The sequence below is a fragment of the Rhodococcus sp. AB351 genome, from assembly GCF_049538275.1.
In the GTDB taxonomy this organism is placed as follows: Bacteria; Actinomycetota; Actinomycetes; order Mycobacteriales; family Mycobacteriaceae; genus Rhodococcus.
Genome location: NZ_JBMVFW010000020.1, coordinates 1 through 55839 on the forward strand (window position 1 = coordinate 1; position 55839 = coordinate 55839).

Sequence of the window (55839 nt, forward strand, 5' to 3'; positions counted from 1 at the left end):
TGAAGCGGTCCTACGCGCCGCTGCTCGACGTGATCTATCGGCCGGATAATAAGAATCTTTTGGATATGGCGACCCAGGTCCTCGTAAAGCACCTAAAGTGAAAACTCTCCACGAACGGTCCATCTCAGCGCGCACCGCGAATCGCATCGTGGATCCTCACCACTTCGCGCACTCGAGGAAATGAACATGACACGCATACCCCGATGTGGCAAGAATATCGGCGCAAACCGAACCGTGGGCGTGCTCGCCGCCGGAATGGTAGTTGCGTTCGGTTCGGTCGGCGTAGCGGGCGCCGCACCTGCGCCTGCGGTCGAGCGCAGCACCGAAACATACACGTATACCTATACGTTCGACGGACCCGTGACGTGCAACGGCGGACCCATGTATACCTTGACCAGCACCGTTACATCTACGGATCATCTTCTCGAGAATCCGGGCGGAAGAAGAGTTATCCGGTCGGATCTCACCGAGAAAATCACTGGCATTCCGCTGGATCCGTCATTGCCCACGGTCACTGCGACGACCGAAGCAAAGCTCGCCGCGAGCACTTCGACACAGGGAGCCTTCGCCAACACATACCATGGGAAAACAGTCGCGACCTACTCGGACGGGAGCACTGAAACTGCCTCGTTCGTCGGACATACGACCGTCAGTCCGTACCATCAGAAAATCTTGAATTTCGACAGATGTCACTGAGTTCCCATTTCGATGACTTTTCGACCGATTCCGGCATTCTCGGAACCCTCGAACCAACCGAGCTACTTGCCATTCCAGACAACTAGGGACAGAGCCCAGCATTTACTCAAGGTGTTCTCCGGACTGCGAAAGTCCGTAGCTCGTGCCTTCCGCTGCCAGGCCCCGGCTGCACGTGGCAACCCGTAAGAAATGACGAGACTGAGGAAGAATTGGTCGCTGGGCGTTGCAGGTTCCCTGATCGTTGCGACACAGTCGCAGCCTGCGAGATGGTGCTAGTTCCTGGCTGAAGCCAGAAGATGAGCGGTAACCGCATCCCAGTCGGGGAACTCGGCGCTGCCGAATTTGATCAGTTCACCCGTGAAGTCCTTCGCGCCATTGTGGTCGCGGTCGTCGACCAGGAAGTCTCCATGATTGAGGTTCTTGTGGTGCGACAGAATCAATCGTTTGTAGGCGACGGAGGTGGGCTCGATGCCGAAATGCTTCTGTACCCACAGTAGTTTGTCCGACCACGCTGACGGGTTCTTCCACGGCGCAGTCGAGAGTATGTACGCATCGAAGTGTTCGGCCAGCAGTGTGAATGCTTCGATCGCACCGTCGATGGGATCCATCAACGCGAAGATCCCGGGTGCCTCGTCATAGCGGTCCTGGTACTCATGGAAGTCGGCAGCGCCGAGCCGATCGATTCCGGACTTGAAGTGAACCAGCGTGTTGTCGAGATCGACGTAGAGGATCTTTCTGCGATCAGTCACGTCGTGACGATACCTGCGGCAGCTCACCGCGGAAAGACCGACAAAACCCGGCCTGACAGAACGTCGAATCGAAGAGATCGGCAGGTGGCGACTGCCGGTCGACCGCGAGATGATCGGAGTACTCCGATGCTTCAACCGACGCTCGACCTTACGCACAGAGGAGAAAGCTGTGAGAGTGAGTCACCTTCCCCTGCGTCTGACCACTGGCGCGTTCATCCTCAACTCGGGACTCGGTAAGCGAGCACTTTCCTCCGAAGCTGCCGCCGGGTTACAAGGCATGGCCGCCAACGCTGTTCCCGCTGTCCGCACGATGCGTCCCGAGACTTTCGGAAAGACGCTCTCTGCAGCCGAAACGGCACTCGGTATAGCACTGCTCACGCCGTTCGTGCCCTCCGCGCTTGCTGGGGCCGCACTCGCGGGCTTCAGTGGTGGATTTTTGACCATGTACTGGAAAACCCCAGGCATGCACGAGCACGGCTCGATCCGACCCACCCAGGACGGCACCGCCGTGGCCAAGGACGTATGGATGTTCGGGATCGGTGCAGCCCTCGTGATCGACGCACTGGGTCGCAGACGGTAGGTATACGAAGCCCCGTCGTGCTCGTCCTCTTGTTCGAACCGTCAGCGCGCCTGGCGTCGGCGAGCAAGGTGCCTGACACGAGTTGCGGCATTGAACGCCGCCTTCACTGCGCGATCGGCAATCGACCCGTCGGCTGGTAGCAACTGGATCTGGCGGGCGAATTCCATTTGGTCGTAGCGCACAGTGTTGGTGACGACGTGTCCGTTCTCGACGACGAAGTGGTCGAATCCCTCGAGGTCGATGCGACGCCCTGTGCCGGCGATGCCCATGAAGGTTCCGACGTGTTGCCCGGTCAGGTGCCAGTGGACGAGGACATCGTGTCCGGATTCGGCAACCGAGACGATCTCGAGGGTGAAGTCGGCGAGAGCGGCGAAGACCTGTGCGAAATAGGCCGCGATTTCGGCGTGACCGTGACACGTCCCGGTAGGGAAATGCACGGTGGTGTCGGCGGTCCAGAAGTTGCGCAGACTGTCGAGGTCCTGGGCGCTGATGCGTCCGATCGCCCACTGCACGAGTTGGGTCTTGGAGGCATCGTTCGGCGGTGCGATCGGGGTCGAGGAAATGGTGTGATCGGGCATCTCTGCTCCCATGCACGGTGGTGATACTGCACGGAATCTTCCTCTCCCGAGGCTAACGCTCACCCATCCGAACGCGGACGTGAACGACCGCCCACAACGATGCCGGGTAGCACCGGGAAGGCCACTGGTGTCCCGACGCTACGCCGCGGCGCCCGCCTCGACATCGTACGAGCGCCGCAGCGTGAACTTGCTACGCGTGCAGGGCGTCCCGGAGGAAGGAAACAGCCTGGGCGACTGCGGCCTTCGCAGCGAAGGTGTCGTGCAGAGAGTTGACCATCACGAAGTCGTGAATGATGCCCTGATAGCGCACCGCGGTTGTGGGAACACCTGCCCGACGGAGCTTCGCGGCGTAGGCCTCGCCCTCATCACGCAGCACGTCGGCTTCGGCTGTGATCACGAGCGCCGGCGGCAATCCGCTGAGCTGGTCAGTGGTCGCGCGCAACGGCGAGGCGGTGATCTGGGCGCGCTCGGCCTCGTCGGTCGTGTACTGGTCCCAGAACCATTTCATGCCCTCACGCGTGAGGAAGTATCCCTCGGCGAACTCGTGGTAGCTGGCGGTGTCGAAAGCGGCGTCGGTGACCGGGTAGAACAGGACCTGGGCGGCGATATCGATGCCACCACGTTCTTTGGCGAGCAAGGTCAGGGCCGCGGTCATGTTGCCGCCGACCGAGTCACCGGCGACCCCCAGGCGGGTGCCGTCGAGGTTCTTGTCGGCGCCGGCGCTCGCGATCCACTGCGCGGTGGCCCAGACCTGCTCGATCGCGTGGGGATAGCGCACCTCGGGTGAGCGGTCGTACTCGGGGAAGACGACGGCGGCGTTCGCACCGACGGCGAGGTCGCGCACGAGGCGATCGTGGGTGTGGGCGTCGCCGAAGACCCATCCGGCGCCGTGCGTGTAGACGATGACCGGGAGCGTGCCGGTGGCCCCGGCCGGGCGCACGATGCGAACCTGGACCGTCCCGGTCGGACCACCGGGGACCTCGACCCATTCCTCATCGATCGCCGGCTTGAAGATCGGTTCGTCCTGCACACCGTCGACAGCTTTTCGGCCGTCTTCGGGAGCGAGTTGGTAGAGGTACGGCGGGTTGGCGGTCGCCTCGACGAACGCTTGGGCGGCCGGCTCGAGGGAGATGTTCTTCGGGTTCGCGGACATGACGGAACTTCCTCTTGATCGGTGGAGCCGGAAATCGAGAACGATCGTTCTCGCTCTGGTGTCGACTGTAGAGAACGACCGTTCTCAGCGTCAAGAGGGAGCCGAGAATTTCGCCGGAACCCAGCCCGATGAGGCAGAACGCCCACAACCGACGCGGCGGACGAATGCATGACAGACCCCTTGCCGGGCCGAACGAAGGCCTGGAGAACCAGCGTTCTCAGGATGCGTAGACTGGCAGCGTGAACGAGGAGACCCGTACCCGCATCGTCGAAACCGCCGATGCACTCTTCTACAGCCGCGGCTTCGGCCAGGTGGGCATGGACGCCGTGCGCGATGCCGCTGGGGTGTCGCTACGCGCGCTCTACAAGGAGTTCCCTTCGAAGGACGAGTTGATCGCGGCCGTCCTCGCCGGCCGCCACGAGATGTGGACCAAAGGGGTCGAAGCGAAGGTCGACGCGATCGCCGACCCGGCAGCCCGCCTGCTGGCCGTGTACGACTTCCTGAGCGACTGGTTCGCAGACCCTCACTTCCGCGGCTGCGGATTCATCAACGCCTTCGGCGAACTCGGGTCGGCGAACCCGCGCGTCGCCGAGATCGTGCGCGAGCACAAAGCCGATTTTCAGCGGTACGTCGCTCGCCTCGTCGCCGAGGCCGGAGCACCCGACTCGCTCGCTCCCCAGCTCGCCATCCTCGCCGAAGGCGCTCAGACCACCGCGGCCATCGCGGGCACGACGGATGCCGCGGCACAGGCGCGTGCCGCGGCGGAAATCCTCATCAATTCCGCACTGGGGCGGTGATTCCGGCCAGAGTCAGGGTGTCTTCGAACATGGCGCAGGGGTCACCCGCTACGACACCACCCGCTGTCGTGCAACAGCGCCCGACACAGAGTCTCGGTCACACGATTTCGTCGGCAGACCAAGACGTGCAGTCCCCCACATCACGCGCGCGAACATCGTTGGGCGCATCAATGATTCGGGTCGTTCGAGAAGATGGACGACTCGCGCGAACGCAGCTCCGATTCGGGGGTCACCGACGCCGGCCCGATACAACAGGCCGAGGTAGGCGTTCATCAGCCTCGTCTGCACAGACCGATCCCCCGCCACGACGGGCATCCGCAGGTCCGACTCGGCAGACATCGACCACGCCTCGTCGAGGATAGGTTCGATTCCGCGCAGGAACCGGTGCGCAAGCGTGTTCTCGTTCCCAGCACAACACTCGCGAAGACATGAGCATGCCGACCCTGCGGCACACCCCACCGGACACTCGGAGCTTCGGGCAACGTGTCGCGCTCGACGACGATCACTCGATCGAAGCGGTCGCTGAGCGCACGCGCGGCCAACAGACCCCCTACTCCGGCACCGATCACTACCGCAGTCGAGTTCCTGATCTCGGTCATGGCTTCAGTGCGTTGTCACAACAGGGCGAGAACCATCCCTCACTCGGGGGGGGTAATGCGATCCGAGCTTGCGAGCTGCCTGTTGTCAGTTCGACACCAGACGCACGTACAACAACCGGTCGTCCGCGGCGATGACACCGCTCCCGAAGGAATCGATCCGGATCAACTGTTCGCCACGGACGACGCCGAGCACGATCTCGGGCAACTGGCGTGGCGGGAGGCCGACTTCGTGCGGTGCGACCTCACGTTCGGAGACCGCGAAACCGGCCTCCGGGGTCAGCAGGTCCTCGATCATCTCCACCACCGTGGGCGTAGCGGGAGCCAAACCCAGCAACCGGCCTGCGGTCTCGGCCGAGACCACCACCGTATCGGCGCCGGACTGGCGCAGCACATGGGTGTTCTCCGATTCGCGCACCGCAGCAGCGATGCGTGCCTGCGGGGCGAGCTGGCGCGCGGTGAGGGTGACCAGAACGGCGGTGTCGTCCCGGCTCACGGCCACGATGATCGACGCGGCATGCCGCGCCCCGGCCAGTTGCAGGACATCCGACTTGGTGGCCGAGCCGTGCACGGTGACCAGTCCCTGACGCGACGCGGCGTCCAGACTCATCGGATCGGTGTCGACCACCACGATCTCCGAAGGAGGAAGCCCATCGGCGAGTAGGGCATCGACAGCGCTACGGCCCTTGGTGCCGTAACCGACGACCACGGTGTGACTGCGGGTGCGCCGCCGCCACCGCTGGATCTTGAATGCCTGCCGCGAATCCGCGGTCAGCGCCGACAAGGTGGTACCGACCAACACGATCAGGAAGAACACCCGCAAAGGTGTGATGACCAGGACGTTGATCAGCCGGGCCTGCGGTGTCAGTGGCGCGATGTCGCCGTAACCGGTGGTCGACAGTGAGACGCTGGCGTAGTAGATGCAGTCGAGCAGCGAGAGCGGATTGTCCTGCACGTCGCGGTAGCCGTCCCGACCCAGATACACCACGATCACCGCCACCATCAGCGCCGCCAGGGCGTAACCGATCCGGCGTACGATCGCGCGGCCCGGACTGGTGAGCTCCTGCGGTACGCGCAGTACACCCACAAGCGCGAAGTCGGGACGGTCGGTGAGGGTGTCCGGGCGCCCCAGCGGCACCCGCAACTTACCGGGCATGATCGAACGCACCCATCCTTCGGCCGCTCACCGGACTATCCCCGTCATGCCCGTCAGCTTAGGACGATCTGCTCCCCGATGAACGTCGGTCCGCAAGCGGGGCACCCCGGCTGTCGTGTCGGTCATGACGGACGCAGATCCGGCCCGCAGCCCTCCACAGTGCGTCGCGCCGCGTCGGCAACCACATCGGTGAAGGAACCCCCGCTCTCGAGAATGCGACGCTGCCTGATCGCCCCATTACCTCGATCCAGGGTCCCCGAAAGAGCGTCGTGCACGGAGCGGTAGACGTCGAGTTCCTCCAGGATCGGCCGGACCTGAGCGAGCAGTCGCCGGACCAGGTCGACTGCCGGAACCAACTGCTCAGAGCCGAGATCGACACCGCGCCCGGCCAGACCGTCCCGCGCGGCTCTCCAGCACGCCGCGCGCAGCAGCTCCTGGTCGACCGAGGGCGTCGGCTCACCGCGTTCGATCGATGCCGTCGCCTGGGCGACCAATGCATACACCAAGGTGGCCAGCGTGACGGTCTCCTCGACGGTCGCGGGAACATCCGCGATGCGGATCTCGAGGGTCGGATGATGCGCGGAGATCCGCACATCCCAATAGACCATTCGAGGGTCCAGGATCGTGTCGGTGGTGAGCAGCGATTCGACCGCCGCGTCGTAGTGCGCAGCCGAGGCGCACTGCGGGGGCAGTCCCGCGCTCGGCCAGCGCCCCCATCGCAGGTATCGCCAGCTGGCATAACCGGTGTCCCGACCGTCGGCGAGCGGGGAATTCGCGGTCAGCGCCAGCAGAGTGGGAAGCCACGGACGCAGATGGTTGATCAGCTGGGCCGCGCGGTCACGATCGTCGACACCGATATGCACGTGGCATCCGCAGATCACGCCGTCGGCGACGCCACGATAGTGCTGTGCCATGCGTTGGTAGCGAGGCGTGGCGGTGACCGATCCGCTCGGAGGTTCGAAGATCGGTGTGCCGACCGCTACGAGCCGGCATCCTGCGCGCGCTGCGGCGTCGGCGGCCGTCGCGCGGGAGCGGCGCAGCTCTTCGCGTAGGTCCTGCGGGTGTGCACATACCGCGGTGGCGGTCTCGACCTGACACGGGGAGAGCTCGACCTCGAGCTCGATGCCGAGCGTGCGTCCGGCCGCGAGCACGTCGAGACTGCGCAGGAGGGGACGACCGGTACGGGGATCGACCAGGACGAATTCCTCTTCGACGCCGATCGTGGCCGCCGCCCCGCCGCGCACAGGAGAGGTGTCGGTCGGTCCTGTGGCGGCCATGGCGTTCTCCCCACTCGAGATCTCTCACTCTACGAAGGAAGAGCGGCCGGCGTGGGTGTACTGCAGTCGGGATCCGTCTTACCGGACGGTGCGTGTGCGTTGCCGGTTGGCGGCGTGGCGGAGCTGCAGGATCCGCAGACCCCCGGCGAGTCCGACGATCACCGCTCCGGCGATCGCAGCGAACAGCAGTGCGACACCCAGCGGCAACGAGAAGTCCCACGCGAACAGTTCGAGGGTGACGCTGTCCAGGTTCTGCAGGATGAACACCAACAGCAACAGCAGGATCAACACACCGACGATCAGGGCGGTCCACAACGCCCCGGTGCGGGTGCCTCTGATGCCTTTGCCCCGGGCGACGTCGGGATGCAGCCTGCTGGGAGCGTCCGGATCCGGTGTCGCCCCGGATGGGGGTACCGGAGTATCGCTACGTCGCGCGGGCGGCGAGAAGTCGGGGTTCGGATCACCGGGGCCCCTCGAGCTGGTCGTCATGCTCGATCGGGTACCCCGGCCCTGTTCCGGTTATCCCACCGGCAGAATCTTCGCGGTCAGTTCACGTCCCGGCTCCGGACCAGAATCCCTGTGGTTACGACCGCGACGACGATGTAGGCCGTCACGGTGATGAGTGCCCTCGGTCCCGAGATCACATCCACCACCCCGGGTGTGCCCTCCCCTCCCCCGGTGACCGCTCCGACGAGCGATCCGGCTGCGGTTCCTGGCAGGAAGGCCGTCACGTCCTCGACGAGCTGCAGCGCGGAGCCGACGCCTCTCAGCAGATTCTCGACGACGAGCGTCCACACCAGACCCAGGCCGACCGACAGCGCCGCACTGCGGGCGTAGGTGCCGAGCGCGAAGCCGATCGTTCCCCACATCATGAACACGAGGTACGCCGTACCCGCGGAGCGAAGAAATGTGCCGGCGGACGGCATCGTGAGCGGTTGTGATTCGATCGCGGCGAGCGAGACGGACACGATCGTGCACAGCGCAGCGGTGACGACCACCATCGCGGCAACGATCACCGCAAGCGCGAGCAGGGCGCCGATCGTGGGGCGCAGACGGCCATGGGTGAACACGGTCTTCCACGTCCCCCAGCTGTATCCGTTCCCGGCGATGAGGGCACCCAGGACGAGTACGAGCGCGCCACCGAACAACGGTGTGCCCTGAACCAGGACGTCGGGGATCGATTCGGGCAGGACGCTCTGCAGCAACGCTTCGGTCGGCTCCCCTTCCGTGGAGAACCCGGCCGTCCCGGTCGTGTAGGAGACGTACGGGAACACGTAGCCGAAAACCATCGCGAGCAGGAACCACGTTCCGACGGTCGCCCACATCGCCGGCCATGCACGCAACCGGTACAGCTCGGCACGCAAGCTCCGAGCAACGGTGTTGTGCCGTGCGGCAAGTGAGGTGGAATCGGAGTGCGAACGGAGTGTCGAGGCGGACATGTCACGCCCCCTTCGTGGGTGTGGAACCAGTGGTCATTTCGAAGAACACGTCCTCGAGGGTGCGTTCGGCCGGTCCGACCGACGACACATCCACGCCGTCGGCAACGAGCGCGCGGACGACCTCGGGGGCGCGATCGGGCGGCAGATCCAACAGCACCGAGTCGCCGTCGATTTCGAACCCGTTCTCTCCGGCGAGATCCGATGCGATCGAGACCACCCGATGCACGGGCGTGCCGCGAACCTTCAGCACCGCGTCGCCGAGCAGGGTGGAGACGGTCGATTCGCGCACCAGGCGCCCGTTCGCGATCACACCGACGCGGTCGCAGATCTCCTGGACCTCGCCGAGCAGATGACTCGACAGAATCACCGTGTGCCCGGACCGCGCGAGTTCGACGATGAGAGCCCGCATGTCGGCCATGCCGCTCGGGTCGAGCCCGTTCGTGGGTTCGTCGAGCACGATCAACTCCGGGTCGCCGAGCAGGGCCGCGGCCACTCCGAGACGTTGCTTCATCCCCAGCGAGTACGACTTGTACGCGTCACCGCCGCGGTGGACGAGGCCGACCCGAGCCAGCACCTCCTCGACGGATCGGTCGCTCAGCCCACGGTGGCGTGCGAGGGTGCGGAGGTTCCCTCGTCCCGACAGGTACGGGAAGAAGCCGGGACCTTCGATGAGAGCGCCCGTGGACGCTGATGCTTCGCGCGATCCGGCCGGCTTGCCGAGAACCCGGACGGATCCGGAGGTCGGGTGGATCAGGCCGAGGATCATGCGGAGTGTGGTGGTCTTCCCGGCGCCGTTGGGCCCGAGGAATCCGTAGATCTCGCCACGTCGGACGGTCATGTCGACGGAGTCGGCGGCGGCGCGGTCGCCGTAGCGTTTGGTCAGGGCCGAGGTCTCCACGACGATGTCGGTCTCGGTGGAGTGCACCCGGCCGGGCGGGTCGGTGGTGGTGATTCGGGTGTCTTCGGTCATGCTCCGATCGTGGTCAGGAAAGGCGCCGTCGTCGTCCGCCGACGGGCGTGATCGAGCTACGCAGAATTGCGTAGAGAATGCGCACCGCGTCGATCGGCCGGCGCGGCTAGCGTCGAAAGATGTGGGAATCGATCACAGCCGTGCGGTCGCCGACCCGGTGATGCTGCGCGTCGGGTTCGCGGTCACTCTCGCTGCCCTGGTCACCGTGGCGACGCTCGGGGCGAACAGCATGCGACCGCTGCCCGCCATGATCGGTGCGGGGGTACTCGCAGCGGCATGCGTCGGGGTCGCGCTGACCGCTCCCAGATGGCCCCGAACAGCCCTGATCGCGGCTCCTGCACTCGTGGGCTTGTACTTCGCGACGGGCGGCGCCGACGGGCCGATCTTCCTCCTACCCGCACTGACGGCGTTCGGTGCGGCGAGTGTGAGGCCGGTCCGAGAGCTCACTACCCCGGGCCTCATCGCAGGTCTCGTGCTGGTCGCCGGGATGACGGCGCGGGTCGTCGTCACCGGATATCCCGCATGGGTCGCGATGTGGCAGACGCTCGGCACCGCGGCCCTCGCCGTCGCCGCCGCTGCGGTGGGCTTCTGGCGGTCGGCGCGGCGGGATGCGAACGCCGAACGGGTCCGCCGCGCCGCGACCGAGGAACAACTACGGATCGCCCGCGACCTGCACGACGGCGTCGGGCACGGACTCGCAGTGATCGCGATGCAGGCCGGCGTCGCACTGCACGTGCTCGAGCGCGATCCCGACGCGGTGCGGGACGCGCTGGTCGCCATCCGCGACACGAGTCGCGATGCGCTCGGTGAGCTGCGCGCCGAACTCACGACCCTCACCGGAGACACCGCCGAGCGCCGCCCGCAACGCGGTCTCGCCGACCTGCCGGTCCTCGTCGACCGGATCCGGGCTGCCGGACTCGACGTCGACGTGAAGGTGCCGGCGCGTCGACTGCCCGCCGACGTCGATCACGTCGCGTACTCGATCGTCGCGGAGGCGATGACCAACGTTCTGCGGCACGCGCGAGCAAATACGGTGATCGTCGAAATCGCGTGTGAAGGGCAGACGGTGACCGTGCGGGTCGCCGACGATGGGCGCGGCCGCGCGACGGACGCATCCACCGGCGGACTCGGACTTCGTGCGATGGAGGATCGCGCGGCAGCCCTCGGCGGAACGCTCGTCGCCGAGCCCGGACCCGATCGCGGATTCGTGGTGCGGGCGGTGCTCCCCGTCGGTGCGTCCGAGCGTGTGGAGGACTCGCTGTGACCATCCGGGTGGTGCTCGTCGACGATCAGGCCCTCGTCCGGGTGGGCCTGCGGACGTTGTTCGCTTCCGAACCGGATATCGAGGTCGTCGGCGAGGCGGCCGGCGGCATAGAAGCACTCGCAGTCGTGGCGCACACCCGCCCCGACGTCGTTCTGTGCGACATCCGGATGCCCGCACCGGACGGTCTCGAGGTGTTGCGCCGGATCACCGCCGACCCTGCGCTGCGAGATGTCCGCGTCGTGATGCTCACGACCTTCGAGTTGGACGAATACGTCTTCGAGGCATTGCATGCCGGCGCGAGCGGATTCCTGCTCAAGGACGCGGAGCCGACGGCCCTGCTCGATGCAGTGCGCATCGTCGCCGACGGCGGATCGCTGCTCGCACCGTCGGTCACCCGGCGCGTGATCGAGCACTTCGTCCACACGCAGGACACCGCGCAACCGCACCCCCGGATCGGGGAACTCACGGCGCGGGAACGTGAGGTCGTCGCGTGGGTCGCGACGGGGCGCTCGAACAAGGAGATCGCCGACGAGCTGGTCGTCAGCCCCGACACCGTGCGCAGGCACGTCTCGCGCGCGATGCTCAAACTCGGCGCTCGCGACCGGGCACAGCTGGTCGTGTTCGCGATCCGATCGGGCCTGCAGCCGTGACGGCGCCGGTTCTCTCCGAACAGCAAGCGACTCCGCATAAACAGCGCTCATCTACCCGGCACGAGGTCGGCAGGAGCCCTGGACAAGGGTCCTAAAATTATCGGTATCACCGCCCCGGAATCAGGGGCGACGAGCGGTTTCCGTCCGTCTGCGTCGGGAGGCAGCATGCCCAACACCACCAGCGACGATCTCGAAACCCTGCGCAGTGCGATGCAAGGGGTGGTGCTCGGACCCGGCGACGACGGGTACCACGAGGCACGCCGCGTCTGGAATGCCGACATCGATCGTCGGCCGGCTGCGATCGCCCGGTGCCGCAGCACCGACGATGTGAAAGCCGCGGTCGCCTTCGCGCTCGAACACGACCTGGAACTCGCAGTGCGCGGCGGCGCGCACAGCGGCGCGGGGGCCTCGGTGGTCGACGACGGCCTCGTCGTCGATCTCGGTGCCCTCAACAAGGTGACCGTCGACCCGGTGAACCGATTGGCACGGGTAGAAGGTGGCGCTCTGCTGAGCGATGTCGACGCCGCCACCCAGGTGCACGGATTGGCTGTGCCGGCGGGGCTGATCAGTCACACCGGAATCGGGGGCCTGACTCTGGGCGGTGGCATGGGTTGGCTCACCCGGCGCGCCGGATTGACCATCGACAACCTCGAGTCCGCCCGCATGGTCACCGCCGACGGCCGACTCCTACATGTGACGGCGCATGAGAATCCGGATCTGTTCTGGGCGATCCGCGGTGGGGGTGGCAACTTCGGCGTGGTTACCGAATTCGAGTTCCGATTGCACGAGGTCGGTCCCCTCGTCTCGGTCGGTCTACTGTTCTGGGAGCTCGAACACGGCCCGCAGGTCCTGCGGCTCGCCCGGGACACCATCGAAACCCTTCCCCGCGACTTCAATATCGTCATCGCCGCGCTCAATGCTCCACCGGCGCCCTTCGTCCCCGAGCAGTACCACCTGCGCCCCGGCTACGCGCTGATCGTCGTCGGGTTCGGCGCCCTTGAAGCGCACGAGGAGCTTGTGGCACGGCTCCGCAGTGCTCTGCCCCCGCTGTTCGACTTCGCCACCCCGATGCCCTTCGCCGATGTGCAGAAGCTGTTCGACGAGGCCAACGCCTGGGGTTTTCACACCTACGACACGGGCTGCTATCTCGACAGTCTCTCCGACGACGCCATCGCCGCGGTCGTCGAGCATGTCCCGCAAAGGAACTCACCGCTGTCCGCGCTGCTGTTCTACCGCCTGGACGGCGCGTACTGCGAGGTCGCGGACGACGACACCGCATTCGGCGGTAGCCGCACGCCCCGCTTCGCTGTCTTCTTCGCCTCGATCTGCCCCGCCCCGGACCTGCTGCCCGGCGAACGGTCCTGGGCGCGCGAGTTCTGCCGGGATCTCGGCCGGCAGTCGGCACTGTCCGGGGCGTACGTGAACGTGATGAGTGAAGCCGACACCGAACAGACGCACGGTACCTACGGTGACAACAAGTATGCGCGCCTGGCCGCGGTCAAGGCAAAATACGATCCCGGCAATGTCTTTCATCGAAACGTCAACATCACCCCGGTGAGTTCACCGACCTGAACCGACCGATCCCACGAGGCGATCGACGGCCCGACCGATTCTACGAGAAGGAATCGGCGCAGCGTTCGCCGAACATGACGGATGGGGCGTTGAGTCGGCACGCGGAATCCGAGGCAGAACCGAGACGTCGGCGACGCGCAGGCTCTCGACTCCACGAACACGGCGTTTCTCGTCGAGGGGACTGTCGGCCTCGCTGCCCATCGCGACACTGCACGACGGATGATTCATCGTCATCGCGGTGCTCCTGAGGTGCATCTCGAGATCCGTGCCGGGGCCGGGAAGAAGTTCGCGCTCGACGTTGGACGCGATCGGCTCGGTCGCGATGATCTCGCGCGTCCGCTCGAATGCCGGTACGAGCGCGTCCACGTCGCCGCGTTCGACCAGGAGGTTCGTCCGGATGGCCCGCGGAGTCGCGGGATCGGATGAGCGGATCAGCACGGTTCCTCGACTCTCGGGCGTCCAGTACGAAGACAACTCGAGTGACACACTCTCACCGAATGTCCCACCACGGGCGCCGCTTCTGCAGGAACGCTGTCATCCCCTCCGCGGCTTCCTCAGAGCCGAACATCCGTGCCGAACGTGCTGCCAGGTCATCTCCGTAACGATCGAAATCCTCGAGGATCCGCTGCGTGACGAGGCGTTTCGATTCGGCCAGACCCTGCGGTGAGCATGCACGGATCTCCGCGAGTAACTCCACCAGGACAGCTCCGGCATCGGCCACCGAGAGGGTGACGAGACCCTCGGAACATGCCTCCTCGGGACCGAACCGTTCGCCGGTCAGGAAGTACCGTGCAGCCGCGCGCGGCGACAATCGCGGGAGCACGGTCAAGGAGATGATCGAGGCGGCCAGACCGAGCCGTGCCTCGGTGAGCGCGAACGTCGACGCCGGCCCGGCGACCACGATGTCGCAGGCACCGATCAGCCCCATGCCGCCGGCGCGGACGTGCCCGTCGAGGCGGGCCAGGACCGGCTTGGGGAGCTCCAGGATCTGCCGGAGCAAGGCCGTCATGTCGCGGGTGCGTGCGGCAGCCGTCTCCTGCGCGGATCCGGAAGACCCGCTCAGATCTGCTCCGGCGCAGAACGTTCCACCGGTGTGGGTGAGGACGACCGCGCGGACGTCGGGGTCGGCGGCCGCGTCGGCGAGTCCGCCGCTCAGTTGGGTCAGCAGCGGTACGGACAGGGCGTTGCGGTTGTGCGGGGAGTCGAGGGTCAGTGTCGCAGCGCCGTGGTCGACGGCGTAGCGCACCACCACCGGATCGGGTTCGGTCATGACAACTCCTCGATGTGGTTGCCCCCTTCGCTGTCGGGACTCTCGACCAGTGCGGACACGTCGTGCGGGGTGACGACAGCGAGGACGGTGCCGACGGCGACCTGATCGCCGACTTCGACGGCGAGCGTCGTGAGCGTGCCGGCAGTGGGTGCGGTGACGGTGTGCTCCATCTTCATCGCTTCGAGCCACACGAGAGGTTGGCCCGTGTCCACCACATCGCCGACGGCCGCGCCGAGCCGGATCACCGATCCCGGCATGGGTGCGAGCAGTGATCCTTCAGCAATTCGGGCGGTGGGGTCCACGAAGCGCGGCACCGCGGTCAGGCGCACCGGTCCGAGTGACGAGTCGACGTGCACCGCGTCGCCGTATCGCGCCACAGCGAAATGCCGGCGGACACCGTCGACGTCCACAACCACGCGATCCGGTGTGAAGCCGACGACGCCGAGGTCGTCACGGCCGTCGACGTGGACACCGTCGCGCGTGAGCCGGTAGCGCACGTCGTGGTCGTTGTGGACGCCCGTGAATCGTTTGACCTGCGGCTGCGAGGGCAGATTCCGCCATCCCGAGGGCAGGCCCGCATTCACCGTGGCAGCGGCGCGATTGGTGGCCGACTCCGCCAGAGCAGCGGCGATCGCGGAGAGTGCTTCCGCGTGCGCTGAGGCGAGCGGGGCGGACAGTTCCGTGAGTCCGTGGGTGTCGAAGAAGGCGGTGTCGGTCTCCCCCGCACGGAAGGCGGGGTGTTTCAGCACCGCGACGAGGAGGTCCCGGTTGGTGACGATGCCGTGGATCTCGGTGCGCGTCAGCGTCGACGCCAGCAGACGCACCGCCCGGTCGCGGGTAGGCGCGTACGAGATGACCTTGGCGAGCATCGCGTCGTAGTGGACCCCGACCTCCGATCCCGCGACGACACCCGAGTCGACGCGCACACCGGTGCGCCGGAGCACGTCGAACTCGCGTGCCTCGTGCGGCAGCGCGAAACGGTGCAGGGTGCCGGACTGCGGTTGCCAGTCCCGGCCAGGGTCCTCGGCGTAGAGCCTGGCTTCCACCGAGTGGCCGTGCACGGGTGGCGGTTCGGGGTCGAGAGGGTCACCGTCGGCGATGCGGAACTGGAGGTCGACGAGATCGAGCCCGGTCGTGCATTCGGTGACGGGATGCTCGACCTGCAGGCGCGTGTTCATCTCCAGGAAGTGGAACTGCCCCGAGCGGTCCGCGAGAAACTCGACGGTGCCGGCACCCTCGTACCCGATGGCCTGGGCAGCGCGCCGGGCGGCGTCGAACAGGCTTGGACGCATCCCCTCGATCGCGTCGACGAGCGGCGAGGGGGCTTCCTCGATCACCTTCTGGTGGCGACGTTGGATCGAGCATTCGCGTTCGCCCACCGCCCACACCGTGCCGTAGTGGTCCGCGAGGATCTGGACCTCGACGTGCCGCCCGTTCTCGAGATACCGCTCGCAGAACACCGTCGGGTCGCCGAACGCCGACGCGGCCTCCCGGCGGGCAGCATCGAGTTGCCCCTGCAGGTCGGCCAATGTCCGCACCACCCGCATTCCGCGCCCTCCACCGCCGGCGGATGCCTTGACGAGCACCGGGAGATCGGCGTCGGTGATGTCGGCGGGGTGGAGTTCGGCGAGAACCGGGACACCGGCGTCGGTCATGATCTTCTTGGCCTCGACCTTCGAGCCCATCCGTTCGATCGACTCGGGGCGCGGTCCGATCCAGATCAACCCAGCGTCGAGCACCGTACGCGCGAATCCGGCTTTCTCGGAAAGGAATCCGTAACCCGGATGGACCGCATCGGCACCCGCCGCCAACGCTGCCGCGACGATCTTCTTCGCGTCGAGGTAGGTCTCGGAAGGGGTGACTCCCGCAAGTCGCACGGCGGCATCGGCGTCGCCGACATGCGGACTGTTCGCGTCGGCATCGGAGAACACCGCGATCGCCCCGAGTCCGGCCCGACGACACGACGCGAACACGCGGCGGGCGATCTCCCCGCGATTCGCCACGAGCACCGTGGTGATGGTCGATTCGGTCACGGGAACCTCACATCCGGAAGACGCCGAAGGATTCGGCACCTCTGATCGGGGCGGTGGCAACAGCCGACAAGCACAGTCCCAGCACGGTGCGGGTATCGCGGGGGTCGATGATGCCGTCGTCGTAGAGACGACCGGACAGGAACATCGGCAGTGATTCGGCTTCGATCTGGTTCTCGACGGCCGCGCGCATCGCCTCGTCGGCGGCTTCGTCGAAGGCCTGGCCGCGCGCCTGCGCCGCTGCGCGGCCCACGAGAGAGATGACCCCGGCCAGTTGGGCACCGCCCATGACCGCAGATTTGGCGCTGGGCCACGCGAACAGGAACCGCGGATCGAAGGCACGTCCGCACATGCCGTAGTGACCGGCGCCGTAGGACGCGCCGATCAGGATGGAGATGTGCGGCACCGTCGAGTTGGCGACCGCGTTGATCATCATCGCCCCGTGCTTGATCATGCCGCGTTCCTCGTATTCCCGACCCACCATGTACCCGGTGGTGTTGTGCAGGAACAACAGCGGCGTATCGGCACGGTTCGCGAGTTGGATGAACTGCGCCGCCTTCTGGGACTCCTCGTTGAACAGCACGCCGCGCGCATTGGCGAGAATCCCGATCGGATAGCCGTGCACCTGTGCCCACCCGGTCACCAGCGACGACCCGTAGAGCGGTTTGAACTCGTCGAAGTCGGAATCGTCGACGACGCGGGCGATGACCTCACGCGGATCGAAAGGTTGCCGAAGATCCTCGGGGACGATCCCAAGCAGCTCCTCGGCGTCGTACCGCGGTTCGCGTACGTCCGTCCGGGGTGCCGGGCCGGCCTTGCGGTGGTTGAGGCGTCGCACGATGCTGCGACCGATGCGCACCGCGTCCTGTTCGTCGACCGCGAAGTGGTCGGCCAGACCCGAGATACGCGCGTGCATCTCGGCGCCGCCGAGTGACTCGTCGTCGGATTCCTCACCGGTGGCCATCTTCACCAGCGGCGGGCCGGCGAGGAACACCTTCGACCGCTTCTCGATCATCACGACGTGGTCGGACATGCCGGGGATGTATGCGCCGCCGGCGGTCGAATTGCCGAAGACCACTGCGATCGTGGGGATACCTGCCGCCGACAACCGGGTCAGATCGCGGAAGAGCCGGCCACCGGGAATGAACACTTCCTTCTGCGTCGGAAGATCCGCGCCACCGGATTCGACGAGGGAGATCAGCGGCATCCGGTTCTGCAGCGCGATGTCGTCGGCGCGCAATGTCTTGCGAAGCGTCCACGGATTACTGGTTCCCCCGCGCACGGTGGGGTCGGTGGCCACGATGACACATTCGACGCCTTCGACCACGCCGATGCCCGTGACGACGCTGCCGCCGACGGGAAACTCGGTGCCCCAGGCCGCGAGCGGTGAGAGCTCGAGGAACGGCGAGTCGGGGTCGAGGAGCAGTTCGATCCTCTCCCGCGCAAGCAACTTGCCTCGGTCGTGGTGTCGCCGGACGTACTTTTCTCCCCCGCCGGCGAGGGCCCTGCCGTGTTCTGTGTCGAGTTCGGCCAGGCGAGCACGCATCGTCTCGGCGGCTGCGCCGTACTCGGTGGAGCCGGGATCGAGGGTCGAGATCAAGGTGCTCACGTGTGCTTCTCCAGCAGGACGGTGGGGATATCGATGTATCTCGCGCGCAACCATTCACCGAGGCCCTTGGCCTGGGGGTCGAAGCGGGCACGGGAGGCGACGCCGCGACCGAGGATTCCCTCGATCACGAAGTTCACGGCTCGCAGGTTCGGGAGCAGATGACGCGTGACGGACAAGGGTTCGATCTCGGGGAGCAGACCCTTCAGCGTGTCGACGGTGAGAGTGTTTGCAAGCCATTGCCATTCGACGTCGGATCGGACCCACACCCCGATGTTGGCGTCACCGCCCTTGTCGCCGCTGCGGGCACCGGCGATCGTGCCGAGCGGAACGCGACGAGTATGTCCGGGCGACAGCGGCGCGGGCACACTCGGGTCCGGCAACGGTTCGAGGGCCCGGGTGGTCGCCGCGGCCGGGATGTCGACGCGGGTGCCGTCGGGCATTACCGCGACGTGCGGCACGCGCGTCGCTTCGACGTACTCGGCCGTGTAGACACCGTAGGCGGTGCCCGGACCGGGCGGAGCGGTGACGAAGAACCCGGGATAGCCGGCAAGGGCGAACTCGACGGCCGTCGAGGTGAATGCGCGTCCGACGACGTCGGGGTCGGGATCGCGCGCAGTGCAGCGCAGCAGAGCGCTCGCGGTTTCCTCGGTGTCGGCATCGGCACGGTCGGTGCGGGCGAGAGTCCATTCGAGTTCGGCAGGCCGTCTCGACAGGTCCGATTCCATCTGAGATCGCACCAACTGGGCCTTCGCGTCGATGTCGAGTCCGGTGAGGACGAAGACGACCTCGTTGTAGAACCCGGCGAGCGCGTTGAGACACACCTTCAGGGTCGGTGGTGGCGGCTCGCCCTTCACCCCGGTGATGCGGACACGATCGGGTGCTTCCCGGCTCAACATGACGGTGTCGATGCGCGCGGTGACGTCGGGGTTCGCGTAGCGTCCGCCCGTCACCTCGTACAGCAGTTGTGCGGTGACCGTGCCGACGGTGACGGCTCCTCCCGTGCCCGGATGCTTGGTGATCGTCGCCGCGCCATCGGCCTCGATCTCGGCAATGGGGAATCCGGGGCGGACGAGGTCGTCGAGTTCGGTGAAGAACGCATAGTTTCCGCCAGTCGCTTGGGTACCGCATTCGATGACGTGCCCTGCGACAACAGCACCAGCGAGTGCATCGAAGTCATCGGGTGCCCAACCGAAGTGGGCGGCGGCAGGACCGACGATCACCGAAGCGTCGGTGACGCGCCCGGTCACGACGATATCGACTCCGGCATCGAGGCACCGCGCGATGCCCCATGCACCGAGATACGCGTTGGCGGTCAGCGGGCGCGGGTCGGCGTCGAAACCGAACTCGTCGATGCGAGCGAGGAGATCGTCGCCTTCGACGTGGGCGATGCGTGGTGACAGACCGAGCCGATCCGCAACCGTGCGCAGCGCCGAGGCCAGACCCGCAGGGTTGAGACCTCCGGCGTTCGCAACGATCCGCACCCCCTTGTCGAGGGCGAGACCCATGCAGTCCTCGGCCTGCCGCAGGAACGTCTTGGCGTAGCCGAGCTCCGAGTTCTTCAGACGGTCACGACCGAGGATGAGCATCGTCAGTTCGGCGAGGTAGTCGCCGGTTACATAGTCGAGTTCGCCGCCTTCGAGCATCTCGCGCATCGCCGACAGACGGTCGCCGTAGAAACCGGAGCAGTTGCCGATTCGCACGACGCGGTTCACGCGATCCGCTCCTGGACCGGTTTGCGTGCCCGCTGAAGAACGAGCGGAGAGAGACCGTCGAGAAGCTCGCGCAACTCCACCATGTGGTCAGCGTCACATGTCGCTGCTCTCGGAGCAAGCACTCATGACTGTTTGGCGCGGCCCATGTTCATAACCCGCCGGGCCAAGAGTGGAATCACCGCTGTGTGCGGCGACGACGCCTTCCATCCGGCACGTCGGATTGTCCGGCCGGCTCTGCGGCTCCTCGACTGCTCCCGAACTCGACGGCATCTGCGTCCGCACCTCGGCCGGTCAGTGCCTGCACCACCATCTCGAGGTCGTGCAGCGTCACCTCATCGGCCGATGAACGGCCTTCTTCATCTCGAACGGAACGGGCCATGACAACTCCTGACAGAAGAACCACCGACCGCACCGTCGACCGTCGCAACACGAACAGAACCATCGCCACACGAACCGGCACCGGCAAGGCAGCGGGCCCGACATCATCGGCAGGCCTGCGACACCGGCAAGTCTAATCGCGCCCGGAAGTATTTTTCGCCGCGATCGGTCGCGCGCACGTAACTGGCCCGGGCGACGAACGTCGAAATCGTCACGGCTCGTCGTTCGCAACTCCTGCCTACCCAGCGGCAGATACCGTGGATGCATACTTCACCGAGGTCAGGAGTTGCCGTGCCGAAGCTGGAGATCAAGCAGAAGGCCGAACTTTCCCGAAAGCAGGCATCCGAGCGGTTGATTGCACTCGGCCGCGCCTTGGCGACGGGATCCGAAGTGGAACTGGACTCGGGAGGTGACACCATTTCGCTCGTCGTCGCCGACAGACTCGAATGGGAACTCGAAATCGAGGTGGACGGCGACCAGGTCGAGATCGAGGTCGAATTCAGTTGGCGCGACGCCCCATCCGACAGTCCACAAGCCGAAGCGGACGACGAGGAGGAAGACGACGAACCGGACGAAGAAGCGGACACCGCCGAAGGTTCGGATCAGGACCCGGATGAGGACGAGGACGAAGGCGAGCCGCAGCAAACCGAGCCGCGACGACGAGCCCCGGTCAAGAAGGCGGCGCGGCGTGGCCGGCCACGTAAGCGCGCCGCCGACTGATCGATGCACAGCCCCTGCGCCGTTCCTCCTCTCTCGTCGCCGTAGGGACGATGCAGCGCAGAGTCACCATTGACAGCTACTTCATCTCATTTGATACTTCAGGATCATGCTGCGCATCAGGTAGGTGATGGATGTGGCGGTCGAGGGAGGGAAACTTCTCGCGCGTGCCCTGGAGTCCGCCGACGTATCGGACGCCTTTGCACCACGCAGAGGTCGCCTGGATGCATTCCGGACCGCCGTCCTCATGCCGCACCGCGGAACCATCGCACAGTCCAGGTTGCACCGATGAAGGCCGTCAGTTGCCATCGCGCGACGCTGTCGGTCGTCGACATCCCTACCCCCGGACCCAACCGAGGACAATTGCTCCTCGACGTTGTGCGTTGCGGCATCTGTGGATCGGATCTGCACGCAAGAGACCACATCGACGAGCTGACAGAGGCGATGTCTGCACTCGGTGTCAAACATGCTGCCGGCAGCGACATGCCGTTCGTCTTCGGGCATGAGTTCTGCGGTGAGGTGGCCGAGCGTGGCCGCGGCGTAAGTGGACGGTTCAAACCGGGCTCCAGGGTCGTATCGTTCCCGCTGCTGCGGGACCGCAACGGTGTGCACATGACAGGTCTGTCCCCGGCAGCGCCGGGAGCCTACGCAGAACAGGTATTGGCAGAGGCTGCACTTAGTTTCGTGGTACCCAATGGTCTGAGTCCCGACATCGCGGCACTGACCGAACCCATGGCTGTCGCGCTCCACGCCGTACGGCGCAGCGACATCTCGCGTCGTGATACCGCCATCGTGGTCGGTTGCGGTCCGGTAGGTCTAGCGATCGTGTGCCACCTGAAGGCGCAAGGGGTGGAAACGATCGTCGCTAGCGACCCGTCTCCCGGCCGCCGAGAACTCGCCCGACGATGCGGCGCGACCCTCGTCGTCGACCCCACGCAAGATTCGCCGTATGCGGCAGCACCTGGAGTGACGTCAGGTACCGAACTCTACGAGCTGGGTATGACTTCCATGGAGAAGTTACGGCGTCTACCCGGATGGGTGCCGCTCTACCGCATCGCTGAGAAGCTCGGCACGACCACACCGAAGCGTCCGGTCATTTTCGAATGCGTCGGCAACCCGGGCATGCTCGACTCGGTCCTGACATCGGCACCGTTCCATTCCCGTGTCGTAGTGGCCGGGGTGTGCATGGGCACCGACCGGTTCCGGCCGATGTTGGCCACCGGCAAAGAGATCGATCTGCGATTCGTCTTCGCCTACACGCCTCTGGAGTTCCGCGATACCTTGCATCTGCTCGCCGAGGGCAAAGTCGACGCAACAGCGATGGTCACCGGGACTGTCGGCTTACACGATGTGCCCTCCACATTCGAGGCCCTGCGCACTCCCCAGGACCAAGCCAAAGTACTGATCGACCCGTCCCTGGGTCGGCCCCGGCACCGTCCGTCTACCAGATGTACAGCGGGTACTCGGGAGCGCCGTTCAGGCGGTTGACGACAAGGCCGACGAGTACGAGCACCGCGGCAGCGGATCCTGCAAGGAGGATGAACTCCCAGCCGGGGACTGTTGTCGCGGTGGTCCCGATGACCGCAGTCGCCGCGGCCGGGGAATGTGGCACACGAGCGAGCAGCATCGCAGCCAGAGCCAGGGCGCCGGCGAGCGCGCCGAGCCACAACGATTGGCCCAGCAGTCCGACCGAAGCGCCGACTGCGGCAGAGACGATTTGGCCGCCGATCACGTTGCGAGGTTGGGACAACGGAAGTTTCGGCGCCCCCACGACCAGGGCCATGCTGGCCGCCATCGAGGGGATGAGGAACGGACTTCCTGCCACCTCGGTCAGGGCGGCGAGCCCCAGAAGCCCGAGGGCCGCAGCAATCAGTGCGAGTGCGACCGTACGCAGGGCCGGTCGTGGTGACGCGGAGGACCTCCACCAGGGACGACGAGCCGCGTCGAGGACGGGAGGGGACGACATGGACGGCGACGAATCGGCGACTGGGGCCTGCTGGGAGAACATCCGAACTCCTAACTAATGGTTAATGCATTAGCCGGGACTCTAGGGGTAGATTGAAGTACATCGCAAGCACGAATGCACGCAGAACCCGATCGGGAGAGGACCGACCATGCGGACGCAGTACATCGAGAACGGCGTCCTGGTCCGGCCGCTCGAACCACCGTCCACCAATTTCCTGAGCAGCCGCTACTACGACGGTCGCGGCGTCACCGACCTGTTCGACTCGCCCGACCGGGCCCACGCGTGGATGCAGACACTGAATGAAGAGATCAGCTTCCCTCGATCACCTTTCACACCGACCGAGGACCAGCTCGCGCAACTCCGACAACTCCGCGACACGCTCGGCTCCGTCTACCGCGACACGCTCGACGGTGATCCGGCCCAGGCAGCGGCCCACCTGCGCTCGGTGCTCGATCGCACACGCATCACTCCCGGCATCGTTGTCGGTGACGATCGCCTCCACGTCCGCTGGACCACGGACTCCCACGACCTGTTCGAGGAATTGATCGCCGAGATCGCCGTATCCGCAATCACAGCGGTAACCGGTCACGCGGCAACCTTGCTGTGCAAGTGCGAGGCACCACGGTGCGTGCTGTACTTCACCCGACTCAACGCACGTCAGCACTGGTGCAGTGACGTGTGCGGCAATCGCGCACGTGTCGCTCGCGCCGCGAGGACGCGCCGGAAATCGCATCCCGCAGAAGGCACACAACCGAAAAGCGAGGCTCACAACCCTGGTGGTCGACCCTCCGGGTTGTGAGCCTCACTTGTGCATTGTGAGCCTCCCGTCGAACGCCATCTGCGGTCAGCGGGTGTAGCGGTCGGCGAGCTCGGCTCCGATCCGCACCAGTTCCTCCTGCACCGAGACCAACTCGAGGACCTCGACATCGTCGACTCGGTGAAGGTCGTCCGAGATACACCTCGCGACGGACGGGCGCACACCCACCCCGGCGACCGGCGACCTGCACCCGCCTCGCTACGCTCCAGCTCATGAGTGAGCCGACTTCGACCTACACCAACGTGACGCTCGACCCGCGTGCCAACGTCTACTTCGACGGCAAGTGCGTCAGCCACAACTTCCATCTCGCGGATGGAACCCGTAAGTCGGCCGGCGTGATCCTGCCCGCGACCCTGAACTTCGGCACCGCTGCTCCCGAGGTCATGGAGCTGCACAGCGGCGCGTGCCGCGTCCGGTTGGCCGGCAGTGAGGACTGGACCTCCTACGGTGCAGGCGACTCCTTCTCGGTGCCCGGCGACTCGTCGTTCGACATCGAGGTCACCGAAGCCGTCAGCTACGTCTGCCACTACGGCTGACCACACTCCCGAGCGAACGAGAACGCTCCCACCGAGTCCTGCTCGGTGGGAGCGTTCTTCCGTTCGCGGCGACCGGGCCACTACATACGAACCCGACTCAGCCGGTGACCTCTGCGCGGTCGGCCGAAGTGCCGGCCTGCGCCTTCCGCTGCGACGAGGCGTGGCCGACGAACATCGCCGACGCCACGATCCCGATGATCAGAACCGAGGCGGGCAGGAGCATCGACTGGCTCAGCGCGGTGCTGAACTTCTCGGCGATCTGCTCCGGGAGACCGGCTCCCATCGCGGCTCCGCCGCCCTCACCGGCCTGCACCTCACCCAATCCTTGGGCGGCCATCCGCGACGAGATCAGAGCACCGATCGCGGCGCTGCCCAGCACCGAACCGACCTGGCGGGTGGTGTTGTAGATGCCGGCACCGGCGCCCGCCTGGTGGATCGGCAGGTTGTGCGTTGCGGTGGAGGCCAGCGGCGCCCAGATGCACGAATTGGACAGGCCGGCGATACCGGCGATGAGCAGGAACAGCACGATGGGGCTGTCCGGCGTCATGAGCACCGCGAACCCGAAGATCGTCGCGGAGAAGAGCGTGAAGCCGACGGTAGGCAGCACCCGGGGCGGCATCCGGTCGGAGAACTTGCCGATGAGCGGTGCGGTGAGACCGGTGACGATCGCCATCGGGGCGAAGATCAGGGCGGCTTTCGTGGGTGAGAATCCGCGGACCGTCTCGAGATAGAAGTAGGCCGGAACCATCAGGGCCGTCATGGCTGCGCCCATCGACGAGATCGCGATGTTCGACATCGAGAAGTTCCGGTCGCGGAACAGGGCCAGGGGCACCAAAGGTTCGCCCTTGTTGCGCGCCTGGTTGAACACGAACAGCACCATCACCGCGATACCCGCGACGATCATCGTCCAGGTCCAGACGTCCCAGTCGCGGCTGGAACCTTCCTGGATTCCGAAGACCAGCAGGAACAGTCCGACGCCGCTGAGGATCACGCCGACGACGTCGAACTTGTGCGGTTGGGTCTCGAGGCTGGGCACCAGCCATGCCGCCAGCACGAAGGCGATGATGCCGACCGGGACGTTGATGTAGAAGATCCAGTTCCAGCCCTGCCAGTCGACCAGCACACCGCCGACGAGGGGCCCGAGCAGCGAGGCCAGACCGGCGACCGCGCCCCACAGACCCATGGCCGCGCCGCGCTTGTCGGGCGCGAAGGTGCGGGTGATGATCGCCATCGTCTGCGGCGTCATCAGCGCCGCGCCGAGTCCCTGGACGGCGCGGGCGGCGATGAGCATCTCGATGGTGCCGGAGGTCGCGCACCACAGCGATGCCGCGGTGAACACCACCAGGCCCGCGAGATAGACGTGCTTGGGTCCGAACCGGTCGCCGAGACGACCGGTGAACAGCAGAGGCACCGCATAGGTGAGCAGATAGGCGCTGGTCACCCAGACGACCTGATTGATGTCGGCCTGCAGGTCGGCCATGATCGCCGGGTTTGCCACCGCGACGATGGTCAGATCCAGCAGGATCATGAAGAACCCGACCACCAGGGCCGACAGGCCCCACCACGGATTACGTTCGGTTTTCATCGATTTCGTTCCTGTTCGTACCGGTCGAGCACGACCGGCGATCTATTGGGTCAAGGTGTCCCGGTTCGGTCGATGGACTACGGCCGCCCGGGAGCACTACTTCCCGCACCGCTCCTCCGCAGTTCGGCAAGAGTCTCGTCCGTCAGCGCCGCACCCCAGTCGCGGCCGAGATCGTGGGGCGGGTCCGGAATTTGTCGATCCGCGGCGTCGAAGCTCTGCCACACCAGGGAGCCGTCGCGGATCTCCTCGATCAGTCCGCGCAACCAGTCCGCTTCGTGGGCGGTCCTGTCCCGGAGGAAGTCGACGGCCACCCAGTAGCGACGCGGCACGCCGTTGTCCGCGGCCCACGTGCGGATCGCGTCGAATTCGACGAGCTCTTCCTCGAGCCGGTCGATGCGTTCGCCGAGGAGGGCGACGACCTCGTCAGCCGGAAGGTTGTGCGATTCGGCGAGGCCGAGGGGAAAGATCGGATACTCCCGCACCGGGCGACGGATGACCTCGGCGAGGCGGGCCCGCACGGCCGCGGCGCCGGCCGCGGTGATGCTGTAGGTGGTGCGCTCGGGCCTGTTGCCTGCGCGTTCGGTGCCTTCCTGCCGGATCAGTCCGCTTTCCGCGAGGCGGGAAACGGTGTGGTACAGCGAGCTCGGCCGGAGCTTGATCAGGTTGTCCTCGCGGCGCCTGAGCAGAAGCTGGTGCATCTCGTAGGGATGCATCGGCCGTTCCTCGAGCAGCCCGAGTACCGCGACCGCCATAGGCGTCAGGACGGGGATGCGGGGCTGATCGGACACCGGTCTCGATTTCCTTCGATCGTCGGGAGGCGTTGCGATTCTGCGACTGGTTCGCTTCGAATAGTCGGCGCCGAATATACGGCGTGGAATAGCGGACGGACAAGCAGGTCGGGTCGCTCGACATCGGCACGTTCGAGCGTCCCCGGAATCGGCGCGTCCGGGTGGCAGACTCCCCTCGTGGACAGTCGCGTCGAACTCGGAGTCATCGCAATCTTCGCCGGCCTACTCGTCGGTGCGGTGCTGTTCGTGCCGTTCGTCGCGGTGAGCTATCGACGCCGCGGCCGCCTCTCACTCGGACGGCTGGCACTGTTCGTCGCGGCTCTCGTCTACTTCTGGGCGCTGTGGGCGTACACCCTGCTGCCACTCCCCGACCCGCAGATGCTGGTGTGCGCCGGGACCAACACCGATCCGCTCGCCCTCGTCGACGACCTGCGGGGTGCGTGGTCGAACACCGGCAGTCCCACCGCATTCCTCCGCGACACGGCGGTCCTGCAACTGGCGCTGAACGTGCTGCTGTTCGTTCCGCTCGGATTCTTCGTCCGCGCGCTCGGGGGCCGCGGAATCCTCGTGGCGATCGCGGCCGGGTTCGCGACGTCGCTGTTCGTCGAACTCACCCAACTGACCGGCATGTGGGGTGCGTACGACTGCGCGTATCGGGTGTTCGACGTCGACGATCTGCTCACCAACACGGTCGGCGCGGCGCTGGGTTCACTGTTGGCACGTGCGGTTCCGCGCGGATTGTCGGATCCATCCGCTGATGTCGCCCCGGGAGCACCGCGCCCGGTCACCGTCCCACGCCGATTGCTCGTGATGCTGTGCGACTGGCTCGGCTACATGTTGACGACCTTCACCGTGGCGGTCGCGGTGCGGGCCTACCTGATCTATCTCGCCGACGATCGCGTGACTGCCGTCGAAGGCCCCGTGTCGTCGATCATCGGCGGCAGCGTCACCCTCGCGGTGTGGTTGCTCGTCATCCTCACCACGGGCCGGTCTCCCGGTGACCACGTCGTGCGGCTCCGGTACGCGGGTGGGTCGATGCCCGGGGCGGTCTCGCGGCTCCTGCGGTTCCTCGCCGGCATCGGCGGATACGGTCTGCTCGATCTTCTTCCCGAGGATTGGAGCATCCTGGTCACGATCTTCGCAGGTGTCGCGGTGGTGACGGCCCTGTTCACCCACAGCGGCCGCGGTCTGCCGGGCGTGCTGACCGGCCAGGAACTCGTCGACAGCCGTGCGCTCCCGCGGCCGGCGGTGGAGGTCGATTCGACGACGCGCACGTGATGGGCGCGTCCGAAAGGAGGAGTTTCGAGTAGTCCGCTACGCATGATTCCGCAGCACCCGAGCGTGAAGCTTCGTTCGAAGCACTTTTCGGCGCAGGAAAGGATCCGTCATGGCCGACCTGGACTCCCCGTCGACCCGCGAGGTCTGCGGAACGATGGCTGTGCACCACAAATTGCTGTTGCAGAGCCCCAGCTACAAGCAGCGCTGCGAGATGTTCGAGAACCGGGTGTTCGCCTACCGGACAGGACGGCGCGCACCGGCCCCGACAGGTGTCGTGACCGTTCCGGTCGTCGTTCACGTCGTGCACGATCCCGCGTCGCCGTCCCAGAACATCGGTGAAGACCAGATCCGGAGCCAGATCGACGCCCTCAACCGGGACTTCCGCGCCACCAACCCCGACCGTACAAAGGTGCCGGAGATCTGGAAGGACCTCGTCGCCGACATCCGGGTCGAATTCCGGCTCGCGACCGTCGATCCGGACGGCGCACCGACCGACGGGATCACCAGGACCCCGACGACGAAAGAGTTCTTCACGGCGGACGAGGACGACATCAAGTCGTCCGACACGGGCGGCGCCGACCCCTGGCCGAGCGACGACTACCTCAACATCTGGCTGTGCGACGACCTCCGCGACTCGATCGGTCGGCAGATCCTCGGCTACGCCCAGTTCCCCGGCGGACCGGCAGCAACCGACGGTGTCGTCATCGCCCACTCGTGCTTCGGGACCACCGGCACAGCGCGACCTCCCTTCCATCTCGGTCGCACCGCGACACACGAGATCGGCCACTGGCTGAGCCTGCGCCACATCTGGGGCGACGACGGCGACGGCTGCTCGGGCACCGACTTCGTCGACGACACCCCGAACCAGGCGGGCCACAACTTCGGCAAGCCGCGATATCCGCGGGTGACCTGCAACAACGGTCCACACGGCGACATGTTCATGAACTACATGGACTACACCGACGACGAGGCGATGTTCATGTTCACCGCCGGGCAGGCGCTCCGCATGCGAGCGTGCCTGGAAGGACCGCGGGCGTCGTTCCTGCTCGGGGCGCTGGAACCGGCCCGGACGGAATCGGTCGCACTCGGGCCGTCCGGCAACGATGAGACACGAGCCGACTCCGCAGCACGTGCGTCGCTCGACGGCGAGGTGGACGAGTTGCGACGTCAGATCGCGTCGCTCCGGTCGCTTCTCGACCGCATCGGCGGAATCCTGGACCATGCCGGTTGACCACCCCACGGACCCGTCAGGACGCACTGTGAGCGACCCGTCTTCGATCATCGGTACCTGGTTCCATTCCTACGAGGAGGACACCGACACCGCGAGGGTCTACCGCCCTCGCGGGTTTCCGTTTCCTCGCTCGCGCGGACGACCCGGATTCGAGTTCCGGCAGGACGGCACCTACGTCGAATACGACGGCGGTCCCGACGATCGTGGTCGCGCGCGTGTCGGACAGTGGCAGGATCTGGGCGACGGTCGTGTCCGCACCGTCCTTCCCGAGGCGGACCCGAATCCCCATGTGCACACGGTGCTCTCCGTCGACGACGAGATCCTCACGTTCGAATCGGGGCAACCATGAACCTGAGATGAGGGGTTCCGGCCGATGCGACGCACCGGCCGGAACCTCTCGTTCGAGTACGGTCACGATCTGTGCAACCACACGCCGGCGCTGCCGAACCCGATGATGTCGGCGCGACCGTCACCTGTGGTGTCCGCCAGGAACCGCGGATGCTGGTCGACCCGCCACCCACCGGCGTCGTAACCGAAGTTGGTGACGATCAATCCGGGTGCGTCGAACCCGCCGTTGCCGAGTGCGCGCGACACGTAGACGCCGGCATTGCCGAATCCGACGATGTCCGCGCGACCATCACCTGTGGTGTCCGCCAGGAACCGCGGGTGCCGATCGATCCGCCATCCTCCGGCGCTGTAGGCGAAGTTGTCGACGACGCGCGTGACCGGCCCGTACGTCCCATCGGCTCGCGCCAAGGAGACATACACACCCGCCTCGCCGAATCCGACGATGTCGGCCCGGCCGTCCCCGGTGGTGTCCGCGAGGAACCGTAGATGCCGCTCCACGCGCCAACCACCCGCGTTGTACCCGAAGTCGTCGACGACACGCGTGACCGGCCCGAACGTCCCGTCCGCCTGTGCCCGGGACACGTACACCCCGGCATCACCGAAACCGACGATGTCCGCCCGGCCGTCACCCGTGGTGTCGGCCAGGAACCGCGGATGCCGCTCCACCCGCCAGCCACCCGCGTTGTACCCGAAGTCGTCGACCACCCGGGTCACCGGCCCGAACGACCCATCCGCCTGCGCCCGGGACACGTACACCCCGGCATCACCGAAACCGACGATGTCCGCCCGGCCGTCACCCGTGGTGTCGGCCAGGAACCGCGGATGCCGCTCCACCCGCCACCCACCGGCAACGTAGCCGAAATCGGCGACCACCCTCGTCACCGGACCGAACGACCCGTCCGCCTGCGCCCGCGAGACATACACCCCGGCGTCGCCGAACCCGACGATGTCCGCCCGGCCGTCCCCGGTCGTATCCGCCAGGAACCGCGGATGCCGCTCCACCCGCCATCCACCGGCCTGGTAGGCGAAGTCCTTGACGACGAGGCGTGGTGTCTCGAAGCGTCCGTTGGGCTGAGAGCGCGACACGTAGACACCGGCATCACCGAATCCGACGATGTCGGCGCGGCGGTTGCCCGTGGTGTCGGCGAGGAACCGCGGGTGCCGATCGGTACGCCACGATCCGGCGTTGTACCCGAAATTGTTGACGGCGAGCTGCGGCGCCCATCCGAGGTGCCCGGGAGTGACGCCGCAGACGGTGAACGTGTTGCCCTTCATCAGGCACGGGACGCCACCTTCGGCCGCGCAGTTCTCGCAGTTGCCGTTGGCGAGTCCGTATCGTCCGAAGGCACCGCCGCACGTGCACCTGCTGTCCGCGTACTCGTCCGGGCAGCCGAAGATGTGTCCGGTCTCGTGCGCGAACACCCGGTCGATGTTGTCCGGGCCCCAGCCGTCGTTGTTGTAGTCCATGACGACCCGTGGCGCACCCGCGTACGCGAAGTGACCGAGCGGATACTTCGTGAAGAAGGCGCAGTACGTCCAGCGGGTTCCGTAACGGCTGCGGATGTCCTCGACGTAGGCACCCACGCCGTTCCAGTCGGCACTGTAGCCCAGCGCGCCCATCGCCGGATCACGCCAGAGCGCCTCGAGGTCGGCAGCGGACGGGTCCGCCTGCACACTCAGGTTCACGTTCTGGATGTCGTACGAGAAGGAGATGCCCGCCAAGGGGTTTGCGGTGGCGAGCCATCCCAGACCGTTCTGGACCTCGGCGATCACCTTCACCACCTCGGCCTCGGAGAAGCTCAATGCCGCAGTCGGTCCCTGAACGATGACGATGCCGACCGCCACCGACCCCTCGAGATAGGAACTCGTCGGGCCCGCTTCCTGCTCGCTGTCGCTCTCTGCCACCTGGGGCGGGACGGGCACGACCGACGTGCAGTCCCCCATGTCCCACTCTCGACCGTCGCGGGGCCGGTTCTCCTTCGCCCGCCGGTAGTCGGCGGATTGCCGCAACCGTTGCGCCGCGAGGCCCAGTGTCTCGACCTCGGTGGGGTCGTCGACGAGGTCCCGCATGTCTCTGATCTCCGGGACGGATTCCTCCGCGGACTCCCCCGGAGCGGCAAGGATGGAGATCCGCCCGTAGCGGTGGATCGTTCGTTCCTGTGCCTCGTCGCTCGGATCGGCTGCGCGTACGTCGTCTGCACGTACGACGCGTTCCGTGATGTTCAGGTCGCCGGTCATGTCATGCTCCTGATGTCGAAAATGTGTGCAAACCGGTCCGGTGCGAGTCACCGGCCGGGGATGTCCGGCGGTTCGAATCCGGGAGTGTCCCAGTTCGAGCCCTCGCCGGGGCGCGTCTTCGGCGCGTGTCGGGCCACCCAGGCGTCCACGAACAACTGCTCCTCGGGCGACAGACCGAACGACTCGTCATCGGGGGCGGTGTCGTAGACGCCGAGGACGCCGGGGATTCTTCGAATGCCCTCCCTCACATCGGGATCCGCGAGGACGAGGAGCAGTCTGGGCCGGAGCAACTGGGTCACCGGAGCCATGGCCTCGACGTCGGCAAGGGTCGCGTCGGCTCGCTCGGGAACAAGGACGACCAGGTGCTCTCGCGGTGGTTCGACCATGGATGTCTCCCCGTCCTCCGAGGTGCTCCCTCGTTGCGGATTCGTGGCGTCGTGCGAGCAGGCCGCCGCCGACACCAGGACTACGGCCGACAACACCGCCAGGACGACGGAGGTCCTGCGCATCGGACGCCGGCTCACGGCGCGATGGCCAACCCCGCGCCCGCATCGACCTGCGGCAACGGCAGCACCTCGGCCCCGTCGACCAGCGTCTTCCAGAGTTCCTTTCCGGTCTTTGCCGTGCTCTGCACGATGAGCGCCGCCAATCCGGCCACGTGCGGCGTGGCCATGGACGTGCCGCTGATCGTGTTGTAGCGGTCCGGCATCGGCCACGACGAGTACACATCGACACCGGGTGCGGCGATGTCGATCGCGCCGCCCGGGACCACGGTGGCCCTGGCCGAGAACGCCGCCATCCTCAGGTCGGACGCCAGCGCCGCGACCGCCATGATCGACGGCGAGTTCGCGGGACTTCCGACGAATCCGGGGTCCGCGGGCCGACGCGCGTTGTTCCCCGCGGCCGCGATGATCAGTGTCCCGGCGGCCAGTGCGCGCTGTCCGACGGCCTCGTAGGCCATCACCGGCTGAGGAACGTTGGCGCCCAGCGACATCGAGACGACCTGGCACCCGTTGGCCAACGCCCACTCGATCCCGGCAAGGATCGTGGAGTCGGACCCACTGCCCTGATTGCTCAGCACCTTCCCGACGAAGATCGCCGCTTTCGGCGCGACGCCGTAACCCCGCGCGTTCGGTAGATTCCTCGGTCCACAGGACGTCCCGACACAGTGGGTGCCGTGCCCGTTCCCGTCCTGGACCGCCTGGCCTGCAATGAACGATTTGCTGATGATCGTCCGGCCCGCGAAGTCGGGATGGTTCAGGTCGAATCCGGTGTCGAGCACGGCCACTCGAACACCGGAGCCGTCGAACTGCGACGCGAGCGCACGGGTGGCCTGCAGACCCCAGGTGTGCCTGCGGCCGTCCGCCAGATGTGTCTCCATGGCCAGCGGTGCCGCCAGGATATGGACGACATGTTCGGGTTCCACCGCCACGATCGCCGGATCCTGCCGCGCGACCTCCTCGAGCGATTCGACCTGCGACCCGTCGACCACGGCGACAGCCACCCCGAGTCGTTCGAAGATGGTCGCGTCGGCGGATTCGAGTTCGTCGGCGGGTACCGCTTCCGGTCCCGCCTCGTCGCTGGACGCGATCGAGGTCACGCCGCCGATCGATTCGAGTGCGGCCACCCGCTCCTCATGGGTGCTGTCCTCGGTGAAAGTGATGATCTGCCGGCCCGTGGTCTCGGCTTCGACGGGGCCGTCGACATCGTCCGTCATCATGATGGGTTCCTCTGATCCGAAGGGTGACGAGAGATGCGGGAGGACCCCGCGGGATCAGTATGGGAACCGGCCGATACCGGCGCCTGCGTAGACGACTACCCCATTTCGACGGGACGGGTCGCGTCACTGGTGCGTAGCCGTTCTCGATTTCGGTGTTCCCGACCGCGCTGAGCGATGTCAGGAACACCGAAATCGCATCCGGTCACCGCATGTGCGACCGCTCCGGGACCGGCCGGAACCATTCCCCTACACGCGACATCAGTGCGGGATCACCTGCGGCCGTGACGGATCCGTCCCGGACAGCACGAGACCAATCACTCCGACCGTGGGCGAGCGCCAGCAGTGTCGGGATCGACGACTCGAGATACACGTAGCGAGCCGGGTCCAGCAGCGGATCGGTGAGGTATCCGTACGGTGGCGCGCCGCGCTGCACGACCAGCCAGTACCTGCGGTCGCACCGCTGGTGGAGCCGGAACTCGAGGACGACCGGCCGGGCCGGACAGTGGCAACTACGAGTTCCCACGCTGATGATCTGGGGTGATCACGATCCTGTGGTCCCGGTGAAGGACGCGCAGGCCGTCGCGGCACTCGTACCGCACGCGCGCCTGGAAGTGCTGGCCGCGGGGCATGTACCGCAGCTCGGTCATCCCGCCCGGGTGGCGGCGCTGATCGAGGAGTTCGCCCATTCGATTCCGTGAGCGGCCCGCGGGACGCGATCAGCGCTTCGGACGTTGCAACCGTTCGTGTTCCGACAGTCCACCCCACACTCCGTGCGGTTCGCCGCTGAGTATCGCGTGGGTGCGGCACTCGGCCAGCACCGGGCAGTTCGCACAGATGCGTTTCGCGACGACCTCGCGTCGCCTGCGGATGCTCGGTGGCTCGCCCTCCGGGGCGAAGAAGAAGTACTCGTCGGAGGTCCGGCAGTTGGCATGCTGTTGCCATCCGAGTCGTGGCCGGACACGCTCGGTCAGCACGGTCATCCGATCATCACCACCTCCAAGGTGCGGGGGCCGTGCACGCCCTCGACGCGTTCGAGTTCGATGTCCGACGTCGCGGACGGTCCGCTGATCATGGTGATCGGCCGCTCCGGGACGAGCCGGGCCAGCGCTTCGGGCACTCCCACCTCGACGTCGCTCATCGCCACCACGCACACGTGCAGGTCGGGGACGAGCGTGAGCGCGCGTCGCCCCTGGTCGGGGCTGCCGTCGAGGAAGATCGTGCCCGTCTCCGCGCAGGTGACGGCCGAGCCGGTGACGACCCCGTCGAGATCACCGAGGTCGGCTGCGGGGCGGTCGGTGAAGTCGACCACCACCTCGCCGCCGAACTCCGCCAGCCACGACCGATCCAGGCCCTCCGGGATTCCGACGCGGCGCACACCGCGATCCGTGAGGATCTTCGCCAGCACGACGGGCAGATCCTCCGGCGTGCTCTCGTGGACGTGGGCCTTGTAGTCGACCAGCCGGTCGACCAGCAGCTCACGGCGCTCGGCGTCCGGCAGGGTGCGTCCGAGACGGTAGTCGCGCGGTACCTCGACCGGTGTCGGCGGTGCCAGAGTCTGCGCCGAACGGATCCGGCCGAGAATCGCGTCGCGGCTGCTCATCGCTGCTGTCCTTCCTCGCGTGCCTTCGCGAGTGCGGCACGTCCTTCGTCGGAGGCCCACCATTGCCGGAAGGTCTGTTTCGGCGGGGCCGGCATGTCGCGGGCGTCGGTCCAGCCGGCGAGCGGACCGGGCAGATTGGTGATCTTCCCCTTCTTCCCGGCGAGGATGCGGCCGAGACCGGCGGCCTTCTGCGCGGCCGTCCAGCGTCGCGAGGACGACATCGCCAGCGATGCGGCCTTCATCGCCGCGGCCTCGGGTCCGAAGCGGGCGTGTTCGACCTTCTGGTGGCGTAGTTCCACCAGCAGTGAGGGGATGTCGATCTTGACGGGGCAGGCGTCGTAGCAGGCACCACACAGGCTCGACGCGAACGGCAGGCTGGCGTTGGGGTCGTCGGGTTCGTCCATCCCGGCCAATTGCGGGCTGAGGACGGCGCCGATCGGGCCCGGATAGGTCGAGCCGTAGGCGTGGCCCCCGGTGCGCTCGTAGACCGGGCACACGTTCAGGCACGCCGAACACCGGATGCAGTGCAGCGCTTCGCGTCCGATCTCGTCGGCGAGCGCGGCGGTGCGGCCGTTGTCCAGCAACACCAGGTGGAATTCCTGCGGGCCGTCACCGGGGGTGACACCGGTCCACATCGAGGTGTAGGGGTTCATGCGCTCGCCTGTGGACGAGCGCGGCAGCAGCTGCAGGAACACCTCGAGGTCGCGGAAGGTGGGCAGCAGCTTCTCGATGCCCATGACGGTGATGAGCGTCTGCGGCAGCGTCAGGCACATGCGGCCGTTGCCCTCGGATTCGACGACGGCGAGGGTGCCGGTCTCGGCGATGCCGAAGTTCGCACCCGACACCGCGACCGGAACCGTCATGAACTTGTGTCGCAGGAACTTTCGTGCCGCGGCGGCGAGATGGCGGGGGTTGTCGTCGAGGTCGGGGTCGACGTCCGGCATCTCACGCAGGAAGATCTCGCGGATCTCGGCGCGATTGCGGTGGATGGCGGGCACGAGGATGTGCGAGGGCTTGTCGTGGCCGAGCTGGACGATGAGCTCGGCGAGGTCGGTCTCGTAGGCCGCGATCCCCCGTTTCTCGAGGTGCTCGTTGAGCCCGATCTCCTGGGTGGCCATCGATTTGACCTTGATGACCTCGTCGGATCCCGTCTTCCGGATCAGCTCGGTGACGATGGCGTTGGCCTCGGCGGCGTCGGCCGCCCAGTGCACCACGCCGCCCCGCGCGGTCACCGCCTCCTCGAGCTGGGTGAGCAGGTCCGGGAGGCGGTTGAGCACGTCGGTCTTGATGGCGGCGCCGGCGTCGCGCAGTTGTTCCCAGTCGGGCAGTTCCCCGGTGACGTTCAGTCGCTTGGCGCGGATGGTGTGGGTGGCCTTGCCGATGTTGCGCCGCAACTGGGGGTTCGCGAGTTCCTGGTGCGCGGCGTCGGGAAACGCCTTGATACCGCGCAGATTTCCGGATCCTCGTGGCGGGACGACGGGCATACCGAGTGCGGTCACGCGGGCACTCCCTTGGGGGCGACGGCCGGTTCCACGGAGGCGAGGATCTCGGCGAGGTGGATGGTGCGGGTACCGGTGCGCAGGCGCGTGAGGCCACCGCCGATGTGCATCAGGCACGACGAGTCGCCGGCGCTGCAGTATTCGGCGCCGGTGGCGGCGACATTGCTCAGCTTGTCGGCGAGCATCGCGGTGGAGGTCTCGGCGTTCTTGATCGCGAAGGTGCCGCCGAAACCGCAGCACGAGTCGGCCTCGGGCAGTTCGACGAGGTCGATCTCGCGCACGGCACGCAACAGCTGGAGCGGCTTCTCCCCCACCCGCAGCATCCGCAACGAGTGGCAGGTGGGGTGATAGGTCACCCGGTGCGGGAAATAGGCGCCGACGTCGGTGACTCCGAGGACGTCGACGAGGAATTCGGACAACTCGTACGTCTTGGCCTTGACGGTGTCGACCCGCCCGCACAACGACGCGGGACCGTAACGGGAGGCGACGATTTCGTGCTGGTGACGGACGGATCCGACGCACGATCCGGAAGGGGCGACGACGGCGTCGATGCTGCTGTCGTCGAAGGCGTCGACGTAGTTCTCGACGAGCGGCAGCGCGTCGGGTTGGTAGCCGGTGTTGACGTGCATCTGGCCGCAGCAGGTCTGGCGTTCGGGGAAGACGACGTCGTGCCCGAGCCGGGTGAGGAGCAGGGCGGTGGCCGAAACGGCCTTCGGGAACATCGTGTCGCCGAGGCACGTCGCGAACAGGGCGATTCGCATGGAGATCTCCGCATCGGGGGTGTGGTCTGACCACATTGAACCACACGTTCCGGAGATCCGCCGCACATTTTCGGACAGTGACCGCAAATTCCGTCACGGGTCGACTGTGACGCGGACCATGGTGTACTTTCACGTGGTCTGACCACATCGGTCGAAATCAGATCCGCCGCCAACAGCGGCGCAACCACAGGAGTTTCGTGTGGCAACCCGGATATCGGCGGTGACATTCACACCCGCCACTGACGCCATCGCAGGCAGCCTCACCGCATCGGCTCTCGTGGGCCTTGCGCCGCTGCTGACCTTCTTCGTCCTGCTCGCCGGCTTCAAACTCAAGGCCTGGTATTCCGGACTCGGCGCCCTCGTCGTCGCGCTCGTCGTCGCGATCATCGGCTTCGACATGCCCGCGCCACTGGCCGGCCTGTCCGCTCTGCAGGGCATCACCTTCGGGCTCTTCCCGGTGATGTGGATCGTGATCACTGCGATCTGGTTCTACGAACTCACCGTCGTCAGCGGCCGGTTCGAGGATCTGCGGCGCATCTTCAACTCGATCGGTCACGGCGACATGCGGATCCAGGCGATGCTCATCGCCTTCTGCTTCGGCGGCATGCTCGAAGCACTCGCCGGATTCGGCGCGCCCGTCGCGATCACCGGCGCCATGCTCGTCACCCTCGGCATGCCCGCCCTGCGGGCCGCGGTCACGGTCCTGATCGCCAACACCGCACCGGTCGCCTTCGGCGCCATGGCCATCCCGATCACCACCGCCGGCGCCCTGACCGACATCCCCGCCACCGAGATCGCCGCCGTCGTCGGCCGTCAGACACCGATCCTGGCTCTCTTCGTGCCGTTGTTGCTGCTCTTCCTCGTCGACGGTCGTCGCGGTGTCCGGCAGGCCTGGCCGATCGCACTGGTCACCGGCACGACCTTCGCGCTCGCCCAGTTCTGGTGCTCGAGCCACTTCTCGTACGAACTCACCGATGTCGTCGCCTCGCTCGCCGGTCTCACCGCGGCCGTGCTGATGCTGCAGGTCTGGAAGCCGCGGACCCCCGAGGACCAGCTCTCGCGCACCCGCACCGATACCATCGCGGTCCAGGCCGGCACGGAGGGACCCGGAGCCGCTCGTGCTCCGCAGCGTCCCGTCGCCGACGAGTCGCTGACCACCTCGCGCGTCGTCATGGCCCTGTTCCCGTACCTGCTGGTCATCACCGTGTTCGGCATTGCGAAGCTGTGGACCGTCGGTGTCGATCTGCCGGAGCGTCTCGCCGCCACCGACGTCAAGATCGAGTGGCCCGGCCTGTACGGCAATCTGCTCACAGGCAACGGCGCCGCGTCGAGCAGCGCGGTCTACACCTTCTCGTGGCTGTCGTCGCCGGGAACACTGCTGCTGCTCAGCGGCGCGATCGTCACCCTCGTCTACGCACGGTGGGACAGCGGCGGTATGTTCCCGCTGACCGTCCGTAGGGCCGCGGCCACCTTCGGCACCACCGTCGTGCGGATGAAGCTCGCCATCGCCACGGTGGCCACCGTCCTGGGCCTGAGCTACGTGATGAACCAGTCCGGCCAGACCGTCGCGATCGGCACGTGGCTCGCCGGCACCGGCGCGATCTTCGCCCTGTTCTCCCCGATCCTCGGCTGGCTCGGCACCGCCGTCACCGGCTCGGACACATCCGCCAACGCCCTGTTCGCCCGCCTGCAGCAGGCCGCCGGGCAGACCGCCGGCATCGACCCGACCCTGCTGGTCGCGGCGAACACCTCCGGTGGTGTGGTCGGCAAGCTGATCAGCCCGCAGAACCTCACCATCGCCGCCACCGCCGTCGATCAGCCGGGCAGCGAATCGGTGTTGTTGCGCAAGGTGATCGGCTACAGCGTCGCGATGCTCGTCATCCTCTGTGTGCTGGTCTACCTGCAGTCCACGCCGGTGTTGTCCTGGATGCTCCCCTGATCCGGAATCGACTAGGCTCTGAAGTCATGTCGTCGTCCGAGGGTCGTGCGTGGGAGCAGGTACTGAACCGCTTGGAGCAGATGCTGGTCTCGGGAGAACTCGGCCCGGGCCAGCGTCTGCCCCCGGAGCGCACGCTCGCCGCACAACTCGGCGTCGGCCGGTCTTCGGTTCGTGAGGCACTGCGGGTGATGGAGGCCCTCGGGCTGCTCAGCACCCACACGGGGTCCGGGCCGAACGCCGGCGCGATGATCGTCTCGCGACCCACCGGCGGGATGTCTATGCTCATGCGCCTGCAGGTCGCGGCGCAGAACTTCCCGATCTCCGACATCGTCCGCACACGCCTGGTACTCGAGACGGAAGTGATGCAGACGCTGGCCAACCGGAGCCCGGCACCGGAACTCACCCCGGCCGAGGAACTGCTGGACGCGATGGACGATCCGGAGTTGGCGGCACCCGAGTTCCTCGTTCTCGACGCCCAGTTCCATGTCGCAATGGCCGACGCGGCGGGCAACCTCGTCGTCGCGGCGATGATGGCCGGTCTCCGCGACTCCATCGAGAGCTACGTCCTCGCGGGCGCACCACACACCGATTGGCCCGCGACCTGCGTGCGGCTGCGTCACGAGCACCGCGGTCTCGTCGACGCGGTCCGCGCCGGCGATGCCACGCTCGCTCGCAAGCGCATCGTCGAGCACATCCGTGGTTACTACGCTCAGAGTTTCGGCGCCGACGCGTTCTGACGCCCTGTCCGAGCGATGTCCACCGAAGGGTCTGTGACCGGTCCGGGGACGCGTGCGGATCGTCGGCGATCGACCAGCACCGCGAATATCACGATGAGCAGCAGCGACCAGCCCAGTGTCGGGCGCATGTACTCGGCGTACCGGCCGGCCTCCACCCATCTGCCCGAATACCATTCGTCGGCGCTGAGGAAGCCGTACACCGCCAGCCATGCCGGCCAGTTCCGCATCACGGACTGCGGCAGGACCACGCTCATGAGCAACGGGAACAGCAGCATCGAGTAGTACATCTGCCCGAGCGAACCGAGCAGAAACGATGCGGTCATCAGCACACCGGCACCGGTGACGACGACGAACACCTCGTCGTGCCGGTGATAGCGGTGGAGCAGATACAGCGTGGCCGCGGCGAGGAACGCGAAACCGATGCGCAACGCGAGGATCAGGGGTTCGGGCAGACCGTAATAGGTGCCGTTGCCGGTGATCGAACTGTTGAAGTAGTCGCGGGACTGCAACAGATACGGAACGGTGCGTTCGACGAACTGCCACGGATCCGCAGCCCACGGCCACGCGAGTGCGGTGAGCCCGACCGGCACCGCTGCGGCGGTCAGGAGAGTCTTGCTCTGGCGGCGCAGCACGGGAAGCAACAGCAACGGCGCGAGAATCGGTTTGATAGCGAAGGTCACCCCGATCGCGGCGCCGGCCCAGAGGTCCCGCCGCGCCAGCAACAACGTCAGGAACGCCATCTGACCGAGTAGGACCACACCGTTGATGTTGGTGAACACCAGGGTGTTGATCACCGATTCGGACGCGAAGGCGACCGTCACCGCGATCGGGAGCGCCGCGGATCGCGCTGTGTACCCGAACATCCGCACGACCAGGTACACGGCAACGAGGACGGCCGCCGCGTTGACCCCGATGAATGCCCATCGTGAGAGTTCGTGTTCGAGGGCCGCGAACGGTGCGATCAGCAGCGAACCCGACGGCGGGTAGAGGTAGTGCGGGTCGACGTGTTCGTACGTCGCTGTGTAGACCGGTTCACGGTTCCAGAAGGCGACGGCTGCGCGGTAGACACCGGTGAAGTCGTCCGTGCGTGCACCGTCGACGGCGAGGATCACCGTGCGATGGACGACGAGCATCACGGCGACCGGCCAGAAGACGCACTTCAGCAGGGCCTGCGGTGACCGCACGGTCGGCTGGACCCACCACGGCAGACCGTCCCGACCGCGATCCGAGGTATCGATCATCGCTGATAGACGTCGGGAATCCCGTCGCCGTCCTCGTCGACCTGCTCGGCCGCCCTGATCGTGCGGTAGGCACGGTTACGGGCCACGAGAACAGTCGAGGCCAGAGCGGCGCTGAGCAACGATCCGCACAGCACGGCGACCTTCACGTGATCGGCCGCGACGGTTCCTGCACCGTAGGCGAGATCGCCGATGAGCAGGGACACCGTGAAGCCGATACCGCCGAGCAGGGACACACCCAGCACGTCCACCCAACTCAGCTCGTCGTCGAGATGTGCTCGGGTGAAGCGCGCCACCAGGTAGCTGACCCCGAAGATCCCGACGACCTTGCCGACGACCAGACCGGCGATCACCCCGGCGGAGATGGGATCGGTGAGGGCGTTCGCCAGGCCGGTGAATCCTCCGACGGTGACGCCGGCGGCGAAGAAGGCGAAGACCGGCACGGCAATACCGGCGGACAGCGGCCGGAGCCGGTGTTCGACGTGCTCGGCGACCGGAATCGTGCGGTCCCCCACCTGCCGGGCGACGGGAACCGCGAAGCCGAGCAGTACACCGGCGATGGTCGCGTGCACACCGGATTCGTGGACCAGCCACCAGGTCACTGCCGCCAACGGCACCAGGAGCCACCAGGCACCGAAGCCGCGTCGGAGCGCGATGCCGAACAGCGCCAACGGGATCAGCGCCCCGCCCAGGTAGAGCAGGTTCACCTCGTCGGTGTAGAAGACCGCGATCACGGTCACGGCGAGCAGGTCGTCGACCACGGCGAGGGTGAGCAGGAACGTTCGCAGCGCCGACGGGAGATGACTACCGATGACGGCGAGAATCGCTACGGCGAACGCGATGTCGGTCGCCGTCGGGACCGCCCATCCGTTCAACGCGTCGGCGCCACCACGAAGATTGATGACGGCGAAGATCACGGCCGGGACGATCATGCCGCCCAGGGCGGCGGTCACCGGCATGGCGGCACGCCGCAGGTCCCGCAGACTGCCTTCGACGAATTCCCGTTTGAGTTCGACGCCGACGACGAAGAAGAACACGGCGAGCAGTCCGTCGGCCGCCCAGGTGCCCAGGGACAGGTCCAGGTGCCACGACGCCGGACCGATCGAGGTCTCCCGCAGGGCATGGTAGGAATCCGACCATCCTGTGTTCGCCCAGATCAATGCGATGACGGCGCCGATGAGCAGCAGGACACCGCCGACGGTCTCCTTGCGGAGGATCTCCGTCACACGGCGTGTGTCCTGCCATGTTCCGCGAGAGAGGAAGGGGACTCCGGAGAAGATGTTCGGCATCACAGGTCCTCGGAATTCTCGACCGCACGCGGTGCGCGAACGGGGACCGGCCGGGGCGGATGCACCCGATCCGCATGGGCGGCAGTACGTTCCGATCCCCGGAGTGGGATCGGGTACCGAAAACTATGGCATCCCTGCGATTTCGGCGTCGGACGCCGACACGCAGCCAGGAGGTCGATGCGACCTTCGGCGCTGCGGTGGACGTGCTTCGCGGGGGTGCCGGTCACTGCGCCGGCTGCAGAGCTCGGGCGGGACGGGTGGCGACGGGACAGATGGGTACAGACACGGGTCCTCCGGTTCGACGACGTAATTACTTCTGCCGACCAGACTTCCCGGCGCACCGAGATCGACCATACCGTATCGGGTCAGGTCGACGCGGTGCCCGTCACATTCTCCTCGGGAGCGACCCGAACGGCGACCGTGGGTTCGTTCGCACCCGCGTCCGGCGAGACGACGGTGGGATCGACGACGAGCACAGGCACATGCGAGTGCCCGATGAGATATTCCGCGACGCTGCCGAGCATCCGAGAGGACATGCCTCGTCCGCGGCGGCCCACGACGAGAACGTCGGCGTGATGTTCCTCGGCGAACCAACCCAGGCATCGACCGGCCGGGCCGGCGAGGACGGCATATCCCACCGAAATATCACCCATCGATTCGACGGCCTGCTCGAGGCGCCGTCGCACCGTGGCGAGAAGTTCGGAGTCGGGATCGCCGGCGTCGTCGTAGGAGATCACGACGACGAGTTCGAGCACTCCTCCGGCCGGCCCGAACAGTCGTCGCGCCGCGTCCAGCGCATGCTTGGCCTCGGTGGATCCGTCGTAACCGACCATCACGCGGAGTCCGCCCTCGTCGACCTCTCCGGCATGCTGCCGGGCCACCGTCGTCACTTCGACGGACCGGGGAACACGCTCGATGCGCTCGAAGGCGATGGGGACGAACAACGGTCCGAGGATGACGGCGATGATCGTCCAGCGAGGGTCGTGGCCTCGCCGTGCCATCCACAGACCGGTCACGAGTCCTGACAGCACCCATACGACGAGGAAGGCGACGAAGACGGCCCAGTTCATGGCGTGCCTCCAGATGCGTGCACCGAGAAGAGGTGTACCGATGCGTTCATGTCGTCCTCCGGGTCGTCGAAGAAAGCTGTTCCCGCCGACCAGACTTCCCGGCACACCATGGGAGACGATACCCGACCCGGCCGCGCGATCTCACCTGTTGCTCCGACAGGTCTGCGCGCGGAGGACGTCGCGCGAGATCGCCCCCGTTCAGCGTGGTGCCGGGCCCCCGGCGGCATCCGTCCGATCATCGTCCTGCAACTGCCGGATGGCGTCGACCAGTGGCGCCAGGACAGGTTCGGCCGCGGCCTCGTCGAGCGCCTCCCGCAGGGCGGTGTTGTGGGTGGGCCGGGCCTCGTCGAGCAGGCGCCGGCCGGCGTCGGTGACGTCGGTGTAGATGCCGCGGCGATCGGTGGGACATAGATAGCGCGCAAGCAACCCGCGATCCTCGAGCCGCGTGACCAGCCGCGTCGTCGCACTCTGACTGAGGACCACGGCGTCGGCGACCTGGCGCATCTGCAGGTGCCCGCCCTCCCCGTCGTGCTGACGGTTGAGCACGTCCAGCAGTGAATACTCGCGCACGCTCAACCCGTGGCCGGACTGCAGGGCGCTCTCGATCCGGTTCTCGATCCGCCCGTGCAGGAGCGACAGCGCCGACCAGCTGTTGGCCAGCGCGGTCATCGACGGGTCCGTGGCGGTCATGGTCGGCTCCTCGGTCGGCTCGTACGAAACAGGTGACGCGGGCGGTGTGCCGGCGTTGTCACATCGCTCACTATACCCGCGCTTGCAATTAGTCGGCGTCTGCAATTATTGTTGACGCCAGTAAAGCGCGTCTGCGTCTCTTCTCGATCGAAGGATCGTTCTCATGCCACTCGCTCTGCTGGCCCTGGCCATCGGCGCCTTCGGAATCGGCACCACCGAATTCGTCATCATGGGGCTGCTCCCCCAGGTCGGATCGGATCTCGGAGTCTCGATCCCCACAGCCGGATATCTCGTCACCGGCTACGCCCTCGGCGTCATGATCGGTGCCCCGATCATGACGGCGCTCGGCACCAGGATCTCCCGCAAGAACATGTTGATGCTGCTCATGGGCCTGTTCGTCCTGGGCAATGCCGTCTCTGCCCTCGCACCCACCTTCGCCGTCATGTTGATCGGCCGCGTCGTCGCCTCCCTCGCCCACGGAGCGTTCTTCGGCATCGGCTCGGTCGTCGCCGCCGACCTGGTGGCACCGCAGAAGAAAGCCGCTGCCATCTCCCTGATGTTCACCGGACTGGCGGTGGCCAATGTCGTCGGCGTGCCGCTGGGCACCTTCGTCGGCCACACCGCGGGCTGGCGCGCGACGTTCCTGATCGTCGCCGCGCTCGGCGTCGTCGGCCTCGCGGGCGTCGCGAAGCTCGTTCCCGACGTCCCCCGACCCGAGGGCGTCCGGCTGCGTCACGAGATCGCGGCGTTCAAGAACGTCCAGGTCGTGCTGGCCATGACCATGACGGTCCTCGGCTTCGGGGGCGTGTTCGCCGCGATCACCTACATCGCACCGATCCTGACCGATGTCGGCGGTTTCGCCGAGTCCTCCGTCCCCTGGCTGATGGCCGTGTTCGGAACCGGCATGGTGGTCGGCAACCTCGTCGGTGGACATTTCGCCGACCGCAATCTCATGCCGATGCTCTACACCGCCCTGGCCGGCCTGGCCGTGGTGCTCGGCCTGTTCACCTTCCTGGCCTCCGCCAAGACGGTGTCCGTCGCGGCGGTCTTCCTGATCGGCGCTCTCGGTTTCGCGACCGTCCCACCCCTGCAGAAGCACGTCCTCGACCATGCGCACGGCGCCCCGACCCTGGCGTCCGCTGCCAACATCGGTGCCTTCAATCTCGGCAACGCCCTGGCCGCCTGGCTCGGCGGCATGGTGATATCCGCCGGATTCGGGTACACGGCACCCAACGCCGTCGGGGCCGTCCTGGCCGCGTCCGCTCTGATCCCGGCGGTCCTGTCCCACCGACTACAGCGAAAGGACGATCACGCCAACGCAACTCACACATTCACAGAACCCGACCTCCACAGCACCTCCCGTGCTGCCGTCGACCCCGTCCGACTGTGATCCCGAACTACGCGAACACCCCCGAAGGAGCACCATCTCGTGACATCGTCCACGATCCCTACCGTCACCCTGAACAACGGCGTCGAGATCCCCCAGCTCGGCTTCGGCGTCTTCCAGATCCCCGAGGACGAGACCACCGCGGCCGTCAGCGCGGCACTCGAGACCGGCTACCGCCACATCGACACCGCCGCGATCTACGGCAACGAAGCCGGCGTCGGCCGCGCGCTGGCGGACTCCGGACTGTCCCGCGACGAACTGTTCATCACGACGAAGGTGTGGAACTCCGATCAGGGTTACGACGCCACCCTCCGCGCCTTCGACACCAGCCTCGCCGCGCTCGGCCTCGATCGTCTCGACCTCTACCTGATCCACTGGCCGACCCCGGCCCGCGACCTCTACGCCGATACCTGGCGTGCCCTCGAACGCCTCGTCGAGGAAGGACGCCTCCGCGCCGCGGGCGTGTCGAACTTCCAGCCCGCCCACCTTCAGCGATTGCTGGACGGCAGCTCGCTCGCCCCGACGATCAACCAGATCGAACTGCATCCCGGTCTGCAGCAGAGCGAACTGCGCGCCTTCCACGCCGAGCACGGCATCGCCACCGAGGCGTGGAGCCCGCTCGCCCAGGGCGCCGTGCTGGACGACGAGGCGATCACGTCGATCGCCGGACGCACCGGCAAGTCGCCGGCCCAGGTGGTGCTGCGCTGGCATCTGCAGCTCGGCAACGTCGTCATCCCGAAGTCGGTCACGCCGTCCCGGATCCGGGAGAACTTCGAGGTCTTCGACTTCGAACTGACCGACGAGGACATGTCCACCATCGCCGGCGCCGACCGCGATCTGCGCACCGGACCCCATCCGGACCAGTTCAACTGACAGACCTCGCGGCTCCGGGCGGATCCACCGCCCGGAGCCGGTAAGGCACTCGAAGAGCTGCGTTCAGGTGTATTCGACGGTCATCCTGTCGATGCTCCCGTCGAACGGGAACGGTGCCCGGTCGAAGTAGTCGAGCGAGACAGGTGACCCCAGGCAGGTGCCGATATCCAGGCAGTCGTTCGCCGTGAACAGCAACGGCGCACTGACCGGCACGACGGTCTCCCCCACCGACTGCCCGTCGACGGACATCAGGACGTTCAACGGACCACCGGGGCGCGCTTCGGCGTACTTGGTGACCACCTCGACGAGGTGGTGTCCGGGCGCGACGCGGCTCGCCGAACGCATCTTCGTCCGCATCAGGATGAACAGGTTGTACTCGTAGCAGAGATAGCCGTCGTCCGCGAAGCACGTCAGACCACCACCGTTGGCACCCAACGCATACAGGACGCCGTGCGCCCGCTCCGGGAAGGTCACCTCGATACAGACCCGGTTGTTCTTGTTTCCCAGTGCGGGAGCGCAGAATTCAGGCATACGGGTGACCTCGCCGGTGAAATCCCAACTCGTGTACGGCGTGGTGATGCGTTGTTCCGGATGGATCGCCGCGACCCAGAGGCCCCCACCGATGGGAAGGGCGTTGTTCTTGGCCGCTTCGATCGCGAAGATCTCCCGCATCTGTGCCAGTTTCTCGGGGTACTGCTCGGCGAGGTCGCGGCTCTGCGTCCAGTCCTCGTCGAGGTTGTAGAGCTCCCAGGTGTCGTCGTCCGGGCTCCAATCGCGGATTCCGCCGGGCAGGCCGGGCAGCCACGGTGCGCGGGGTCCGAAGGCCGACGCCATCCATCCGTCGTGGTAGATCGCTCGGCTGCCCATGACCTCGAAGTACTGGGTGAGCTTGCCCGCCGGCGCGTCACGGTCCACGAACGTCCGGGCGAAACCAGCGCCGTCGATCGGATCCTGCGGAATCCCGTTGACGGTCCGCGGCGGGGTGATGCCCAGCAGCTCGTAGAAGGTCGGCACCAGGTCGTTGCAGTGCAGGAATTGGGTCCGGGGGGTGCGATCCGGCGTGATGCGCGCGGGCCAGCGCACCACCATGGGATTGCGGGTTCCCCCGAGATGGGACGCGAGAAGTTTCATGCCCTTGTAGGGCGTGCTGCCCGCCCACGCCCAGCCTGCGTGATACATGTTGTCCGTCTTCGGGGAGCCGAGAACGTCGAGTCCGCCGAGTTCGTCGAGGGCCGCGATGTGCTGGGCCGTGGTCGTGGGGATCCCGTTCTGCGCGAGCAGTTCGCTGATGGTGCCGTTCTGGCCCTCACCGGACGACCCGTTGTCGCCCCAGATGTAGAAGACCAGGGTGTTCTCGCGGTAGCCCAGCCGGTCGAGTTCGTCGAACAACCGCCCCACCTGCACGTCGCAGTGTTCGGCGTATCCGGCCGCGACCTCCATGAGGCGTCGCTGGAAGGGCTTCTCGTCGTCGGGGATGTCGTCCCAGGCCGTCATGGTGGGGTGCCGCTCGGTGAGTTCGGCATCCGGTGGGATCCAGCCCTTCTCCTTGGCCCGCTCGAACACGCGCTCGCGATAAGCGTCCCATCCGTCGTCGAACTTGCCCGCATACCGGTCGGCCCACGGCTTCATGATGTGGTGCGGCCCGTGCAGACACCCGCTGGCCCAGTACATGAAGAACGGCCGGGACGGATCGAGCGCCTTGTGGCGGCGCAACCAGCCGATCGCGTCGTCGGCGAGGTCCTCACTGAGGTGGTAGCCCTCCTCGGGAGTCTTCGGGGGCAGGACGACGGTGGTGTTGCGGACGAGGTTCGGCTCGTACTGCGACGCCTCGCCGGCGAGGAAACCGTAGAAGTAGTCGAAACCGACTCCGGTGGGCCAGTTGTCGAAGGGACCCGCTGCGGTGGTCTCCTCCGCAGGAGTGTTGTGCCACTTGCCGAAAGCCGCTGTGGTGTAACCGTAGTGGCGCAGCACCTCGGCTCCGGTGGCGCTCGATTTCGGGATGTGCCCGGAATAGCCGTCCCAGTCGTTGGCGAGTTCGGCGATCTGCCCGTTTCCGACACGGTGATGGTTGCGTCCGGTCAACAACGATGCGCGGGTCGGCGAGCACATCGCCGTGGTGTGGAAGCGGTTGTAGCTGATGCCTTCGTCGAGCAGGCGGTCGAGGGTGGGTGTGCTCACCTCGCCACCGAATGCGCTCGGCAGACCGGGGCCCGCGTCGTCGATGAGGACGACCAGGATGTTCGGGGCGTCGTCGGGAAGGCGACGGTGTTGTGCGCGTGGGCTGTAGACCGATTCCTGCATGGTCCGTCCTGCGATGCTTCCCGACGGCACCGGTGGGAACGGCAGAGTTTCTCCGCCCGGGATCGGATCCGGACGCAGATCCTGGCTCATGGTGGATGCCTCTTTTCACCCCCATCCGTTCCCAGTACACCACCGGTATCGGGCCGCATACACCCCTGACCAGGGTGAAACCTGCCTTCTCACGGGCGAATGATGCAGCGGAATCCGATATGGCACGTCGCGGTCTCCTCGGTGTCACCCTGGCGGGCCGCGGGTCGGTACCGCAGACAGTAATTCGGGGCACACAGATGCGATCCGCCCTTGATGACGCGGCGCGGATACGCTTCGCGCGGATCGTGTTCGGCCGTGTCCACGCGGGGATTCGTCGGGATGCAACACGACGACGCCGGCGCGACGTTCTTGCCGCTCGAAGCATGGTTCGCGGTGTAGTAGTCGGCGGTCCACTCCCACACGTTGCCCGCCATGTCGTGGAGACCGTACCCGTTCGGCCGGAAGTGTCCGACAGGTGAGGTTCCGGCGAATCCGTCCGTTTCGAGGTTCTGCCACGGGAATTCGCCCTGCCAGACGTTCCCGCCGGGCCGGCCCTTCGGTTCGTGCTCGTCGCCCCATGTGAAGGCCTTGCGGTCGAGTCCGCCGCGGGCGGCGAACTCCCATTCGGCCTCGGTCGGCAGTTCCTTGCCGGCCCACTCGGCGTAGGCGCGGGCATCGAACCACGACACGTGGGTGACGGGATGGAGTTCCCGCCCGCCGACGGTGCTCCCCGGCCCTTCGGGATGACGCCAGTCCGCACCCGGGACGAACGACCACCACCTCGTGTAGTCATCGAGCGGTACCGGCCCCGGGGGAGGCGTGAACACGAGCGAGCCGGGCACGAGCAGGGACGGATCGGCGCCGGGATAATCGGCGGGGTCGGGCGCGACCTCCGCGGTGGTGACGTATCCGGTGTCCTTCACGAAGCGCCGGAACTCGGCGACGGTCACCGGGTGCGTGTCCATCCAGAACCCGTCGACCGTCACCTGGTGGACCGGTCGCTCCTCCGGATAGAAATCCTCCGACCCCATCCAGAACGTGCCTCCGGCGATGAGAGTCATGTTCTGTGTCGCAGCGCGCGTCATGACGTCAGCCTCGCACGGCCCGGGTCGGGGCGCGAGGGACGCACCGACGCGACGAGACCGCGCATTCACCGGTCCCGTCCCGGCCCCGTACCGCAGACTCGGGACATGCCCTCCACGACGACGGAACTGTCCCCGATGCTGGCGACCCTCGGTCCGCCGCCGACCGGGAACTGGGCGTTCGAGATGAAATGGGACGGCCAGCGCACCCTCGCCACGGTAACCGACGGACAGTGCCGGCTGACCAGCCGCACCGGCAACGACATCACCCGGAGCTTCCCCGAACTCCCCCACCCGCTCACCACCGCGACGGGCGGCCGGGACTGCATCGTCGACGGTGAGATCGTCACCCTCGATTCCGAGGGTCGGCCGTCCTTCGCCCGGTTGCAGCGCCGCATGCACGTCCACCGTCCCACCGAGGAGCTACGCGCCGAGCTACCGGTGCTGATCTACCTGTTCGACGTCCTCGCTCTCGACGGAGAGTCCACGACGGAGTTGTCCTATCTGGAGCGCCGGGCCGTCCTCGACGATCTGATCGTCCCCGGACCTCGGGTTCAACTGTCGCCCTACTGGACCGATGTCGACGCACCGACCATGCTCACGGTCGCGCGCGAACACGGCCTCGAAGGGATCGTCGCCAAGGACCCGGACGCACCGTATCTACCCGGGACCCGCAGCGACGGCTGGATCAAGACGCCGCTGCGTCGGAACACCGAGGTGGTCGTCGTCGGGTGGCTCCTACGCGAAGAATTGCATCCAATGCACGAACCCCGCTCCGAAAACCCCTGTAGCTGACGATCATAGGGCATGGCCGCTCGTCCATAAAGACGCTTGGTGACCTGCGCCCTTGCCAAGAAACACGCATCTATTGCATGATTCGACCACCAAACGAGGGGGGGACAGATGGCTTCGTTGAACGGTGAGCCGCCGGGATCGGCGCGGTTGGAGTTGGTCGATGGCGTGGCATTGCTACGCTCGGAGGATGCCATTCTGAAGGCGATGTTGCAGGGATGGGAAGCACAGCAGGTTGGCGGCAGGGGTTTGCGGCCGGCCACGGTGCGTGATCGTCGCGGGGTGGTTCAACGATTTCTCGACTACACGAACGAGTACCCGTGGCACTGGACCGCGCAGCACCTGGACGAGTGGATGCTTGAACTCGTGAGTCAACGCCACCGGGTGAGGTCCACGATTCGCAACTACCAGTACGCGGTGAAGGCGTTCTGTGACTATCTGACGCGGCCGGAGTATCACTGGGTTGCCGAGTGTGAGAAGAGATTTGGGACTCATCCGGTCCAGATCTGCCAGGAGTGGAACACACTTGCGCATCTGGTGGACTACGAAGGCAATCCGGACCGGCGACCGATGACCCGGTATGAGTTGCAGAGGTTCTTCGACTACGCCGACGACCAGGTCGACGTCGCGGTCCGGCGACAACGCAAGGGCGCCCTGTCCGCCTACCGTGACGCGACATTGTTCAAGGTGATCTATGCGTACGGACTGCGGTGCCGCGAGGCCTCGAAGCTGGACGTGTCGGATTGGTACCGCAATCCGCAGGCTCCGGAGCTTGGCCGGTTCGGCAAGCTCGAGGTGCGATGGGGCAAGGCATCCAAGGGCAGCCCACCCAAGCGGCGCACAGTGCATACGGTGATGCCGTGGATCGTCGACGTTGTCGAGGACTACCTCGACAACGTCCGCCCCCGGTACGACCTCGGCGATCATCCGGCGTTGTGGCTGACCGAGCGGGGAGGCCGGGTCACGCCTCGCCACATCCAGCAGCGTTTCGCCGACTACCGCACCGCATTGAACATGGACTCGGCGTTGGTGCCGCACTGCTTGCGCCACAGTCACGTCACCCATCAGATCGAGGACGGTGTGGACGCCAGGTTCGTGCAAGAACAGGTCGGCCACCGTTTCGCGTCGACTACTGCGATCTACACCGGCGTCAGTGGCGACTTCATGAACACGATGATGAACAGGGCGCTGACCAAGGCGTTCGAGATCGAAGACACGGAGGCTCGATGACCGCCAAACTGGACTACCGGTGGAACCTACGCGAGCTGATGGCCCGCCAGGAAATGTACCTGACCACTCACCTACGCCCGAAGCTGACCGAGCGTGGCATACACCTGTCCGACAGTCAGGTCTACCGCCTCGTCGTCGACACCCCCGAGCGATTGAGCCTGAAAACCCTTGTCGCCCTCGTCGACATCCTCGGGTGCACGATGGAGGAACTCATCGAACCCGTCGCCACCCGACAGCAGCCGCGAAAACGGAAAGCCGCCGGGGAATCGAACACCGACAGCGGGCTGGGGCCGATGCGACCCAAACGTGCCAGGATTGTCCGCGACGAACAGTGACTACTGACGGAGGTGCCTCAGCGAAGTGCATGACCGATCCCATCGCGGTGATCGTCGAGGTCGTCGGACGGGTCGATCCCGAAATGGACCCGGAAATCGTCGCAGCGGCAGTCCGGGAAGTCACGACCACCCGAGCGGGACGACGCAAGTTGGCCAAAGCGCTCGAAAGCAATCCGTCGCTGCTCACTTCGGGCCGGACCGAGGGGCCACCGATGGTCGATCGCCTGATCCGCACGCTCCGCGATCGCGGCGCGGCGGGCGTGGTTCAGCCGTGCTGTTCCGGTTGCGGCAAACCGGCACGGGCCATGCGGGCCCGCAATGGCGATGGGCTTCGAATCTGCGTCACCTGCCACAACAAGGCACTCGGAAGCTTCGCGCCCCGTCCATGTGCGGTGTGCGGTCGCGAGGTCACGCCGCGCTTCTACGACCGTCACGGCCAACCCCGGTGCGGACAGTGCCCGCCCGGTCCCGGCGTCGACCACCTGGAGGTCATCTGCGACCTAATCCTGGCGGTCAGTTCCGATTCCGACCGCGATCAGATCCGCACTGTCATCGCGAGAACAGTTCGGCAGGCTGCCCGGCGCCGGCGGATTGCCTGGGACCTCCAAGACCGTCCCACCCTACTGACCGGCGAGGCCGCCGACGGACCGCTCGCCATTCGGCGACTCATAGCTGCGCTCACCGCGCACGGCGTCACCAGCCTCATCACACCGAGCTGTCCGTTCTGCACGATGATCCGCCCGCTCAAAGCCCGCCGCGAGGGGCGCGCATGCTGCCATTCCTGCTATCAAGCTGCTCGGGCCACGCAGTGCGTGGGGTGCAATGTGGTCAAGCCCGTCTCCACGCGCACCCACGCAGGGGAACCACTGTGCTGGGCGTGCTCACTCCAGGAGGAGACCAACAAGGAAATCTGTTCTTCCTGTGGGCAATTCACTGCGGTCGCCACACACCAAGGGGAGCTCGCGGTGTGCTTCTCGTGCCGCACGACACCGTCGGCGGTCTGTTCGCTCTGCGGCCTCTACAAGCCGTGCACCAGCGCCCACACGCTCACACCGCGGTGCCTTAACTGTGCCCACCGCGCGAGGTCCGCGCAGTGCGTCCGATGCGGGAAGGTCCATCCCATTGCAGGGCGGGACGCCGACGGCAACGCGTTGTGCGGCAACTGCGCCAGACGGCGCGAACCCTGCTACCGATGCGGGCGCCGACGCCCAGTCGAGGGACGCGTCCTCGGCGCCCCGGTGTGCTGGACCTGCATCAAAACCGAACCCACCTACTTCCGAGCCTGCTCCGAATGCGCCACAGTCGACCGCCTGCGACACCACGGACTATGCGACAACTGCGCGGCACCACGTGCACTCGACGCTGCCTTGTCCGCACCCGACGGCAATATCCGTCCCGAACTGATGACGGTCCGCCAGGCACTGGCCTCCAGCAATCCTGCGACTCTCCTGAACTGGCTGCACCGAAGCACCATCAGAACGATGCTGGCGATGCTTGCCACCGGCGAGGGGCCCGTGACCCACCAGACCCTCGACAAACTCGAACCGACAGGTCCCGCCCGTCACCTGCGTCAAGTACTGGTCGCCAACAGCGTCCTGCCCGACTACGACCGCCACCTCAGCGATCTGGAACGTTGGTTCGACGACAAACTCGGGGAGGTCGACGATCCCGGCGAACGCCGAGCACTACGCGGCTACCTGACCTGGACGCACCTGCGGCGCCTCCGCAGGGCCACAACCCCGACAACACCGCATGCTGCCGCGAGCATACGAAGTGAGATCAAGAGTGCGGTAAAGCTACTCAGCTGGCTGCGCATGCGGGACCGTACTCTCCAAACGTGCACGCAAGCAGACATCGACCACTGGTGCATGCAGGGCGGACGCATGCCCTACCGCGCACGACTGTTCCTCGCCTGGTGCGCAAATCGCGGTCACACAGGTGCAGTAGAGATCCCTGTGGCACCGAGCAGCGAAACCCGCATCGTTTACGACAGTGAAAGCACGCGGTGGCAGCTGACACGCCGACTCCTCCACGACGGGACCATCACCGTGGCAGACCGTGTCGCCGGACTCCTCGTCCTTCTCTACGGCCAGAACGCGAGCAAGATCGCACGCCTACGCACCGACGACGTTACCCATCACGGCGAGCGTGTCAGCCTGGCCCTCGGTCAGTGCCCGATCGAGCTACCGACACCACTGGACAACCTGGTTCTCGACCTGGTCGCCACCCGCCGCGGAAAGGCATCTCTCGGCCACACCGATAACCACAACTGGTTGTTTCCCGGCGGGCTACCCGCCCAGCCCATGCACCCTGCCGCGCTTGCCAAGCGACTACAAGCCATCGACATCTCCGTCCGCACGGCCCGAAACACTGCACTGATGAACAACGCATCGGCAATGCCGACCAAGGTGCTCAGCGACCTGCTCGGACTCTCCATCACCGGCGCAACCCGCTGGAGCGCACTGGCCTCCACCAGCGCCGATACCTACGCCTCCAATTTAATCCGCCGCGGAACGCGTACCCGGCCAAACTGATTAAACAAGTTGGAACGTAATAGCTTTCGCGCAGTGGAATCCGCCATACAGCAGAGGCGGAGGGAAGAGATCGAGAGCCGAGAGATCGTCGGGTTCAGATCCTCCGGCCAGCATGCTGCAGTGGCTGGATCCAACCAGCACTATCTGCAGCGGAACATTGTCGGCCACACTGCCTCCTAGCCAAGAAGGAGAACCCGTACAAGCCCGCCACCCGTCAGCCAGCAGCCCCTTGTAGCAAGGCATCGAGTTTGGCCTCATCGATCTGGTCGACGTCGTTGTTGATGCCCGTCGAGACAAGGATGTGGTCGACGAGGCCACGAAAGCTCGCGATGTTCTCGACGGTGACTCCACTGGCAAGTGCAACCGGGTGATCGTCGAGCCCAGCGCGGATAGCAATCAGCTTACCGATCGCAGCGGCTTGCCCCGTTCCTGGACCTGAGGTAGTTGGAACGTCGACGAAGACTCTCGCGAGCTCAGCCAAACGCGGGAGATCCGCATCCAACACCGGCGTCTGGTACTTGAACGCAATCCCTCCGAAATGCAGTCCTTTCCAGTCCGTGCGTGCCCGGGCAGCCTGTAGCGCTCGATAGGCATGGTCGCCGCCAGCGAGATCAACTCCAGCATTGTCTGCCCAGATGGCATCCAGTGGGATTCCCTCAGAAAATGGCGCGGCGAGAATATCCAGAGCCTCGGCCGCAGAGCGGCGAATAAAGTTGGCGCCGAGAAAGAGTCGCGGGTGCAGCCGGTGGACG

Annotated in this window: 52 protein-coding genes and 1 pseudogene; 22 read left to right on the plus strand and 31 right to left on the minus strand. The window is 66.3% G+C overall.

The window, feature by feature from the left end; translation table 11 throughout:
- Positions 1–186: 186 nt before the first annotated feature.
- Complete coding sequence (locus tag ACPCXD_RS21755; protein WP_143543577.1) at positions 187–696, plus strand: hypothetical protein; 510 nt, start codon at positions 187–189, stop codon at positions 694–696.
- Positions 697–968: 272 nt separating this feature from the next.
- Here the strand turns inward: ACPCXD_RS21755 and ACPCXD_RS21760 are convergent, their stop codons facing one another.
- Positions 969–1445: a 5' nucleotidase, NT5C type gene (locus ACPCXD_RS21760; protein ID WP_016696393.1), complete on the minus strand. Its 477-nt coding sequence runs from the start codon at positions 1443–1445 to the stop codon at positions 969–971.
- Positions 1446–1614: 169 nt separating this feature from the next.
- Between ACPCXD_RS21760 and ACPCXD_RS21765 the strand changes: the two genes are divergently transcribed.
- Positions 1615–2025: a hypothetical protein gene (locus tag ACPCXD_RS21765; protein ID WP_423661125.1), complete on the plus strand. Its 411-nt coding sequence runs from the start codon at positions 1615–1617 to the stop codon at positions 2023–2025.
- A gap of 41 nt (positions 2026–2066) precedes the next feature.
- On the opposite strand, the gene ACPCXD_RS21770 is transcribed toward ACPCXD_RS21765, so the two are convergent.
- Together ACPCXD_RS21770 and ACPCXD_RS21775 are read right to left on the minus strand one after the other, a co-directional pair.
- Positions 2067–2603, minus strand: a complete 537-nt coding sequence (locus ACPCXD_RS21770) for an ester cyclase (protein WP_024100970.1) — start codon at positions 2601–2603, stop codon at positions 2067–2069.
- Positions 2604–2793: 190 nt separating this feature from the next.
- Positions 2794–3756: an alpha/beta hydrolase gene (locus ACPCXD_RS21775; RefSeq protein ID WP_160875428.1), complete on the minus strand. Its 963-nt coding sequence runs from the start codon at positions 3754–3756 to the stop codon at positions 2794–2796.
- 239 nt (positions 3757–3995) lie between these two features.
- On the opposite strand from ACPCXD_RS21775, the gene ACPCXD_RS21780 reads away from it, so the two are divergent.
- A complete protein-coding gene (locus ACPCXD_RS21780) occupies positions 3996–4553 on the plus strand; it encodes a TetR/AcrR family transcriptional regulator (RefSeq protein ID WP_088899180.1) in 558 nt (185 codons plus the stop codon).
- Between the two features lie 428 nt (positions 4554–4981).
- Here the strand turns inward: ACPCXD_RS21780 and ACPCXD_RS21785 are convergent.
- The 6 genes and pseudogenes from ACPCXD_RS21785 to ACPCXD_RS21810 all read right to left on the minus strand — a co-directional run.
- Positions 4982–5152: pseudogene (locus tag ACPCXD_RS21785) on the minus strand (NAD(P)-binding protein); the annotation flags it as partial.
- An 85-nt stretch (positions 5153–5237) separates the two neighbouring features.
- The gene (locus ACPCXD_RS21790) at positions 5238–6305 is read right to left on the minus strand and encodes a potassium channel family protein (protein ID WP_024100965.1); all 1068 of its coding nucleotides are present in this window, start codon (positions 6303–6305) and stop codon (positions 5238–5240) included.
- Between the two features lie 122 nt (positions 6306–6427).
- Positions 6428–7582, minus strand: coding sequence for a carboxylate-amine ligase (locus ACPCXD_RS21795; protein ID WP_016696400.1), 1155 nt, complete (start codon positions 7580–7582; stop codon positions 6428–6430).
- A gap of 78 nt (positions 7583–7660) precedes the next feature.
- Positions 7661–8071, minus strand: coding sequence for a LapA family protein (locus tag ACPCXD_RS21800; protein WP_080597815.1), 411 nt, complete (start codon positions 8069–8071; stop codon positions 7661–7663).
- Between the two features lie 56 nt (positions 8072–8127).
- Positions 8128–9021, minus strand: coding sequence for a hypothetical protein (locus tag ACPCXD_RS21805; protein WP_016696402.1), 894 nt, complete (start codon positions 9019–9021; stop codon positions 8128–8130).
- Between the two features lies 1 nt (position 9022).
- Positions 9023–9991 (minus strand): ABC transporter ATP-binding protein, encoded by a 969-nt coding sequence (locus ACPCXD_RS21810; protein WP_088899182.1) that lies wholly within the window; start codon positions 9989–9991, stop codon positions 9023–9025.
- A 121-nt stretch (positions 9992–10112) separates the two neighbouring features.
- On the opposite strand from ACPCXD_RS21810, the gene ACPCXD_RS21815 reads away from it, so the two are divergent.
- From ACPCXD_RS21815 to ACPCXD_RS21825, 3 genes are all read left to right on the plus strand, one after another.
- Positions 10113–11255, plus strand: a complete 1143-nt coding sequence (locus tag ACPCXD_RS21815) for a sensor histidine kinase (RefSeq protein ID WP_423661126.1) — start codon at positions 10113–10115, stop codon at positions 11253–11255.
- Positions 11252–11905 carry a response regulator gene (locus tag ACPCXD_RS21820; RefSeq protein WP_423661127.1) on the plus strand — a complete coding sequence of 218 codons (654 nt, stop codon included), beginning with the start codon at positions 11252–11254 and terminating at the stop codon, positions 11903–11905. The genes ACPCXD_RS21815 and ACPCXD_RS21820 overlap by 4 nt, the downstream gene beginning before the upstream one ends.
- A gap of 165 nt (positions 11906–12070) precedes the next feature.
- Entirely contained in the window at positions 12071–13477 is a 1407-nt protein-coding gene (locus ACPCXD_RS21825; protein ID WP_423661128.1) for an FAD-binding oxidoreductase, read from the plus strand.
- Here ACPCXD_RS21825 and ACPCXD_RS21830 read toward each other — a convergent pair.
- From ACPCXD_RS21830 to ACPCXD_RS21850, 5 genes are read right to left on the minus strand one after another with little or no spacing between them, the layout of a single operon-like run.
- The gene (locus ACPCXD_RS21830) at positions 13466–13915 is read right to left on the minus strand and encodes a GMC oxidoreductase (RefSeq protein ID WP_160875438.1); all 450 of its coding nucleotides are present in this window, start codon (positions 13913–13915) and stop codon (positions 13466–13468) included. The two genes, ACPCXD_RS21825 and ACPCXD_RS21830, sit on opposite strands and share 12 nt — an antisense overlap.
- Before the next feature lie 52 nt (positions 13916–13967).
- Entirely contained in the window at positions 13968–14747 is a 780-nt protein-coding gene (locus tag ACPCXD_RS21835; protein WP_088899186.1) for an enoyl-CoA hydratase family protein, read from the minus strand.
- Positions 14744–16780 carry an acetyl/propionyl/methylcrotonyl-CoA carboxylase subunit alpha gene (locus ACPCXD_RS21840; RefSeq protein ID WP_423661129.1) on the minus strand — a complete coding sequence of 679 codons (2037 nt, stop codon included), beginning with the start codon at positions 16778–16780 and terminating at the stop codon, positions 14744–14746. The genes ACPCXD_RS21835 and ACPCXD_RS21840 overlap by 4 nt, the downstream gene beginning before the upstream one ends.
- A gap of 7 nt (positions 16781–16787) precedes the next feature.
- Complete coding sequence (locus ACPCXD_RS21845) at positions 16788–18386, minus strand: acyl-CoA carboxylase subunit beta (protein WP_016691406.1); 1599 nt, start codon at positions 18384–18386, stop codon at positions 16788–16790.
- Positions 18383–20038, minus strand: coding sequence for an acyclic terpene utilization AtuA family protein (locus ACPCXD_RS21850; RefSeq protein ID WP_423661150.1), 1656 nt, complete (start codon positions 20036–20038; stop codon positions 18383–18385). Before ACPCXD_RS21850 ends, ACPCXD_RS21845 begins: the two co-directional genes overlap by 4 nt.
- A gap of 729 nt (positions 20039–20767) precedes the next feature.
- Between ACPCXD_RS21850 and ACPCXD_RS21855 the strand changes: the two genes are divergently transcribed.
- Complete coding sequence (locus ACPCXD_RS21855) at positions 20768–21196, plus strand: amphi-Trp domain-containing protein (protein ID WP_423661130.1); 429 nt, start codon at positions 20768–20770, stop codon at positions 21194–21196.
- A gap of 285 nt (positions 21197–21481) precedes the next feature.
- Positions 21482–22681: a zinc-binding dehydrogenase gene (locus ACPCXD_RS21860; RefSeq protein WP_423661131.1), complete on the plus strand. Its 1200-nt coding sequence runs from the start codon at positions 21482–21484 to the stop codon at positions 22679–22681.
- Here ACPCXD_RS21860 and ACPCXD_RS21865 read toward each other — a convergent pair.
- Entirely contained in the window at positions 22635–23201 is a 567-nt protein-coding gene (locus tag ACPCXD_RS21865) for an HPP family protein (protein WP_237451214.1), read from the minus strand. The two genes, ACPCXD_RS21860 and ACPCXD_RS21865, sit on opposite strands and share 47 nt — an antisense overlap.
- Before the next feature lie 106 nt (positions 23202–23307).
- Here ACPCXD_RS21865 and ACPCXD_RS21870 point away from each other — a divergent pair, with 106 nt between their 5' ends.
- Together ACPCXD_RS21870 and ppnP are read left to right on the plus strand one after the other, a co-directional pair.
- Complete coding sequence (locus ACPCXD_RS21870) at positions 23308–23958, plus strand: CGNR zinc finger domain-containing protein (protein ID WP_423661132.1); 651 nt, start codon at positions 23308–23310, stop codon at positions 23956–23958.
- A 230-nt stretch (positions 23959–24188) separates the two neighbouring features.
- Positions 24189–24512: a pyrimidine/purine nucleoside phosphorylase gene (gene ppnP / locus ACPCXD_RS21875; RefSeq protein ID WP_229568178.1), complete on the plus strand. Its 324-nt coding sequence runs from the start codon at positions 24189–24191 to the stop codon at positions 24510–24512.
- A gap of 97 nt (positions 24513–24609) precedes the next feature.
- Here ppnP and ACPCXD_RS21880 read toward each other — a convergent pair whose 3' ends face one another.
- Positions 24610–26097 (minus strand): DHA2 family efflux MFS transporter permease subunit, encoded by a 1488-nt coding sequence (locus ACPCXD_RS21880; RefSeq protein ID WP_088899194.1) that lies wholly within the window; start codon positions 26095–26097, stop codon positions 24610–24612.
- Between the two features lie 77 nt (positions 26098–26174).
- Positions 26175–26885, minus strand: a complete 711-nt coding sequence (locus ACPCXD_RS21885; RefSeq protein ID WP_088899195.1) for a PadR family transcriptional regulator — start codon at positions 26883–26885, stop codon at positions 26175–26177.
- 177 nt (positions 26886–27062) lie between these two features.
- On the opposite strand from ACPCXD_RS21885, the gene ACPCXD_RS21890 reads away from it, so the two are divergent.
- The 3 genes from ACPCXD_RS21890 (at position 27063) to ACPCXD_RS21900 (ending at position 29743) form a co-directional block, all read left to right on the plus strand.
- Complete coding sequence (locus tag ACPCXD_RS21890) at positions 27063–28163, plus strand: VanZ family protein (RefSeq protein WP_423661133.1); 1101 nt, start codon at positions 27063–27065, stop codon at positions 28161–28163.
- Positions 28164–28272: 109 nt separating this feature from the next.
- Entirely contained in the window at positions 28273–29394 is a 1122-nt protein-coding gene (locus ACPCXD_RS21895) for a zinc metalloprotease (protein WP_423661134.1), read from the plus strand.
- A 28-nt stretch (positions 29395–29422) separates the two neighbouring features.
- A complete protein-coding gene (locus tag ACPCXD_RS21900; RefSeq protein WP_088899197.1) occupies positions 29423–29743 on the plus strand; it encodes a hypothetical protein in 321 nt (106 codons plus the stop codon).
- A gap of 62 nt (positions 29744–29805) precedes the next feature.
- Here the strand turns inward: ACPCXD_RS21900 and ACPCXD_RS21905 are convergent, their stop codons facing one another.
- The 3 genes from ACPCXD_RS21905 to ACPCXD_RS21915 all read right to left on the minus strand — a co-directional run bounded on the left by ACPCXD_RS21905 (position 29806) and on the right by ACPCXD_RS21915 (position 33700).
- Positions 29806–31980: an FG-GAP repeat domain-containing protein gene (locus tag ACPCXD_RS21905; RefSeq protein WP_423661135.1), complete on the minus strand. Its 2175-nt coding sequence runs from the start codon at positions 31978–31980 to the stop codon at positions 29806–29808.
- 47 nt (positions 31981–32027) lie between these two features.
- A complete protein-coding gene (locus ACPCXD_RS21910) occupies positions 32028–32366 on the minus strand; it encodes a hypothetical protein (RefSeq protein ID WP_423661136.1) in 339 nt (112 codons plus the stop codon).
- 134 nt (positions 32367–32500) lie between these two features.
- The gene (locus ACPCXD_RS21915; protein ID WP_423661137.1) at positions 32501–33700 is read right to left on the minus strand and encodes a S8 family peptidase; all 1200 of its coding nucleotides are present in this window, start codon (positions 33698–33700) and stop codon (positions 32501–32503) included.
- Positions 33701–34098: 398 nt separating this feature from the next.
- Here ACPCXD_RS21915 and ACPCXD_RS21920 point away from each other — a divergent pair, with 398 nt between their 5' ends.
- Positions 34099–34398: an alpha/beta fold hydrolase gene (locus tag ACPCXD_RS21920; RefSeq protein WP_143543580.1), complete on the plus strand. Its 300-nt coding sequence runs from the start codon at positions 34099–34101 to the stop codon at positions 34396–34398.
- Positions 34399–34416: 18 nt separating this feature from the next.
- Here ACPCXD_RS21920 and ACPCXD_RS21925 read toward each other — a convergent pair whose 3' ends face one another.
- Genes ACPCXD_RS21925 through ACPCXD_RS21940 form a run of 4 tightly spaced genes read right to left on the minus strand, consistent with a single transcriptional unit; the run spans position 34417 to position 37560 of the window.
- Entirely contained in the window at positions 34417–34680 is a 264-nt protein-coding gene (locus tag ACPCXD_RS21925) for a WhiB family transcriptional regulator (protein ID WP_016691381.1), read from the minus strand.
- Positions 34677–35300 carry a LutC/YkgG family protein gene (locus tag ACPCXD_RS21930; RefSeq protein ID WP_423661138.1) on the minus strand — a complete coding sequence of 208 codons (624 nt, stop codon included), beginning with the start codon at positions 35298–35300 and terminating at the stop codon, positions 34677–34679. Before ACPCXD_RS21930 ends, ACPCXD_RS21925 begins: the two co-directional genes overlap by 4 nt.
- On the minus strand, positions 35297–36799 hold the full coding sequence (locus ACPCXD_RS21935) for a LutB/LldF family L-lactate oxidation iron-sulfur protein (protein ID WP_423661139.1): 1503 nt from the start codon (positions 36797–36799) through the stop codon (positions 35297–35299). Before ACPCXD_RS21935 ends, ACPCXD_RS21930 begins: the two co-directional genes overlap by 4 nt.
- Positions 36796–37560, minus strand: coding sequence for a (Fe-S)-binding protein (locus ACPCXD_RS21940; protein WP_423661140.1), 765 nt, complete (start codon positions 37558–37560; stop codon positions 36796–36798). Before ACPCXD_RS21940 ends, ACPCXD_RS21935 begins: the two co-directional genes overlap by 4 nt.
- 220 nt (positions 37561–37780) lie before the next feature.
- On the opposite strand from ACPCXD_RS21940, the gene ACPCXD_RS21945 reads away from it, so the two are divergent.
- Both ACPCXD_RS21945 and ACPCXD_RS21950 read left to right on the plus strand, forming a co-directional pair.
- On the plus strand, positions 37781–39499 hold the full coding sequence (locus ACPCXD_RS21945; RefSeq protein WP_423661141.1) for an L-lactate permease: 1719 nt from the start codon (positions 37781–37783) through the stop codon (positions 39497–39499).
- 26 nt (positions 39500–39525) lie between these two features.
- Positions 39526–40236 (plus strand): FadR/GntR family transcriptional regulator, encoded by a 711-nt coding sequence (locus ACPCXD_RS21950; protein WP_423661142.1) that lies wholly within the window; start codon positions 39526–39528, stop codon positions 40234–40236.
- On the opposite strand, the gene ACPCXD_RS21955 is transcribed toward ACPCXD_RS21950, so the two are convergent.
- The 4 genes from ACPCXD_RS21955 to ACPCXD_RS21970 form a co-directional block, all read right to left on the minus strand.
- Entirely contained in the window at positions 40209–41477 is a 1269-nt protein-coding gene (locus ACPCXD_RS21955; protein ID WP_423661143.1) for a glycosyltransferase family 87 protein, read from the minus strand. The genes ACPCXD_RS21950 and ACPCXD_RS21955 overlap by 28 nt on opposite strands.
- Positions 41474–42700, minus strand: coding sequence for a Na+/H+ antiporter NhaA (gene nhaA, locus ACPCXD_RS21960; protein ID WP_216359316.1), 1227 nt, complete (start codon positions 42698–42700; stop codon positions 41474–41476). The genes ACPCXD_RS21955 and nhaA overlap by 4 nt, the downstream gene beginning before the upstream one ends.
- Before the next feature lie 428 nt (positions 42701–43128).
- A complete protein-coding gene (locus ACPCXD_RS21965) occupies positions 43129–43833 on the minus strand; it encodes a universal stress protein (RefSeq protein ID WP_016692223.1) in 705 nt (234 codons plus the stop codon).
- Between the two features lie 198 nt (positions 43834–44031).
- Positions 44032–44523: a MarR family winged helix-turn-helix transcriptional regulator gene (locus ACPCXD_RS21970; protein WP_088899205.1), complete on the minus strand. Its 492-nt coding sequence runs from the start codon at positions 44521–44523 to the stop codon at positions 44032–44034.
- A gap of 163 nt (positions 44524–44686) precedes the next feature.
- On the opposite strand from ACPCXD_RS21970, the gene ACPCXD_RS21975 reads away from it, so the two are divergent.
- Together ACPCXD_RS21975 and ACPCXD_RS21980 are read left to right on the plus strand one after the other, a co-directional pair.
- Positions 44687–45913 carry an MFS transporter gene (locus ACPCXD_RS21975; protein ID WP_423661144.1) on the plus strand — a complete coding sequence of 409 codons (1227 nt, stop codon included), beginning with the start codon at positions 44687–44689 and terminating at the stop codon, positions 45911–45913.
- Between the two features lie 39 nt (positions 45914–45952).
- Positions 45953–46783 (plus strand): aldo/keto reductase, encoded by an 831-nt coding sequence (locus ACPCXD_RS21980; RefSeq protein ID WP_145692189.1) that lies wholly within the window; start codon positions 45953–45955, stop codon positions 46781–46783.
- Positions 46784–46846: 63 nt separating this feature from the next.
- Here ACPCXD_RS21980 and ACPCXD_RS21985 read toward each other — a convergent pair whose 3' ends face one another.
- Entirely contained in the window at positions 46847–49174 is a 2328-nt protein-coding gene (locus ACPCXD_RS21985) for an arylsulfatase (RefSeq protein WP_160875474.1), read from the minus strand.
- Positions 49175–49263: 89 nt separating this feature from the next.
- On the minus strand, positions 49264–50199 hold the full coding sequence (locus tag ACPCXD_RS21990; RefSeq protein ID WP_160875476.1) for a formylglycine-generating enzyme family protein: 936 nt from the start codon (positions 50197–50199) through the stop codon (positions 49264–49266).
- 105 nt (positions 50200–50304) lie between these two features.
- On the opposite strand from ACPCXD_RS21990, the gene ACPCXD_RS21995 reads away from it, so the two are divergent.
- The 4 genes from ACPCXD_RS21995 to ACPCXD_RS22010 all read left to right on the plus strand — a co-directional run bounded on the left by ACPCXD_RS21995 (position 50305) and on the right by ACPCXD_RS22010 (position 55087).
- Positions 50305–50991, plus strand: coding sequence for an ATP-dependent DNA ligase (locus ACPCXD_RS21995; RefSeq protein ID WP_423661145.1), 687 nt, complete (start codon positions 50305–50307; stop codon positions 50989–50991).
- A 108-nt stretch (positions 50992–51099) separates the two neighbouring features.
- Positions 51100–52218: a tyrosine-type recombinase/integrase gene (locus ACPCXD_RS22000; protein ID WP_423661146.1), complete on the plus strand. Its 1119-nt coding sequence runs from the start codon at positions 51100–51102 to the stop codon at positions 52216–52218.
- Positions 52215–52553 carry a helix-turn-helix domain-containing protein gene (locus ACPCXD_RS22005; protein ID WP_423661147.1) on the plus strand — a complete coding sequence of 113 codons (339 nt, stop codon included), beginning with the start codon at positions 52215–52217 and terminating at the stop codon, positions 52551–52553. Before ACPCXD_RS22000 ends, ACPCXD_RS22005 begins: the two co-directional genes overlap by 4 nt.
- Positions 52554–52582: 29 nt before the next feature.
- Entirely contained in the window at positions 52583–55087 is a 2505-nt protein-coding gene (locus ACPCXD_RS22010; protein WP_423661148.1) for a hypothetical protein, read from the plus strand.
- 214 nt (positions 55088–55301) lie between these two features.
- Here ACPCXD_RS22010 and ACPCXD_RS22015 read toward each other — a convergent pair.
- The coding region (locus ACPCXD_RS22015) for a BtpA/SgcQ family protein (RefSeq protein WP_423661149.1) at positions 55302–55839 on the minus strand (538 nt) is incomplete at its 5' end.

Bases quoted from the DNA above. Each gene is read 5' to 3' on its own strand.
- ACPCXD_RS21850 (WP_423661150.1), bottom strand. From the start codon at position 20,038: ATGCGCGAGATGCTCGAAGGCGGCGAACTCGACTATGTAACCGGCGAC.
- ACPCXD_RS21870 (WP_423661132.1), top strand. From the start codon at position 23,308: ATGCGGACGCAGTACATCGAGAACGGCGTCCTGGTCCGGCCGCTCGAA.
- ACPCXD_RS21790 (WP_024100965.1), bottom strand. From the start codon at position 6,305: ATGCCCGGTAAGTTGCGGGTGCCGCTGGGGCGCCCGGACACCCTCACC.
- ACPCXD_RS21965 (WP_016692223.1), bottom strand. From the start codon at position 43,833: ATGAACTGGGCCGTCTTCGTCGCCTTCCTCGTCGTATGGGTGCTGTCA.
- ACPCXD_RS21950 (WP_423661142.1), top strand. From the start codon at position 39,526: ATGTCGTCGTCCGAGGGTCGTGCGTGGGAGCAGGTACTGAACCGCTTG.
- ACPCXD_RS21925 (WP_016691381.1), bottom strand. From the start codon at position 34,680: ATGACCGTGCTGACCGAGCGTGTCCGGCCACGACTCGGATGGCAACAG.
- ACPCXD_RS21975 (WP_423661144.1), top strand. From the start codon at position 44,687: ATGCCACTCGCTCTGCTGGCCCTGGCCATCGGCGCCTTCGGAATCGGC.
- ACPCXD_RS21835 (WP_088899186.1), bottom strand. From the start codon at position 14,747: ATGACCGAACCCGATCCGGTGGTGGTGCGCTACGCCGTCGACCACGGC.
- ACPCXD_RS21970 (WP_088899205.1), bottom strand. From the start codon at position 44,523: ATGACCGCCACGGACCCGTCGATGACCGCGCTGGCCAACAGCTGGTCG.
- ACPCXD_RS21895 (WP_423661134.1), top strand. From the start codon at position 28,273: ATGGCCGACCTGGACTCCCCGTCGACCCGCGAGGTCTGCGGAACGATG.
- ACPCXD_RS22010 (WP_423661148.1), top strand. From the start codon at position 52,583: ATGACCGATCCCATCGCGGTGATCGTCGAGGTCGTCGGACGGGTCGAT.
- ACPCXD_RS21825 (WP_423661128.1), top strand. From the start codon at position 12,071: ATGCCCAACACCACCAGCGACGATCTCGAAACCCTGCGCAGTGCGATG.
- ACPCXD_RS21770 (WP_024100970.1), bottom strand. From the start codon at position 2,603: ATGCCCGATCACACCATTTCCTCGACCCCGATCGCACCGCCGAACGAT.
- ACPCXD_RS21985 (WP_160875474.1), bottom strand. From the start codon at position 49,174: ATGAGCCAGGATCTGCGTCCGGATCCGATCCCGGGCGGAGAAACTCTG.
- ACPCXD_RS22000 (WP_423661146.1), top strand. From the start codon at position 51,100: ATGGCTTCGTTGAACGGTGAGCCGCCGGGATCGGCGCGGTTGGAGTTG.
- ACPCXD_RS21880 (WP_088899194.1), bottom strand. From the start codon at position 26,097: ATGAAAACCGAACGTAATCCGTGGTGGGGCCTGTCGGCCCTGGTGGTC.
- ACPCXD_RS21915 (WP_423661137.1), bottom strand. From the start codon at position 33,700: ATGATGACGGACGATGTCGACGGCCCCGTCGAAGCCGAGACCACGGGC.
- ACPCXD_RS21905 (WP_423661135.1), bottom strand. From the start codon at position 31,980: ATGACCGGCGACCTGAACATCACGGAACGCGTCGTACGTGCAGACGAC.
- ACPCXD_RS21940 (WP_423661140.1), bottom strand. From the start codon at position 37,560: ATGCGAATCGCCCTGTTCGCGACGTGCCTCGGCGACACGATGTTCCCG.
- ppnP (WP_229568178.1), top strand. From the start codon at position 24,189: ATGAGTGAGCCGACTTCGACCTACACCAACGTGACGCTCGACCCGCGT.
- ACPCXD_RS21800 (WP_080597815.1), bottom strand. From the start codon at position 8,071: ATGACGACCAGCTCGAGGGGCCCCGGTGATCCGAACCCCGACTTCTCG.
- ACPCXD_RS21955 (WP_423661143.1), bottom strand. From the start codon at position 41,477: ATGATCGATACCTCGGATCGCGGTCGGGACGGTCTGCCGTGGTGGGTC.
- ACPCXD_RS22005 (WP_423661147.1), top strand. From the start codon at position 52,215: ATGACCGCCAAACTGGACTACCGGTGGAACCTACGCGAGCTGATGGCC.
- ACPCXD_RS21865 (WP_237451214.1), bottom strand. From the start codon at position 23,201: ATGTTCTCCCAGCAGGCCCCAGTCGCCGATTCGTCGCCGTCCATGTCG.
- ACPCXD_RS21910 (WP_423661136.1), bottom strand. From the start codon at position 32,366: ATGGTCGAACCACCGCGAGAGCACCTGGTCGTCCTTGTTCCCGAGCGA.
- ACPCXD_RS21995 (WP_423661145.1), top strand. From the start codon at position 50,305: ATGCCCTCCACGACGACGGAACTGTCCCCGATGCTGGCGACCCTCGGT.
- ACPCXD_RS21805 (WP_016696402.1), bottom strand. From the start codon at position 9,021: ATGTCCGCCTCGACACTCCGTTCGCACTCCGATTCCACCTCACTTGCC.
- ACPCXD_RS21990 (WP_160875476.1), bottom strand. From the start codon at position 50,199: ATGACGCGCGCTGCGACACAGAACATGACTCTCATCGCCGGAGGCACG.
- ACPCXD_RS21930 (WP_423661138.1), bottom strand. From the start codon at position 35,300: ATGAGCAGCCGCGACGCGATTCTCGGCCGGATCCGTTCGGCGCAGACT.
- ACPCXD_RS21775 (WP_160875428.1), bottom strand. From the start codon at position 3,756: ATGTCCGCGAACCCGAAGAACATCTCCCTCGAGCCGGCCGCCCAAGCG.
- ACPCXD_RS21795 (WP_016696400.1), bottom strand. From the start codon at position 7,582: ATGGCCGCCACAGGACCGACCGACACCTCTCCTGTGCGCGGCGGGGCG.
- ACPCXD_RS21755 (WP_143543577.1), top strand. From the start codon at position 187: ATGACACGCATACCCCGATGTGGCAAGAATATCGGCGCAAACCGAACC.
- ACPCXD_RS21860 (WP_423661131.1), top strand. From the start codon at position 21,482: ATGAAGGCCGTCAGTTGCCATCGCGCGACGCTGTCGGTCGTCGACATC.
- ACPCXD_RS21810 (WP_088899182.1), bottom strand. From the start codon at position 9,991: ATGACCGAAGACACCCGAATCACCACCACCGACCCGCCCGGCCGGGTG.